This is a genomic window from Streptomyces sp. NPDC088097 (assembly GCF_044741845.1).
Classification (GTDB): Bacteria; Actinomycetota; Actinomycetes; order Streptomycetales; family Streptomycetaceae; genus Streptomyces.
In genome coordinates this window covers 624602-682272 of the sequence record NZ_JBIUTJ010000001.1, presented here as the reverse complement: position 1 = coordinate 682272, position 57671 = coordinate 624602, and the positions used below count along the sequence as shown (strand labels likewise).

The 57671-nt window shown below is 73.4% G+C and carries 32 protein-coding genes and 1 pseudogene (1 of these 33 cut by a window edge); 15 read left to right on the top strand and 18 right to left on the bottom strand.

Annotated elements, in window-relative coordinates:
* Positions 1-378, bottom strand: partial view of a SigE family RNA polymerase sigma factor gene (locus tag ACIOD1_RS02965; RefSeq protein ID WP_365622735.1) — the 5' portion only. Its footprint begins 318 nt before the window's first position; the window shows 378 of its 696 coding nt (coding positions 1-378); the start codon lies at positions 376-378; its stop codon lies beyond the left edge, outside the window.
* Positions 379-552: 174 nt separating this feature from the next.
* Here ACIOD1_RS02965 and afsQ1 point away from each other — a divergent pair, with 174 nt between their 5' ends.
* Genes afsQ1 through ACIOD1_RS02950 form a run of 3 tightly spaced genes read left to right on the top strand, consistent with a single transcriptional unit; the run spans position 553 to position 3342 of the window.
* Entirely contained in the window at positions 553-1230 is a 678-nt protein-coding gene (gene afsQ1, locus ACIOD1_RS02960) for a two-component system response regulator AfsQ1 (protein ID WP_180291024.1), read from the top strand.
* Positions 1227-2723, top strand: a complete 1497-nt coding sequence (locus ACIOD1_RS02955) for an ATP-binding protein (protein WP_401899804.1) — start codon at positions 1227-1229, stop codon at positions 2721-2723. The genes afsQ1 and ACIOD1_RS02955 overlap by 4 nt, the downstream gene beginning before the upstream one ends.
* Before the next feature lie 13 nt (positions 2724-2736).
* A complete protein-coding gene (locus tag ACIOD1_RS02950; RefSeq protein ID WP_401899802.1) occupies positions 2737-3342 on the top strand; it encodes a hypothetical protein in 606 nt (201 codons plus the stop codon).
* Positions 3343-3410: 68 nt separating this feature from the next.
* Here the strand turns inward: ACIOD1_RS02950 and ACIOD1_RS02945 are convergent, their stop codons facing one another.
* The 3 genes from ACIOD1_RS02945 to ACIOD1_RS02935 form a co-directional block, all read right to left on the bottom strand.
* Entirely contained in the window at positions 3411-5060 is a 1650-nt protein-coding gene (locus tag ACIOD1_RS02945) for a phospho-sugar mutase (protein ID WP_401899800.1), read from the bottom strand.
* Between the two features lie 35 nt (positions 5061-5095).
* Positions 5096-5902, bottom strand: a complete 807-nt coding sequence (locus tag ACIOD1_RS02940) for a purine-nucleoside phosphorylase (RefSeq protein WP_365622727.1) — start codon at positions 5900-5902, stop codon at positions 5096-5098.
* A 110-nt stretch (positions 5903-6012) separates the two neighbouring features.
* Positions 6013-6450, bottom strand: a complete 438-nt coding sequence (locus ACIOD1_RS02935) for a gamma-glutamylcyclotransferase (RefSeq protein ID WP_365622725.1) — start codon at positions 6448-6450, stop codon at positions 6013-6015.
* 240 nt (positions 6451-6690) lie between these two features.
* Between ACIOD1_RS02935 and ACIOD1_RS02930 the strand changes: the two genes are divergently transcribed.
* Both ACIOD1_RS02930 and ACIOD1_RS02925 read left to right on the top strand, forming a co-directional pair.
* A complete protein-coding gene (locus ACIOD1_RS02930) occupies positions 6691-8130 on the top strand; it encodes an NAD(P)H-quinone dehydrogenase (protein WP_365622723.1) in 1440 nt (479 codons plus the stop codon).
* 187 nt (positions 8131-8317) lie between these two features.
* The gene (locus tag ACIOD1_RS02925) at positions 8318-9292 is read left to right on the top strand and encodes a DeoR/GlpR family DNA-binding transcription regulator (RefSeq protein WP_365622721.1); all 975 of its coding nucleotides are present in this window, start codon (positions 8318-8320) and stop codon (positions 9290-9292) included.
* Positions 9293-9474: 182 nt separating this feature from the next.
* Here ACIOD1_RS02925 and ACIOD1_RS02920 read toward each other — a convergent pair whose 3' ends face one another.
* Positions 9475-11238 carry a biotin carboxylase N-terminal domain-containing protein gene (locus ACIOD1_RS02920; protein WP_365622719.1) on the bottom strand — a complete coding sequence of 588 codons (1764 nt, stop codon included), beginning with the start codon at positions 11236-11238 and terminating at the stop codon, positions 9475-9477.
* 388 nt (positions 11239-11626) lie between these two features.
* Between ACIOD1_RS02920 and ACIOD1_RS02915 the strand changes: the two genes are divergently transcribed.
* Positions 11627-12052 (top strand): hypothetical protein, encoded by a 426-nt coding sequence (locus tag ACIOD1_RS02915; RefSeq protein WP_365622717.1) that lies wholly within the window; start codon positions 11627-11629, stop codon positions 12050-12052.
* Here the strand turns inward: ACIOD1_RS02915 and ACIOD1_RS02910 are convergent.
* The 3 genes from ACIOD1_RS02910 to ACIOD1_RS02900 all read right to left on the bottom strand — a co-directional run bounded on the left by ACIOD1_RS02910 (position 12033) and on the right by ACIOD1_RS02900 (position 13429).
* Complete coding sequence (locus ACIOD1_RS02910) at positions 12033-12650, bottom strand: nucleoside triphosphate pyrophosphatase (RefSeq protein WP_401899797.1); 618 nt, start codon at positions 12648-12650, stop codon at positions 12033-12035. The genes ACIOD1_RS02915 and ACIOD1_RS02910 overlap by 20 nt on opposite strands.
* 121 nt (positions 12651-12771) lie before the next feature.
* On the bottom strand, positions 12772-12897 hold the full coding sequence (mmpB, locus tag ACIOD1_RS02905; protein ID WP_365622713.1) for a morphogenic membrane protein MmpB: 126 nt from the start codon (positions 12895-12897) through the stop codon (positions 12772-12774).
* A gap of 94 nt (positions 12898-12991) precedes the next feature.
* Complete coding sequence (locus ACIOD1_RS02900) at positions 12992-13429, bottom strand: helix-turn-helix domain-containing protein (protein WP_365622711.1); 438 nt, start codon at positions 13427-13429, stop codon at positions 12992-12994.
* Between the two features lie 214 nt (positions 13430-13643).
* Here ACIOD1_RS02900 and ACIOD1_RS02895 point away from each other — a divergent pair, with 214 nt between their 5' ends.
* The 3 genes from ACIOD1_RS02895 (at position 13644) to ACIOD1_RS02885 (ending at position 17567) form a co-directional block, all read left to right on the top strand.
* Positions 13644-15071: an MFS transporter gene (locus tag ACIOD1_RS02895; protein ID WP_365622966.1), complete on the top strand. Its 1428-nt coding sequence runs from the start codon at positions 13644-13646 to the stop codon at positions 15069-15071.
* 328 nt (positions 15072-15399) lie between these two features.
* Positions 15400-16578 (top strand): acyl-CoA dehydrogenase, encoded by a 1179-nt coding sequence (locus ACIOD1_RS02890; RefSeq protein WP_365622709.1) that lies wholly within the window; start codon positions 15400-15402, stop codon positions 16576-16578.
* A 128-nt stretch (positions 16579-16706) separates the two neighbouring features.
* A complete protein-coding gene (locus tag ACIOD1_RS02885; RefSeq protein WP_365622708.1) occupies positions 16707-17567 on the top strand; it encodes an NAD(P)H-binding protein in 861 nt (286 codons plus the stop codon).
* Between the two features lie 98 nt (positions 17568-17665).
* On the opposite strand, the gene ACIOD1_RS02880 is transcribed toward ACIOD1_RS02885, so the two are convergent.
* Positions 17666-19060, bottom strand: a complete 1395-nt coding sequence (locus ACIOD1_RS02880; protein ID WP_401899794.1) for a sensor histidine kinase — start codon at positions 19058-19060, stop codon at positions 17666-17668.
* Positions 19057-19605 (bottom strand): flavin reductase family protein, encoded by a 549-nt coding sequence (locus ACIOD1_RS02875; protein ID WP_365622704.1) that lies wholly within the window; start codon positions 19603-19605, stop codon positions 19057-19059. The genes ACIOD1_RS02880 and ACIOD1_RS02875 overlap by 4 nt, the downstream gene beginning before the upstream one ends.
* A gap of 179 nt (positions 19606-19784) precedes the next feature.
* Between ACIOD1_RS02875 and ACIOD1_RS02870 the strand changes: the two genes are divergently transcribed.
* Positions 19785-21368 carry an aminotransferase class III-fold pyridoxal phosphate-dependent enzyme gene (locus tag ACIOD1_RS02870; protein WP_365622702.1) on the top strand — a complete coding sequence of 528 codons (1584 nt, stop codon included), beginning with the start codon at positions 19785-19787 and terminating at the stop codon, positions 21366-21368.
* A gap of 124 nt (positions 21369-21492) precedes the next feature.
* On the opposite strand, the gene ACIOD1_RS02865 is transcribed toward ACIOD1_RS02870, so the two are convergent.
* The gene (locus tag ACIOD1_RS02865) at positions 21493-23667 is read right to left on the bottom strand and encodes a BTAD domain-containing putative transcriptional regulator (RefSeq protein WP_401899791.1); all 2175 of its coding nucleotides are present in this window, start codon (positions 23665-23667) and stop codon (positions 21493-21495) included.
* A 479-nt stretch (positions 23668-24146) separates the two neighbouring features.
* On the opposite strand from ACIOD1_RS02865, the gene ACIOD1_RS02860 reads away from it, so the two are divergent.
* Positions 24147-24557, top strand: a complete 411-nt coding sequence (locus tag ACIOD1_RS02860; RefSeq protein ID WP_401899789.1) for a pyridoxamine 5'-phosphate oxidase family protein — start codon at positions 24147-24149, stop codon at positions 24555-24557.
* 114 nt (positions 24558-24671) lie between these two features.
* On the opposite strand, the gene ACIOD1_RS02855 is transcribed toward ACIOD1_RS02860, so the two are convergent.
* The 3 genes from ACIOD1_RS02855 to ACIOD1_RS02845 all read right to left on the bottom strand — a co-directional run bounded on the left by ACIOD1_RS02855 (position 24672) and on the right by ACIOD1_RS02845 (position 26718).
* Complete coding sequence (locus ACIOD1_RS02855; protein ID WP_401899787.1) at positions 24672-25364, bottom strand: 4'-phosphopantetheinyl transferase; 693 nt, start codon at positions 25362-25364, stop codon at positions 24672-24674.
* Entirely contained in the window at positions 25361-26179 is an 819-nt protein-coding gene (locus ACIOD1_RS02850; RefSeq protein ID WP_365622694.1) for an alpha/beta fold hydrolase, read from the bottom strand. The genes ACIOD1_RS02855 and ACIOD1_RS02850 overlap by 4 nt, the downstream gene beginning before the upstream one ends.
* Positions 26180-26289: 110 nt before the next feature.
* Positions 26290-26718, bottom strand: a complete 429-nt coding sequence (locus tag ACIOD1_RS02845) for a nuclear transport factor 2 family protein (protein ID WP_365622692.1) — start codon at positions 26716-26718, stop codon at positions 26290-26292.
* Positions 26719-26985: 267 nt separating this feature from the next.
* On the opposite strand from ACIOD1_RS02845, the gene ACIOD1_RS02840 reads away from it, so the two are divergent.
* A complete protein-coding gene (locus ACIOD1_RS02840; protein WP_401899784.1) occupies positions 26986-28167 on the top strand; it encodes an acyl-CoA dehydrogenase family protein in 1182 nt (393 codons plus the stop codon).
* A 233-nt stretch (positions 28168-28400) separates the two neighbouring features.
* Here the strand turns inward: ACIOD1_RS02840 and ACIOD1_RS02835 are convergent, their stop codons facing one another.
* Positions 28401-28781, bottom strand: coding sequence for a DUF4440 domain-containing protein (locus tag ACIOD1_RS02835; protein WP_365622688.1), 381 nt, complete (start codon positions 28779-28781; stop codon positions 28401-28403).
* A 264-nt stretch (positions 28782-29045) separates the two neighbouring features.
* On the opposite strand from ACIOD1_RS02835, the gene ACIOD1_RS02830 reads away from it, so the two are divergent.
* The 3 genes and pseudogenes from ACIOD1_RS02830 (at position 29046) to ACIOD1_RS02820 (ending at position 54855) form a co-directional block, all read left to right on the top strand.
* Complete coding sequence (locus ACIOD1_RS02830; RefSeq protein ID WP_401899781.1) at positions 29046-42701, top strand: SDR family NAD(P)-dependent oxidoreductase; 13656 nt, start codon at positions 29046-29048, stop codon at positions 42699-42701.
* A 104-nt stretch (positions 42702-42805) separates the two neighbouring features.
* Positions 42806-48256: pseudogene (locus ACIOD1_RS02825) on the top strand (SDR family NAD(P)-dependent oxidoreductase); the annotation flags it as partial.
* A 17-nt stretch (positions 48257-48273) separates the two neighbouring features.
* A complete protein-coding gene (locus tag ACIOD1_RS02820) occupies positions 48274-54855 on the top strand; it encodes a type I polyketide synthase (RefSeq protein WP_401900451.1) in 6582 nt (2193 codons plus the stop codon).
* Here the strand turns inward: ACIOD1_RS02820 and ACIOD1_RS02815 are convergent.
* The 3 genes from ACIOD1_RS02815 to ACIOD1_RS02805 form a co-directional block, all read right to left on the bottom strand.
* Entirely contained in the window at positions 54771-55553 is a 783-nt protein-coding gene (locus ACIOD1_RS02815) for an AfsR/SARP family transcriptional regulator (RefSeq protein WP_365618016.1), read from the bottom strand. The genes ACIOD1_RS02820 and ACIOD1_RS02815 overlap by 85 nt on opposite strands.
* 212 nt (positions 55554-55765) lie before the next feature.
* Positions 55766-55975, bottom strand: coding sequence for an acyl-CoA carboxylase epsilon subunit (locus ACIOD1_RS02810; protein ID WP_365618073.1), 210 nt, complete (start codon positions 55973-55975; stop codon positions 55766-55768).
* Positions 55976-56005: 30 nt separating this feature from the next.
* Positions 56006-57598: an acyl-CoA carboxylase subunit beta gene (locus ACIOD1_RS02805; RefSeq protein ID WP_365618014.1), complete on the bottom strand. Its 1593-nt coding sequence runs from the start codon at positions 57596-57598 to the stop codon at positions 56006-56008.
* Positions 57599-57671 lie beyond the last annotated feature (73 nt).

The following is a 57671-nucleotide window of genomic DNA, read 5'->3' as shown; positions in this document are numbered from 1 at the left end:
GCTGATGTGCAGGTTCGTCATCGTGCGCCGCAGGTAGCCGCCGACCGCGGCCTTGTCGCTGATCCGGTCCCAGGCGCGGTACGTGGAGAACAGCGCGCTCTGGAGCAGGTCCTCGGCCTCGTGCCGGTCACCGGTGAGGTGGAAGGCCGTCGCGTACAGCGCGGCCCGCCGCTCCCGGACGTACGCGGTGAACTCGGCCTCCGCGGCGGAGGACGGGGTGCGCGGTGCGGGAACCGCCTGGTACTGGTTCGCGTCAATGGCTGTGACGTGCGCCGGTCGCGGACGGGCGACCGTCACCGTACGGACACCCGCCCGGCGGTTCACATCGTGCAGCCGCGTGACAACCGCGCTGGTGGTGGTGCTGTGCAGCGTGTTCATCTCGCGCCCCCCGTCGTGGAGTCTGCTTGGGTCCGTTGTTCGATGACAGAAGCCTGCCCGGCCGAGATAACCGGGCTGTCCTGCGACTGTCACAGGCCTGTCACAGCGGGGCCCGCCCGGATACGTCACGCCCGACGGTCGAACTCGTGAGGAACGATGGGACAGAATGAGCGCGTGCCTTTCCTGTTGCTGATCGAGGACGACGACGCCATCCGCACGGCCCTCGAACTCTCCCTGTCACGCCAGGGCCACCGTGTGGCCACCGCGGCGACGGGCGAGGACGGCCTGAAACTGCTGCGCGAGCAGCGGCCGGACCTGATCGTCCTCGACGTGATGCTGCCCGGGATCGACGGCTTCGAGGTGTGCCGGCGCATCCGGCGCACCGACCAGCTGCCGATCATCCTGCTGACCGCCCGCAGTGACGACATCGATGTCGTCGTGGGCCTGGAGTCCGGAGCCGACGACTACGTCGTCAAGCCCGTCCAGGGCCGGGTCCTCGACGCCCGGATCCGGGCCGTGCTGCGCCGCGGCGAGCGCGAGGCGAGCGACTCCGCCGTCTTCGGCTCCCTGGTCATCGACCGGGCCGCCATGACCGTCACGAAGAACGGCGAGGACCTCCAGCTCACCCCGACCGAGCTGCGGCTGCTCCTGGAGCTCAGCCGCCGGCCCGGCCAGGCGCTGTCCCGCCAGCAGTTGCTGCGCCTGGTGTGGGAGCACGACTACCTCGGCGACTCGCGCCTCGTCGACGCCTGCGTGCAGCGGCTGCGCGCGAAGGTCGAGGAGGTTCCCTCCTCCCCGACCCTGATCCGCACCGTCCGGGGCGTCGGGTACCGGCTGGACTCCCCGCAGTGATCAGAGCCCTGTTCGCGGGCAGGCGTTGGACCAGCCTGCGGCTGCGGCTCCTCGTGGTGTTCGCCCTGGTGGCGCTGACGGCCGCGGTCTCCGCCTCCGGGATCGCGTACTGGCTCAACCGGGAGGCCGTGCTCACCCGGACCCAGGACGCGGCCCTCGGCGACTTCCGCCAGGAGATGCAGATCCGGGCCGCCGCCCTGCCCGCCGACCCGACCTCCGAGGAACTCCAGCGCACCGCCGACCTCATGGCGGGGAGCAGCCCCGGCTACAGCGTGCTGCTCGTCGACGAGCGCAAGGACGGCCACAAGGTGTTCGGCGCGGCGGGCGCGGACTCCTTCGGGCTGGACGACGTACCGAAGTCCCTGCGGAGCGCGGTCGACGACGAGCAGAAGACGACCGCCGCCAACGACGCCGAGTACCACATGTACTGGCAGCGCACGAAGCCGAAAGGCAACCCCTACCTGGTCGGCGGCACCCGGATCGTGGGCGGCGGACCGACCGGCTACATGTACAAGTCCCTCGCCACCGAACGGGACGACCTGAACGCGCTGGGCTGGTCGCTGACCATCGCCACCGGGCTGGCGCTGCTCGGTTCGGCGCTGCTCGCCCAGGCCGCCTCGCGGACCGTCCTCAAGCCCGTACAGCGCCTCGGCGACGCGGCGCGGCGGCTCGGCGAGGGAGAGCTCGACCACCGTCTGGAGGTGTCGGGCACCGACGAACTCGCCGATCTGGCGCACACCTTCAACAAGACGGCGGAGGCGCTGGAGAAGAAGGTCGTCGACATGACCGCCCGCGACGAGGCGAGCCGCCGGTTCGTGGCCGACATGTCGCACGAACTCCGCACGCCGCTGACGGCGTTGACGGCGGTCGCCGAGGTGCTGGAGGAGGAGGTCGACGACCTCGACCCGATGATCGCCCCGGCGGTGGCCCTCGTCGTCAGCGAGACCCGGCGGCTGAACATCCTGGTGGAGAACCTGATGGAGGTCACCCGCTTCGACGCCGGCACGGCCCGTCTGGTCCTCGACGACGTGGACGTCTCCGACCAGGTCACCGCCTGCATCGACGCGCGCGCCTGGCTCGACGCGGTGGAACTCGACGCCGGGCGCGGGACCATGGTGCGCCTGGACCCGCGGCGGCTCGACGTGATCCTGGCCAACCTGATCGGCAACGCGCTCAAGCACGGCGGCTCGCCGGTGCGGGTGTCGGTGGTCGTGGAGGGGGAGTGGCTGGTCATCGCGGTCAGGGACAACGGCCCGGGCATCCCGGAGGAGGTCCTGCCGCACGTCTTCGACCGCTTCTACAAGGCGAGCGCTTCCCGACCGAAGTCGGACGGCAGCGGGCTCGGCCTGTCGATCGCGATGGAGAACGCGCACATTCACGGCGGCGACATCACCGCCGCCAACGGGGCGGACGGCGGGGCCGTGTTCACGCTGCGCCTGCCGGTGGACGTGGGGACGGTGATCGCCGGTGACACGGCTGACGAGGGTGCGTAGGGCCGCGGTCGCCGTGAGCCTGCTGGTCCTCACCGGGTGCGGGATCCGGGCCACGACCGTACCGGTGGACGTGGGTCCGGCGCCGTCGCGGGTGTCCTGCGACACCCCGGAGCAGCCGAGGGCCGGACAGAGCGGGGTCCAGGGCTTCCGGGCCACGGTGGAACTGGTCTGCGGATCGCAGCTGGTGGGTGTGGAGCGGATCGTCCCGGTGCCGGAGAAGCGTCAGCTGCGGGATCCCGTCGCGCTGGTCGCGCAGGCGCTGCTGGAGCAGTTGGAGCGGCAGTCCTCCGGGGAGGAGCGGGACGCGGGCTTCACCAGCGTGGTCCCGCAGGGCCTGTCGGCGGGGGCGCCGAGGCCGGGCGACGCGACCGGGACGGTCCGGTTGAGCCGCAAGCCCGAGGACCTGGAGCCGGTCGCGCTGGCGCAGGTCGTGTGCACCCTGGCCTCCAGCGACGCCGTCTCGGCCGGCGCGGGCCCGGTCGTCCTGGGCGGCCCGGACGCGGACCCGCCGCGGGCGTGGGAGTGCACGGACGCGGTCCGCTCCCGTCCGGAGTCGATCCCGACCCTGGGCGAACTGGTCGACCCGACCGCCGGCGCGACCGCCCCGACCCCTTCCTGACGCGTCCGCCGCACACGACCCGGCCCCCCGAGCGGGGCTCGGGGGGCCGGAGCGGCGGGCGGGGCGGGTCAGATGCCCATGGCCACCGAGAGGTCCTTCTTGATCGCGTCCAGGACTTCCTGGCCGCGGACGCGGGCGGCGGCGAGGTCGAAGGCCCCGGCCACCGGGACCACGACCTCCAGGTAGCACTTGAGCTTGGGCTCCGTGCCGGACGGGCGGGCGATGACGCGCGCCTTGTACGCGCCGTCCAGGTGGTAGCGCAGGCCGTCCGTGGGCGGCAGCGCGGCCGTGCCGAGGGAGAGGTCCTCCGCCGAGACCACCCGCAGGCCCGCCAGGGACACCGGCGGGCGGGCGCGCAGGGCGGCCATCGCGTCGGCGATGACCGACAGGTCCGAGACGCGCACCGACAGCTGGTCGGTGTGGTGCAGGCCGTGGGCCAGCGCCAGGTCGTCCAGCAGGTCCGTCAGGGTGCGGCCCCGCTCCTTCAGCTCCGAGGCCAGCTCCGCCACCAGCAGGGCGGCGGTCACGCCGTCCTTGTCGCGGACGCCCTCGGGGTCCACGCAGTAGCCGAGCGCCTCCTCGTAGCCGTAGCGCAGGCCCTCGACGCGGGCGATCCACTTGAAGCCGGTCAGGGTCTCCTCGTAGCCGACGCCCGCCGCCTCCGCGATCCGGCCCAGGAGGCTGGAGGAGACGATGGACTCCGCGAAGACGCCGCGGGCGCCCTTGTCGACCAGGTGGGCCGCCAGCAGCGCGCCGACCTCGTCGCCGCGCAGCATCCGCCAGCCGGCGGGCGCGGAGGCGTCCGGGACGGCCACCGCGCAGCGGTCGGCGTCCGGGTCGTTGGCGATCACGATGTCCGGTCCGGCGGCGGCGGCCGTCGCGAAGGACAGGTCCATCGCGCCGGGCTCCTCCGGGTTCGGGAAGGCCACCGTCGGGAAGGCCGGGTCCGGCTCCGCCTGCTCGGCGACGAGCACCGGTGCCGGGAAGCCGTGCCGGGCGAAGGCGGCCAGGACGACGTCCTTGCCGACCCCGTGCATGGCCGTGTAGACCGTCCGCACACCGCGGGCGGACCCGGGGGTCAGCACCGCGTCCGTACGCTCCAGGTAGGCCTCCAGCACCTCGTCGCCGAGGTCCTGCCAGCCCTGCTCGGGCCGGGGGACGGAGGCCAGCGGGCCGATCGCGGCGATCCGGGCCGCGATCTCGGTGTCCGCCGGGGAGACGATCTGGGAGCCGTCGCCGAGGTAGACCTTGTAGCCGTTGTCCCGGGGAGGGTTGTGGCTCGCGGTCACCTCGACGCCGGCGACGGCGCCCAGGTGCCTTATGGCGTACGCGAGGACGGGCGTCGGCAGCGGTCGGGGCAGGACGGCCGCGCGCAGCCCGGCGCCGGTCATCACGGCCGCGGTGTCGCGCGCGAAGTCCGCCGACTTGTAGCGGGCGTCGTACCCGACGACGACCAGGCCGCCTTCGTGGCCCTGGTCCTTGAGGTAGGCCGCCAGGCCCGCCGCGGCACGGATGACCACGGCGCGGTTCATCCGCATCGGGCCCGCGCCCAGCTCGCCGCGCAGCCCGGCGGTGCCGAACTGGAGCGTGCCGGAGAACCGGTCCGCGAGTTCGGCGGTGTCGCCCGCCGAGACGAGGGCGGCGAGTTCGTCCGCCGTCTCCCGGTCGGGGTCCTCGGCCAGCCAGGCCTGGGCCCGTGCGATCAGATCGTCCTGCACTACTTCCGCCTTGTCTCTCGTACGGTGCCGGTGCCTCAGATGCGGGCGAGGACCTGGGTCAGCAGCTTGCCCATGCGGGCGGCCGAGTCACGGCCGGCCTGGAGGACCTCTTCGTGGTTCAGCGGCTCGCCGGACAGGCCGGCCGCCAGGTTGGTGACCAGGGAGATGCCGAGCACGTCCGCGCCGGCCTCACGGGCCGCGATGGCCTCCAGCACGGTGGACATGCCGACCAGGTCGGCGCCGAGGACGCGGACCATGTTGATCTCGGCCGGGGTCTCGTAGTGCGGGCCGGGGAACTGCACGTAGACGCCCTCTTCGAGGGTGGGGTCGATCTCCTTGCACATCGCGCGCAGCTTCGGCGAGTACAGGTTCGTCAGGTCCACGAAGTTCGCGCCGACGATGGGCGAGGTGGCCGTCAGGTTGAGGTGGTCGCTGATCAGCACCGGCTGGCCGGGCTGCATGCCCTCGCGCAGGCCGCCGCAGCCGTTGGTCAGGACGATGGTCTTGCAGCCGGCGGCGACGGCGGTGCGCACGCCGTGGGCGACGGCGGCCACGCCGCGGCCCTCGTAGTAGTGGGTCCGGCCGAGGAAGACCAGGGCGCGCTTCTCGCCGATCTGGTACGAGCGGATCGTGCCGCCGTGACCCTGGACGGCGGCCGGCGGGAAGCCGGGCAGCTCGGTGACCGGGAACTCGGCCTCGGGGGCGCCCAGCGCCTCGGCGGCGGGGGCCCAGCCGGAGCCCATGACCAGGGCGACATCGTGGGAGTCGACGCCGGTCAGCTCGCGCAGGCGGGTGGCGGCGGCGTCGGCGGCGGCGAAGGGGTCGATAACAGATGCGTTCACGCGGACGAGCGTAACCGCTCTCGGCCTACGCGCGTAGATGGCGCAGCTCACGGTGTTCGGATCGTTGTCTTGTCGTTTCCGCCGAATCGTTCCCGTAGAGGGGCGGGGCCTCAGCAGGGGCGCTTGCGCAGTTCCATCACGTAGTCGTGGGGGGCGCCGGCGGACTCGGCGGCGTCGGCCAGCTCGCCCAGGTAGCGCGCGGAGGGCAGGCCGCCCTCGTAGCCGTTGAGGACGTAGAGCCAGGCGGCTTCCTCGCCGTCCAGGGTGTGGACCCGCACGCGCATCCGGCGGTAGATGTCCATGCCGACGCCCTCCCAGCGGTCCATGGACTCCTCGTCGAGCGGGGCGATGTCGTAGAGCGCGACGAAGATCTGCTGGCGGGGGGCTTCGACGATGGTCGCGAGCGCGCCTTCCCAGCCCATCTGCTCGCCGCCGAAGGTCAGCCGCCAGTCGTTGATCCAGCCCGTGCCGCGCAGCGGCGAATGCGGAGCGCGGCGCGTCATCAGCCGCGGGTCGAGGTTGCCGGCGTACGCGGCGTAGAGCGACATGTGGTCGAGGGTACGGGAGGGGCGGGTCGGGACGCGTGCCCGGCCGCCGCGACCGCCCCCGCGCCCCGTCGGGACCGGGCCGGGCGGCCCCGGGCACCCGGCTCCGCACCGGATGGCGGGACCGGGCGCGAAGCACCTTGAAGCGTGCGGGACAATGGAGCACGCAATGCATCCCCCGGGGAGACCCCCCGGATCACCGGCCGGGGCGGCAGCCGGCCGGGTAGACGTGAGGCGGATTTCGTGACCCGGATCGTGATCATCGGCGGCGGACCCGGCGGGTATGAGGCAGCCCTGGTGGGGGCCCAGCTCGGCGCGGAGGTGACCGTCGTCGACTGCGACGGTCTGGGCGGGGCGTCGGTACTGACCGACTGCGTTCCCTCGAAGACGCTCATCGCGACGGCCGAGGTCATGACGACCTTCGACTCGTCGTACGAGGAGCTGGGCATCGTCGTCGCGGACGACACCCCGCACATCGAGCAGGCCGCGCGCGTGGTCGGCGTGGACCTTGGCAAGGTGAACCGGCGCGTCAAGCGCCTGGCGCTGGCCCAGTCCCACGACATCACGGCCTCCGTGACCCGGGCCGGCGCCCGGGTCCTGCGCGGACGCGGCAAGCTGGGCGGCCCGCAGGGCATCGACGGCACGCGCGACGTCATCGTCACCGCGGCGGACGGCACCGAGACGATCCTCACCGCCGACGCCGTGCTGATCGCGACCGGCGGACACCCCCGCGAGATCCCCGACGCGATGCCCGACGGGGAGCGGATCCTGAACTGGACCCAGGTCTACGACCTGGAGGAGCTCCCCGAGGAGCTCATCGTGGTCGGCTCGGGCGTGACCGGCGCCGAGTTCGCCGGCGCCTACCAGGCCCTCGGCTCCCGGGTGACCCTGGTCTCCTCGCGCGACCGGGTGCTCCCGGGCGAGGACCCGGACGCGGCGGCCGTCCTGGAGGACGTCTTCCGTCGTCGCGGCATGAACGTCATCGGGCGCTCGCGCGCCGAGTCCGCCAAGCGGGTCGGGGACCGGGTCGAGGTGACCCTGTCCGACGGGCGGGTCATCACCGGCACCCACTGCCTGATGGCGGTCGGCGCGATCCCGAACACCGGGAACATGAACCTGGAGGAGTCCGGGGTCCGGCTCAAGGACTCCGGCCACATCTGGACCGACAAGGTCTCGCGCACCTCCTCCCCGGGCGTGTACGCGGCGGGTGACGTGACCGGCATCTTCGCGCTGGCTTCCGTGGCCGCCATGCAGGGCCGCATCGCGATGTACCACTTCCTCGGCGACGCGGTGACCCCGCTGAACCTCAAGACCGTCTCCTCGAACGTCTTCACCGACCCCGAGATCGCCACCGTCGGCTACACCCAGTCCGACGTGGACTCGGGCAAGATCGACGCCCGTGTGGTGAAGCTGCCGCTGCTGCGCAACCCGCGCGCCAAGATGCAGGGCATCCGGGACGGGTTCGTGAAGATGTTCTGCCGTCCCGGCACGGGCATCGTGGTCGGCGGCGTGGTCGTCTCGCCGCGCGCGAGCGAGCTGATCCACCCGATCTCGATCGCCGTCGACAACAACCTGACCGTCGAGCAGATCGCAAAAGCGTTCACCGTGTACCCCTCCCTGTCCGGATCGATCGCCGAGGTCGCCCGTCAGCTGCACACCCGCAAGGCGGCCGGCGAGGTCTGAGGTCGCGCCAACCACCCCCGCCCGCAGGTGGGTTGGGGTGGTCGGCGAGGTGGGCCTCGGGAGCGCGCCGGATGTTCGCCCGGCGGTCGGGCCGCGTATACCACTAGTCGCCCATCCGTATGGACAACTTCGGTATTCCGGCGCAAAGAGCTGAAAGCAGACGGTCGTTGGCGTTACTGTCAGTTTCGTGTTCGCTGCAGAACGTCGCCAATTGATCCTCGAAATGGTGCGGGCCAACGGAGCGGTTTCGCTCCGGGAGCTCGCCCGCGTCGTCCAGACCTCCGAAGTGACCGTACGGCGGGACGTGCGGGCGCTGGAGGCAGAAGGACTCCTCGACCGCCGGCACGGCGGTGCGGTACTGCCGGGCGGTTTCACCCGTGAATCCGGCTTTCCGCAAAAGTCCCATCTCGCGACGGCGGAGAAGACCGCCATCGCCGATGTCGCGGCCGGCCTCGTAGAAGAGGGCGAGGCCGTCGTCGTCGGCGCGGGTACCACCACCCAGGAGCTGGCCCGCCGGCTCGCCCGGGTGCCCGGACTCACCGTCGTGACCAACTCCCTGCTCGTCGCCCAGGCCCTCGCCCACGCCAACCGGGTGGAGGTGGTGATGACCGGCGGAACCCTGCGCGGGACCAACTACGCCCTCGTGGGCAGTGGCGCCGAACAGTCCCTCCAGGGGCTGCGCGTCTCCCGGGCCTTCCTGTCCGGGAGCGGGCTGACGGCCGAACGCGGTCTGTCCACCTCCAACATGCTCTCCGCGAGCGTGGACCGGGCCCTGGTCCAGGCCGCGGCCGAGGTGGTGGTGCTCGCCGACCACACGAAGCTGGGCACCGACACCATGTTCCAGACCGTGCCGACCGACGTCATGACGCGGCTGGTCACGAACGAGCCGCCGCCCCACGACGACCGGGCCGCCACCGAGCTCCAGGCGCTGGCCGACCAAGGCGTGCAGATCACCGTCGCGGGCGCGGCGGTGGCCTCCGGCGGGGGCCACGGCCCCGGCGCGTCCGGGGACGGCATGCAGGGGCGCAGGCCGCGGCGGGATTCCCCGCTGCCGGTCCAGCGGCGCGGCGGACCCACCGCCCAGCTGCGCAGCGCGCCCGCCTCGATGCTGGAGCAGCAGGCCGGGGAGCGGGCCAGGGTCGCCGACATGCGGCGCCGCTGAATCCCGTCGTCGCAGTAGCGCCGGCAGGACCCGGCCATCGCCTTCCGGGCGTGTCCGCGGGGCCGCTCCCGCCAGGGTGGCCCCGCGGAGATCGCCCGGTCGACGACGCAGGCCCCGCCCGGAGAACCGGGCGGGGCCTGCGTCATGGGCGCTCACGAGCGCCGCGCCCGAAGGCGGCGGGATCAGTCCTTGATCTCGCAGATGGTGGCGCCGGAGGTGAGGGAGGCCCCGACCTCGGCGTTGAGGCCGACGATGGTGCCGGAGCGGTGCGCGTTGAGCGGCTGCTCCATCTTCATCGCTTCCAGGACCACGACGAGGTCGCCCTCGTTGACCTGCTGGCCCTCTTCGACCGCGACCTTGACGATCGTGCCCTGCATCGGCGAGGCGAGGGTGTCGCCGGAGGCGGCGGGCCCCGACTTCTTGGCGGCCCGCCGCTTGGGCTTGGCGCCCCCGGCGGCCGCGGTGCGGGCCAGGGTCATGCCGAGCGAGGACGGCAGGGAGACTTCGAGGCGCTTGCCGCCGACCTCGACGACGACGGTCTCACGACCGGGCTCGTCCTCGGAGTCCTCGGCGGCCGGGGCCACGAAGGCGGGGATCTCGTTGACGAACTCGGTCTCGATCCACCGGGTGAAGACCGTGAACGGGCTCCCGTCGGTGGGGGCGAAAGCGGGGTCGGCGACGACGGCGCGGTGGAAGGGGATGGCGGTGGCCATGCCCTCGACCTCGAACTCGGCGAGCGCGCGGGCGGCGCGCTGGAGGGCCTGTTCGCGGGTGGCGCCGGTGACGATCAGCTTGGCCAGGAGCGAGTCCCAGGCGGGGCCGATGACGGAGCCGGACTCGACGCCGGTGTCGAGGCGGACGCCGGGACCGGTCGGGGGGTTGAACTTGGTGACGGTGCCGGGGGCGGGCAGGAAGCCTCGGCCCGGGTCCTCGCCGTTGATGCGGAACTCGAAGGAGTGACCGCGCAGGACGGGGTCGCCGTAGCCGAGTTCCTCGCCGTCGGCGATGCGGAACATCTCGCGTACGAGGTCGATGCCCGCGACCTCTTCGGTGACCGGGTGCTCGACCTGGAGGCGGGTGTTGACCTCCAGGAAGGAGATCAGGCCGTCGGCGGAGACCAGGAACTCGACGGTGCCGGCGCCGACGTAGCCGGCTTCCTTGAGGATGGCCTTCGAGGCGGCGTAGAGCTCCTCGTTCTGGGCCTGCGTCAGGAACGGGGCCGGGGCTTCCTCGACCAGCTTCTGGTGGCGACGCTGGAGCGAGCAGTCACGGGTGGAGACGACGACCACGTTGCCGTGGGAGTCGGCCAGGCACTGGGTCTCCACGTGGCGGGGCTTGTCGAGGTAGCGCTCGACGAAGCACTCGCCGCGCCCGAAGGCCGCGACGGCCTCGCGGACGGCGGAGTCGTAGAGCTCGGGAATCTCTTCGAGGTTCCGGGCGACCTTGAGTCCGCGTCCACCGCCGCCGAAGGCGGCCTTGATGGCGACGGGCAGGCCGTGTTCGCGGGCGAACGCGACGACCTCGTCGGAGCCGGAGACCGGGTCGGGGGTGCCCGCGACCAGGGGGGCCCCGGCGCGCTGGGCGATGTGGCGGGCGGCGACCTTGTCGCCGAGGTCGCGGATGGCCTGCGGCGGCGGGCCGATCCAGGTCAGGCCGGCGTCGATGACGGCCTGGGCGAACTCCGCGTTCTCGGACAGGAAGCCGTATCCGGGGTGGACGGCGTCCGCTCCGGCGTCGGCGGCGGCCTGCAGGACCTTCGCCATGTCGAGGTAACTGGCGGCCGGGGTGTCACCACCCAACGCGAAAGCTTCGTCTGCCGCGCGGACGTGCAGAGCGTCCCGGTCCGGATCGGCGTAGACGGCTACGCTCGCGATCCCGGCGTCCCGGCAGGCCCGAGCAACGCGGACAGCGATTTCGCCACGGTTGGCGATGAGCACCTTGCGCACGATGGCTCCCTCCTTGAAACAAGCTGAGTTTAGGGACTGCCGACACGGCCTTTCGACCCTTCCCCGCAGGTGACCTTGCCCACACAGAGGGTCGTCCGCAGTCCTCCGGAGTGGAAAAACCCTTGTGTCGCCCCAGGTCAGGGAGTTCCCCGACTGCACAGTAGCCCTGTTGTACGCCGCAGGTCTCTGTTCCCCGGGTAAGCGGCCCCGGCCGATTCTTTGTCGAGTCCCTACGAACGACCCGAGCATTCTTTGAGAGGCGCCCGCGGGGGAGGGGGCCATCCGTATTGGGGGTGCCCGGGCTCTTGTCCCGGGGTTTACCCGCAAGTAGCCTCCAGGTCGTCGAACGCGGTCGTCGAACGCGCCTGTGGCGTGCGGGGGGTGGGACATGGTGCCGCGAAGGCTCGTCGCCGGGCTGGCCGCGCTGGCGCTGGTCGCGGAGGCGGTGGTGCTGGTCCTCGTCAACCTGGTGCTGGCCGCCACCACCGCGAACCAGTCGATGTCGATCGGCGGCGCCGATCCGGCCCTCATGTCGAAGGCGACCTACGTACTGGGCGCGGTGACGGGGGGCTTCCTGCTGCTGTGCGCCGTGCTCCTCGCGGTGGCGGCGGTGCGCGACCGGGCACCCGGCGTCCCCGCCCGCCTCGTGCTCGTCGTCGCCGCGGTGGTCCACGCGCTGCTCGGCGTCGTTGCCGTGGCGGTCGTCGGCTGGGGCGCCTTCGTGGCGACGACGACGATCTTCTGCCTGCTGGTGCTGTTCCTGATGCTCTACGGCCGGTCGCGGCGCGAGGAACTCACGCCCACAAGTCCGTGATGGACACGCCCAGTTCTCCGAGCAGGGCGCGCAGCAGCGGCAGCGACAGTCCGATCACGTTGCCGGGGTCGCCGTCGATGCCGTCGATGAAGGGGGCCGACAGCCCGTCCAGGGTGAAGGCGCCCGCCACGTGCAGCGGCTCGCCGCTGGCCACGTACGCCGCCACCTCCGCGTCCGTCGGCTCGCCGAAGCGCACGGTCGTGGAGGCCGTCGCCGAGACCTGACGCCCGGTGGTGGTGTCGATCACGCAGTGGCCGGTGCGCAGGACTCCCGCCCGACCGCGCATCGACTTCCAGCGGGCGGTGGCCTCCTCGGCGTCCGCCGGCTTGCCCAACGCCTCTCCGTCCAGCTCCAGTACGGAGTCGCAGCCGATCACCAGCGCGCCCGCCGCCTCGGGGAGGCCGACGACCACGGCCGCCTTGGCCTCGGCCAACGCCAGGGCGAGGGCGGCCGGTTCGTCGTGGTTCAGGGTGTCCTCGTCGAACCCGCTGACGATCACGTGCGGGGCGAGCCCGGCCTGCCGCAGCAGGTTCAGTCGTGCGGGGGAGGCGGAGGCGAGGACGACGGGGCGGGGCGAGGCAGCAGTCATGGGGGCCATCGTAGGGCCGTCCTCGCGGCCGACCGGGCCTCGCGGGCCGGCGCCGAAAGAGACGGCCCAAGGGCCGCCCCGTGATCCCTGGTGGGCGCGCGCCGATCCACCACGGATTGCGGGACAGCCCTCAGACGCCGAGGACGTAGACCACCACCAGCATGGCGAGGACGAGGATCAGGATCATCCGCCGCAGCATGGTCTGTGCGTCGCGCATGTCCTCGGGGGGCTCGTTCTCGGGGTCGGACCAGAGCATGTACCGATCCTGCCCCCGGGAACGGCGATGGCGCTTGAGTACGGATACTCAAGCGCCACGGTTTCTCACGACGAACGTCCTGAACATGAAGAGTTCATGACACCTTTGCGTCGTACGCCAGTCGGTTGTCGTACTCGGTCCGGGCCGAGGAGATCTGCGTCTCGTGCGCCTCGGTCCAGTCGACCAGGGCCTGGATGGTGTCGTGCAGGCTCTCCCCGAGCGGTGTGAGCTCGTAGTCCACGCGGGGCGGTACGACGGGATGGACCGTGCGCCGGACCATGCCGTCCCGTTCGAGCTGACGGAGGGTGACCGTCAGCATGCGCTGGCTGATCCCCTCGATCATGCGCCGCAGCTCGGAGAAGCGCAGCGATCGGCGTTCGAGGTACGAGATGACGAGCAGTGACCACTTGTCGGCGACCCGGTCGAGGATCTGCCGCACTTCGCAGCCCTCGCGGGTGTCCCACTGGCGGATCTCGTAATCCTCGTCGGTACCCGTGCAGTGCGTCGGTGACTTCAAAGTGCCTTCTTCCATGGTGAGTCAGCCTGCCGCAAGATACCGATGGTTACAAGTGGGAACCGGCACTCTCCCCCGGCCGCCGATAAAAGGCTGTCGTCCCTCACCGAATCCTCAATGGATCCTCATGGGAGTGGAGGGAATAGCCGCTTCTTCTCGAATTTATTCCTCAGTGTTCAAGGAGATTCCTGTGTCCGCACCGCAGACCCCACCGGACAGTGGCACCGACCGCATGAGCGGGCGCGCTTGGGGCGTGCTGTTCGTGCTGTGTGGCGCGATCTTCCTCGAAGGCATCGACGTCGCCATGCTCAACGTGGCACTGCCCTCGATCCGCGAGGACCTCGGCCTGTCCACCAGCACCCTTCAGTGGGTCATGAGCTCGTACGTCCTCGGCTACGGCGGCTTCATGCTCTTCGGCGGCCGCGCCGCCGACCTGTTCGGACGCCGCCAGATGTTCGTCTTCTGGCTGACCGTCTTCCTGCTCTTCTCCGGTCTCGGCGGCTTCGCGACCGAGGGCTGGATGCTCCTCGCCGCGCGCTTCGTGACCGGTGTCGCCGCCGCCTTCATGGCGCCCGCCGGCCTGTCGATCATCACCACCAGCTTCGAGGAGGGCGCGGCGCGCAACAAGGCGCTCCTGGTCTACTCGGGCACCGCGGCCGGCGGCTTCTCCATCGGCCTCGTCGTCGGCGGCCTGCTGAGCGCCGTCAGCTGGCGCCTGGTGTTCTTCGCCCCGGTGGTCCTCTCGGCGATCATCCTGGTCGCGGCCCTCGCCCTGATCCCGAAGTCCGAGAAGCCGGCGCGCAACGGCGAGCCGATCGACCTCGGCGGCGCGCTCAGCGTCACCGCCGCCATCCTGCTGCTGGTCTTCGCCGTGGAGCGGGCGCCGCACGTCGACGCCCTGTGGACGGTCGGCACGGTCGCCGCCAGCCTCCTGCTCTTCGCCGTCTTCATCGGCATCGAGCGCTCGTCCCGCTCGCCGCTGGTGCGCCTGGGCCTCTTCCGCAACGGACCGCTGGTCCGCTCCAACCTGGCGGCCCTGCTCTTCTCCGGAGGCTTCTTCGGCTTCCAGTTCATCGTGGTTCTCTACCTCCAGGAACTGCGCGACTGGTCGACCCTCCAGACCAGCTTCGCGATGATCGTCATCGGCATCGACGCGATCCTGTCTCCGACCCTGACCCCGAAGCTGGTCGAGAAGTTCGGCAACGGCAAGGTCATCTTCGGCGGCCTGGTCCTCGCCTCCCTCGCCTACGCCCTCTTCCTGCCCCTCGGCGCGGACTGGACGTACCTGGCCATGCTGCCGAGCCTGGTCATCCTGGGCCTGGCCTTCTCCCTGGCGTACGGTCCGCTGACCATCGCCGGTACCGAGGGCATCGCCGAGGAGGAGCAGGGCGTCGCCGGCGGCCTCCTCTACACCTCCTTCCAGTTCGGTGCCGCGCTCGGCCTCTCCGCGGCCACCGGTGTGCTGGTCGCCGCCACCGACGGCAACCAGGCCGCCGCCGACCTGGACGCCTACCAGACCGCGCTGATCGTCCCGCTCGCCTTCGCCGCGGTCGCCGCCCTCATCAGCCTCTTCGGGATCCGCGACAAGGCGCCCGAGCCCGAGGTCGCCCCGGCCGTCGGCGGTGCCGAGACGGCCGAGCCCGCGGGGGTCCTGCACTGACGGACGACCCCCAGACGCCCCGCGCCGCTTCCGAGCGGCCCCCCTGTCGCACCTCGCCCCGGTCCCCTGGCCGGGGCGAGGTGTTTTTCGTACGCGGGCTCCCCTCCCGTGCGCCGGCCCATCCGAGAGGATCCGGAAAGAGTCTCCGAAGAGTTTCCGATTACCGGCCTGTGACCGGGCGTCGTGAGAATGGGACTCGCAGGTCGGCGTGCTGGTGGAGTCGGTTTCCGCATTTCGGGAGCGCATCCGGTGCCGTAATTCGGTACAGCCTGGCGAATCCCTCCCGTCACGCATCGTCAAATGAATTCTCAATGCTGAGGAGAGCAGAATGAGCACGACTGACACGGCGGTCGCCGCGGTACTGGAAAAGGTGTCGGCGCTGGCCCCGGCGCTCCGTGCGAGCGGCCCCGAGAACGAGGAGCGCCGCTGGATCTCCGACGAGGACGTCAAGCACCTCGACGAGGCCGGCGTCTTCCGCCTCTCCGTCCCGGCGCGCTTCGGCGGCATCGACGCGCCCATCGCGCGCACGGCCGAGGTCCTCAACGCGATCGCCAGGGCCGAGACCGCGACCGGCTGGGTCTCGATGCTCTGGGTCTCCAGCGCCTGGGTGCTCACCTTCTTCCCGGACCGCGCCCAGGAGGAGGTCTTCGCGGCCGGCTCCGTCCGCGCGTCGACCGGTTTCACCCCCACCGGCACCCTGGCGCCCAGCGGTGACGCCTACGTGCTCAACGGCTCCTGGAAGTGGCTCACCGGCGTCCGCGGCTCCGACTGGGCGATCCTCGCGGCCCTCCTCCCGGGCGCCGACGGCACCCCCGCCCCCTTCGCGGCCGTCGTCCCGGTCGCGGAGCTCGACATCGTCGACGACTGGCACGCCTCCTCGGCCGCCGCCACCGGCAGCTCCAGCGTCACCGCCGAGAACGTCACCGTGCCGGCCCACCGGGTCGTCAGCCTCATCGAGATCCTCGGCGGGGTCACCGGCGACCGCTCCAACACGGGTGCGAACGGCCGCAACTACGGCTTCATCCCCACCATCACCACCCTGGCCACCTCCTCGTACATCGGCATAGCCAAGGGTGCCTACGAGCTGTTCCTGGAGCGCGTCCAGGGCCGCGGCATCACCTACACCTCCTGGACCGAGCAGAAGCTCTCGCCGGTCACCCAGATCCAGGTGGCCACCGCCGCGAACAAGATCGCCGCCGCCGAGGCGCTCCAGGCGGGCCAGCTGACCGGCCTCCAGGCGCACGCCGACGCCGGAACCCTGCCGAGCGTCGACGAGCGGGCCGCCTCGCGCGGCCAGGGTGCCTACGCGATCCAGCTGGCCAAGGAGGCGGTGGACGTCCTCTTCGAGGCCAGCGGCGCCTCCGCGATCCAGCGGGACGTCCCGATCCAGCGCTACCACCGCGACATCACGGGCCTCTCGCTGCACGCCATGTTCGCCTTCAACACCAACCAGGAGGTGCACGGGCGCGCCCTCCTCGGCCTCGCCCCGGACACCCCCTTCCTCTAGATCCTCCCGCGGCAGGCCCGTCTTCCCCCCCTCCACCGGGCCGGCCGCCATCCCACCGGGCCACCCGCCGCCCCCGACGGCGGGTGGCCCGTTGCCGTATCCGCCCTCCTACGGAAGGACCCATCGCCATGACCGAGAAGAACCGCAGGACCGACCGGACCGTCCTCGTGCTCGGCGGCACCGGCAAGACCGGCCGCCGTGTCGTCCAGGGCCTCCGGGCGCGCGGTGCCACCGCCCGCGCGGCCGGCCGTTCCGGTCCCGTCCACTTCGACTGGGACGACCGCGGCACCTGGGGCCCCGCGCTGGCCGGCGCGGACGCCGCGTACCTGGTCGACCTCCAGGACAAGCCCGGGGTGTGGGACGTCGATGCCCACCTGCGCGCGCTGGCCGCGCTCGCCGCCGAAAACGGCGTGCGCCGCCTGGTCCTGCTCCAGGCCCGCGTGACCGACGACGTCGGCGGCAAGTCGCTCATCGCGGGGGAGGCGGCGGTGCGCGAGTCGGGCCTCGAATGGACCGTCCTGCGCCCCAACTGGTTCCACCAGAACTTCGACGAGGGCGTCCTGCTGGAGTCCGTGATCGACGGCCGGGTGGCCCTGCCGGCCGGCGACGGGCGCGAGCCGTTCGTGGACGCCGAGGACGTGGCCGCCGTCGCGGTCGCGGCCCTGCTCGACGAGGGGCACGCCGGGCAGACGTACGAGCTGAGCGGCCCCCGCGCGATCAGCATCGCGGAGGCGGTCGCGGAGATCTCCGCCGCCACCGGGCGGGCGATCGAGTACGTACCGGTCGAGCACGCGGACTACGTGGCCGAACTGGTCGGCTACGAGGTCCCGGAGGACTACGCCCTCTTCGTCGCCGACCTCGTCGCGCAGATCCGCGACAACCGCAATGCCGAGCCGACGGACACCGTGCGCCGGGTCCTGGGACGCGAGCCGCGCGACTTCGCCGACTTCGTCAAGGACGCGGCGGCGGCCGGGGTCTGGAACGTCTGATCCCGACGCCGTCCGCACGTGCCGAAGGGCCGGCCCCCTGACGGGGTCGGCCCTTCGTCGTGTTCCCGTACGGGCGCCGAGCGCGCGAGGGCCGGTGCTCAGGCCGGTACGCGGCGGCGCGGACGGACCGGCGGGTGGAGGCCGGCCACGGGCTGGAGCGGCAGGTGGGCCTCGACGAGGGTGCCGCCCGACGGGGAACTGCGCAGGGTCAGCCGGCCGCCGATGTCCTCGACCCGCTCCGCCATCGACCGCAGGCCCTGGTGTCCGTGGCCCGCACGCAGTTCGCGCTCCGGGTCGAACCCGACGCCGTCGTCCTCGACGCGGGCGTACGCCCAGCGCCGGGTGGTCCGCACCGCCACCTGCACCTTCCGCGCACGGGAGTGGGCGAAGCTGTTGCGCAGCGCCTCGCGCAGGGTGAGGAAGACGTCGCGGCGGTGGGCCTCGGGCAGCAGGCCCTCGTCGCCGGTGACCTTGACGCTCACCCGCACTCCGGCCGGGGCGGCGGTTTCGGCGAAGGAGAGCAGGGCCCTTTCGAGCGGGGGCAGTTCCTGCTCCTCGTGGGCGCCGAAGACCAGGGAGCGCAGGCGGGCGTCGGCCTCGCCGAGGATCCGCAGGGCCTGTCGGAAGCGTCGGGGCTCGTCCGCGGTGGCGTGACCGGGGTCGTGATCGTGATCGGTGCCTGGTTCGGCGTCGTGACCGGTGCCTGGTTCGGTGCCTGGTTCGTGGTGCGGGTCGTCGCCGTGGGTGGGTCCGTGGGTGGGGCCGGCGGGGCACCCGGCCAGCAGCAGCCGGGCCGTGGTGATGCCCACCGCGACCTGGTCGTGCAACTCTCGGGAGAACCAGCGCTGTTCGTGCCAGCAGCAGTCCGCCTCGGCGGCTCCCGCTCCGGTGCGGGCCGCGGCCTCGGTGTCGGCGGCGGCCTCGCGCAGCGATTGGCCCAGGGCCCGGACGGTGGCCCCGGTCAGGGAGCCGGTGTCCGACATCTGGAGGACCGCGCATTCCATGAGCAGGGACACCGCCACCGCGCCGAGCCGTACGGGCGCGGGCGCGGGCCCGGACCGGCCGGCGGGGCGCGAAGGCACGCCGAGGGCCTCCGCGAGCGTGGCCCGGGCCTGTTCGGACAGGGCCCGGCGCAGGGCGCGATCGGAGCGGGCGGACGGCGGCAGCGCGGCCGGCAGCGCCGCCTCGAACCGGCACAGCACGGCGTCGATCTCGGCCTGCGGAGTGAGCGCGCCGGCCGCCGCCCGGGAGGGCAGCCGGATCACCTCCCGGCCGAGGTCGGGGCCGGGGCCGGACCGGGCCGCGCGGGCCGCGGACCCGGGGGCCGGGGCCGGGGCCGGACCGGACGCCCGCGGCGCCGGGAGGGCCGGCGCCACCACCGCCGGGGGCCGGGGCGCCCGGGAGGCGACCGTCGCGCGGGACAGCCCCTCTTGCAGCGCCCGGGTGAAGCCGGGGCCGATGACGGCGTCCCAGCCGGGCGTCGGGGCGGTCATCGGCCGTGCGGCGCGAGCCGCTGGAAGCCGCCGTCGTAGAACAGCAGGCCGCCGCTGTCCTGGTCGCCGAGGCCGGCGTCGGCCACGGTGCCGATGAACAGGGTGTGGTCGCCCGAGTCGTGGGCCTCGGTCACCTCGCACTCCAGCCAGGCCAGGGCGCCCGCGAGCAGCGGCGCGCCGGTGCGCTCGCCCCGCTCCCAGTCGATCCCGGTGAACTGGGCTGGTCCGAGCGGACGCTTCTTGTCGGCGAAGAAGCGGGCGAGCCCCTCTTGGCCGGCTCCCATGATGGAGACGCCGAAGTGCCCGGCCGAGGTGATCGCCCGGTACATGACGGCGCTGTGCGCGATCGAGACGAGAACGGTCGGCGGTGTCAGCGAGACGGAGGTGAAGGCGTTGGCGGTCATACCGTGGATGGACTCGCCGCCGACGGACAGCACCGTCACGCCGGTCGCGAACCGGGACATCACCTCGCGCAGCGAGGCCGGCGTCCGCGCGGCCGCGGACCGGCCGGTGGGGGTCGGGGTCTGGGTCGTTGCAGAATTCATTTCGCGCCCTTCCGGTAATTTACCGGAACAAAAAATATCCAGACGGCACTAACGGTCTTCTCAATCGGCGGGCACCGGCCGGTAACCGCCCGCTCTGCGGGCCCGGGAAGGGCATTCGATTACCGCACGGTTCCCAGGGATTTCCGACCCGTTGCGCGGAGGTGGTTAGGGTGACCGCCATGAATACCACCCCTGCCGAGCTTCAGCTCGCGGAGCCATTTCTTCTGGGATGGCTGTCATCGGTCGGACTCGACGTCGAGTACGTGCGCGCCGAGGGGAATACCCTCTTCTACACGGACGCGGCGGGGGAGGAGGTCCCGGTCGTCGATTTCGCGGGCGGCTACGGATCGGTCCTCCTGGGACACAACCACCCGGAGATATCGGCCCTCGCGCGGGAGCTCATCGCCCGTCAGGTGGCCGTGCACGCGCAGTTCTCCCGCCACCCGTACGCCAACGAGGTCGCGAACACGCTGAACCGCATCGTGCAGCGGGAGACCGGCTCGCCGGAACCGTACTCGGCGATCTTCGCGAACAGCGGGGCCGAGGCCGTCGAGGCGGCCGTCAAGCACGCCGAGCTGGACCGGGGACTGCGCCTGGCACAGCTGCGCACCGAGCTGGCCGAGCACCTGGCGGAGGCCCGGGCGGCCGTGGCCGGGGGTACGGCCGTCTCTCCCGCGGCCTACGCCCTGGTGGGACTGGCCGTGCCCGGGGCCGATCGCGGGGAAGCGGGCTTCGAGGAACTGGCCGCCGAGGTCACCCGGCTCAACGAGGAGCGGACCAGCCGGCCGCCGGTGTTCCTCACGCTGGAGGGCGGCTTCCACGGGAAGCTGGTCGGAAGCGTGCAGCTGACGCACAACGAGGGCTACCGCACCCCCTTCTCCACCCTCGCGGCGCAGGCGCGGTTCATCCCCTTCGGCCGGGCCGACGTCCTGAAGGCCGTGGTGGAGGAGGAGCGGGTCGACGTCCTGGACCTGGTCCTGGTCGACGGCCGCGTGGACGCGGTCCGCCGCAACGCTCCCGTCTTCTGCGCCTTCGTGCTGGAGCCCATCCAGGGCGAGGGCGGAATTCGCGAGGTGGACGAGGATTTCGCCCGCGCGATCCAGCAGGTGACCGCCGAAGTCGACTGCCCGATCGTCATCGACGAGGTGCAGAGCGGAATGGGCCGCACCGGCGCATTCCTGGCGAGTTCCCAGATCGGCCTCACCGGCGATTACTACACGCTGGCGAAGAGCCTCGGCGGCGGAATCGCCAAAACGTCCGTCATGCTGACCAAGCAGTCGCGCTACCGGTCGGAGTTCGAGCTGGTACACAGTTCGACATTCGCGAAGGACGCCTTTTCCTGCCACATCTCGCAGAAGGTCCTGGACCTCCTGGAGGCAGACGGCGGAGCGGCCTACCGGATCGCCGCCGAGCGCGGCGAACGGCTGCGCGGCGCCCTGGAAGCCGTCCGCGCGGACTACCCGGACGTCGTCAAGGACGTCCGCGGGCGCGGCCTGATCCTCGGACTGGAGTTCCACGACCAGGCCGGGTCCACCTCAGAGGCCATCCGCGAGGCGGCCCCGTTGCTGGGCTACACCGTGGCCGGCTACCTGCTGCGCGAGCACCGCATCCGTACGTTCCCCACCGCCAGCGCGGTGAACACCCTGCGGTTCGAGCCCTCCCTGTTCGTCTCGGACGCCGAGATCGACCGGTTGGAGGCGGCGCTGCGTGCCGTCGGCGCGCTCTTCCGGGCCGACGACGGAGAGGGCCTGACACGGTGGTGAGCCGGGGCGCCCCGCCGGAGCGGGAGCGATCGGGGCGCCCCCACCCGACGCCGGCCCCCGGGGAGTTCCCCGGGGGCCGGCTCGGTACACGCGCAGGAGGGCGCCGCCGCGCTGCGGGTGCCCGCTAGGCCGGGCACGCGTTCGGCACGCGTTCGGAGGCCGGAGCCTCGACCGGCGGCAACAGGGTGATGGTCGAGACGCGCCGCTTGCCGCCGCCCCAGTCCACCCGTTGCTCCAACAGCTCCGTGCGGGCCGTCACCACCAGCAGCAGGGGAGCCTCCCCGGCCGAGTCCGCGAGCCGCTCGATGCGGTCGAGCAACAGCGGATGCGCCTGGTGGAGGTCGTCTATGGCCACCACCAGGGGGACGATGCCGGCCAGGGCGACCAGGAACTCGCCCCAGTACCTGAGAAGTTCGGGTTCGGCGCCGGGCGTACGGGTCCCGGACTGCGGGAGGAGCGGCAGTAGCCCCTCGCGCAGGCGCGCCTGGTGCGCCGGGTCGATCGGCAGGGTCCGGACCAGCGTGGCGAGCTTCTCCCGAGCCGCCGTCGCCGAGTCGGACGCCTTGACGCGGCAGCACCGGGCCAGGATCTCGGCGGGCAGGTCCAGCGGGCCGGCCGCGCCGGCGGCGCGGGCGACCACGATCCGCGTGGACTGCGGGAACTGTTCGGAGATGCTGCGGGTGAACTCCATCAGCAGGTGGGTGCGGCCCACCCCCGCCTCGCCGAGCACGGTGACGAGGTGGGGCACCGAGCGGTGCCGGGTCCAATCCAACAGGCCGCCCAAGATGCCCAGTTCGAGAATCCGGTCCGTCTGGGGGCAGCCGCCCTGGTCGCAGACGTCCCCGACCCGCCAGGAGTCCCAGAGGTCCGAGGCCGGTTGGCAGGCCACGATGTGCGCGGTCGCGATCCGCGCCGCGCCGTTGATCCACACCTCCCCGTCCGGTACCTGGGACAGCAGCACCTGACCCTCGTCCAGCAGGGTTCCCGAGACGTGGGGCAGCGAGCCCGGGGCGTCGGGACGCAGCCGTACGAGGGCGCTCCCGGTGGTGACCGCGGCCCGTACGTACACCCCGCGCTCGGCCGCGAGCAGGTCGCGGATCGCGACGCCGGCGCGTACGGCCTGTTCGGCGTCGTTGGCCGGGGCGGAATCGTCCACGCCGAACAGGGCCAGGGTGGTCGACCCGATGGTGGCCAGGACCCGGCCCCCGAACGCCTCGACCTCCAGCCGGATCAGCGAGGCCAGCCGGTCCAGGGTGTCGTCCAGGTCCTCCAACTCCTCCGGGAGCGGGGCGACGAGGTCGCCGCCGCCCTGGGTGCCGACCAGCAGGGTGCTCACGGTCAGCCGGCGGGCCACCTCGCCCGGAGGGTTCGCCGCCCGCGCCGAGGGGGCCGACGGGCCCGCCGCGGCGAGGGCCGGGTCGGGGGTCGCGTGCGGGGGCTCGACGGGAGCGCCGGCGGGGGTGGCAAGGGGGGCGGAGGCCGGCGCCGGCGCCTCGACGAGGCGCACCGACGGCCGGGCGGCCGGGCGGGTCCCGTACAGCACCGGCTCGTCGCCCGGAGTCAGCGCGAGGTCGTGGGTCAGGATGGCGCGCTGGAGCATCTGCAGGCCGCGCCCGGGCTCCAGCCCGAGGTTCTCGACGAGGTCCGAGCGGACCCGGTCGTAGACGCTGAGCGCGTCGGCCTGCCGGCCGCACCGGTACAGCGCGAGCATGAGCTGGCCGGCCGTGCGTTCGCGCAACGGCTCGGCCGCGAAGAGGAGTTCGATCTCGCCCAGGACGGAGTGATGTCTCCCACAGGTCAGTTCTGCGTCGAACAGGTCCTCCATCGCGCCGAGGCGCACCTTGTTCGCGGAGTCCAACTCGGGCCAGGAGATGCCCGTTTCGGAGAGGTCGCACAACACGCGTCCGCGCCAGAGGGCCAGCCCCTCGCGCAGCAGGGCGGCGGCCTTCTCCGGGGCGTCGGCCGCCAGCTCGGCCCGGCCCTGGGTGGCCCGCTGTTGGAACACGGACAGGTCCACTAGTTCCGGGTCGACCCGCAGGATGTAGCCGGGGGCCTGGGTGAGCAGGGCGGTGGGGGGCGTCGTATCCGGTGGGGCCGCCGAGATGACGTTCCTCAGCCCCCAGACGGCGTTCTGGAGGATCTTCCGTGCGGTCGGGGGACTGTCCTCCACGTCCCAGAGAGCCCGCAGGAGTTGGCTCGTGGCGACGACTCGGTTGGCATGCAGGAGTAGGTATCCGAGCGTGGCGCGTTGCTTCGCCCCGCCCAGGGAAACGGTGGTGTCACCGGCCAGTGCTTCCAAAGGACCAAGTAAACGAAAACGCATTGTTCCCTCCTGGGTGCAGGAGATGGATCCTGCCACCCCCGGACCGGGTCCGGCCAGATATGGACGATGATTCGTCAGCTTTTCATGTTGCTGGTGTCTCCAGCCTGAATGGTTTTCAGCCGTCATCCCACCACGCGTATCTTGAAGAATTCTTGAAGCCCGGACCGCACGGGTGCCCTGGCCTGCCCGTGAGCGGTCTGCCGAGGTCACCGGGGGTGGAGAGTGAGCCTGCCTCGGCCAGGCGCGGTACCCCGGCGGTGACTCGGTCACTTTGAAGTGCCTTCTTCCCGCAGGGTTCACGGGCGTGCATGCTGGCTACACGCGGGCGTTGCATATTCGGAGTCCGCTGTGAAATATGAAAGCGGATTGGAGTCGCCGTGGCTGCGCGCGTGGAAAAGTTCTCAGAGGTCGAGGACAAATTCTACGAATACATTCGTGACATCGTCTATTGCACGATGATCACGGTGGACAAGAAGAACCGGCCGCGGGCACGGGTGCTCCTGCCGATCTGGGAGACCGTCGACGGCCGGCCCGTCGGCTGGCTCGCGGCGTACAAGACGCCGGTGAAGGCGGCCCACCTGGCCAACAATCCGGCCACGACGTACTCGTACTGGAACCCCCGCCAGAACGCGGTGTTCATCGACAGTACGTCCACCTGGATCGACGACATGGAGACCAAGCAGTACGCCTGGGACCTCTACCGCAAGGGCAGCCCGGCCGGCGTGGGCTACAACCCCCGCAACTTCTGGAGCGGTGGTGTGACGGACCCCGGCTACCAGCTGATCCGCATCGATCCGTGGCGGGTCCAGGTGCTGCGCGGGACGGACCTCAGCAGCCGCATCTGGACGGAGGAGGGTCGGCGCTGACACGAACGGGACGGGGCGGACCGGACCGGACGGACCGGACGACCTGGGGCCCGACGGGGCGCGTGGGCGCGGGCGAGGTGCCGAGGGGCACCCCCGCGCCGACGCGCCCCGTCGTCATCCGGCGGGGAGAACCGCTGCCGCGGGAACCGCCACGGCCGTCAGCAACAGGCCCCGGCCGGCCGCCCAGCGGCCGTCGAACCCGGTGAGCGCGCGTCCGTCCACCTCGGGGCCCGGCACGAGGAGTTCCGCCCGGAAGGTACGGGTCTTCGGATCCAGCGTGACGGCGGCCTCCTCGAAGTCCAGCCAGCGCCCGGTCAGCGGGTACCACGCCTTGTACACGCTCTCCTTGGCGCTGAAGAGCAGCCGGTCCCAGCAGATCGACGGATCGCGCAGCCGTAGCGCGCGCAGCTGGGCGCGCTCCACCGGGAGGGCGATCATGTCCAACATCCCCGGGCGCGGCAGGGGTTCGTCCGGTTCGGCGTCGCAGCCGATCGTCCGCAGCTCGCCGGCGCGGGCGACGGCGGCGCCCCGGTAGCCGCGGCAGTGCGTCAGGCTGCCCACGATGCCGTCCGGCCAGACGGGGGCGCCGCCCGGGCCGGGCAGCAGGGGGGCGGGAGCCACACCGAGCCGGTCCAGGGCCGCGCGGGCGCAGGCCCGTACGCCCGTGAACTCGGCGCGACGCGCCGCGACCGCGCCCGCGACCAGCGCGGCCTCCGCGGGGAAGAGCGGGGCCGCGCCGGAGGGTTCGGGCGCGTCGGCGAACGCGTCGGCGGTGACGGCCGGGGCGCGCAGGACCGCACCGATCACGCCTTCACCCGGGCGGCGAGGCCGTCCGTGATGACGCCGGCGACGCGCGGGAGCTGCTCGTGGAGGTAGAAGTGGCCGCCGGGCAGAACCTGGAGGGAGAAGTCCGCCCGGGTCTGCGCGCGCCACCCGGCGGCCTCGGCCACCGTGACGACCGGGTCGCTGTCACCGATCAGGGCGGTCACGGGGACGGGCAGCGGATCGCCGCCGCTCCAGCCGTACGAGCCCAGCGCGCGGTAGTCGGCACGCAGCGTGGGCAGCAGCATCTCCAGCATCTCGGGGTCGTCGAGGACGGCCCGACCGGTGCCGCCCAGCATGGCCACGGCGGCCAACACCTGCGCGTCGGTCACGAGTCGGTCGTGGACGGCGGGCACGGGGGTGGGTGCGCCGCGGCCGGACACGTACAGCCGCCGCGGCAGCGGTAGGCCGAGGGCCGCGAGCCGGCGGACGGTCTCGTACCCGACGACCGCGCCCATGCTGTGGCCGAACACGGCGTACGGGCGGCCGGTGAGCGGGGCGACGGCCCGGGCCACCGCGTCGGCCAGGTCGGTGAGGGCGGTGAAGGGCTGCTCCCGGCGGCGGTCCTGGCGGCCGGGGTACTGCACGGCCAGCACGTCGAGGCCGCCCGCGAGGGCCCGGGAGAGGGGGAGGTAGGCGCTGGCGGCGCCACCCGCGTGGGGGAGGCACACGAGGACGGGCCGGTCGGCCGGGGCGGGGCCGAAGCGGCGGAGCCAGGTGGTGTCGGGCTCGGGGGTGGTGCCCCGGTGCGGGGCACCGGTTCCGGTGCCGCTCTGGGCGCGGTCCCTTTCCCTGTCCATGGCTGCGCCTCCTTCCTTCCGTTCCATCGGGTCGCGGGGGGTCTGGGGGTCCTGGGGTCGGCGCCGGTCCGGCCGGTCGTGCGGTAACCGACCGGACCGGAGCCGGGTCCTCACTCCGGCAGGAGCGTGCCCGCGACGGGGCGGTCGACGGCCATCAGCCAGCGGCCGTCGGCGCCCTTGCGGAGGACGTCCGTGCAGGACCCCGCGATCCGCACGGGCTCGCCGTCGGGGCCCGTGCTGTCGACGCTGAACCTCACGCCGATCAGGGCCACGTCGCCGGCCACGTACGAGTGCGTCACCTCGGCCTTGAGGAGCGGCTTCGGGGCGAGGAACTCCTTGAAGAAGGCCAGGCGGGCCTCGCCGGTCAACGGGGTCCCCGAGAAGTTCGAGATGGCCTCGTCGCGGTAGAGGAGGTCGAAGAGGGCGCCGTCACCAGAATTGAAGAGCTGGAGGAAGATCTCGTTCTGGGTGTCGGTGTCGCCGGTCAGGTCGGGGTTGTCGATATCGAAGTCGACGGTGATTCCAGGAATGCTGCTCATGGAGATGAAGACTCGCTTTCTTGGCTGTGGCGGGCTGAACACTCCGGACACGGATTCCTGAGGACCGTACCGAATCGGCCTGAACCTCCGGCCCATCAGCAGGTAATCCGCCGGTCATCCGGATCTGGAGGGCCGGGAATGAGCGATCGGTGGACGGAATTCTGGGCGGGAGAAAACATCGCCGGTAAAGTCGCATCGGGAAACGAATCCGGGCGATCTTTCCCGGCAATGAGTTTCCCGTTCTGCCACTGCCGTAGAGGAGACATGATGACGTCGACCGGTACCGAGGCTTCCGCCGTCCTGGGAGCGGTGCGGGGCATCGCCGCGCGACTGCGCGAGAACGGGCGCGAGGCCGAGGAGCGGGGCTGGCTCCCCGAAGAGAACATCCAACTGCTCGACAAGGCCGGCGTGTTCCGCACGGCCGTGCCGCGCGCCTTCGGCGGCCTCGACCTGCCGCTCTCCGACCAGTTCGACATCGTCGCCGAGATCGCCCGCGGCTGCGGCTCGACCGGCTGGGTCGCCAACGCGTGGGTCTCCAGCGCCTGGCTGATATCGCAGTACCCCGACCAGGCCCAGGAGGAGATCTACGCCGGTGGCTCCCTGCGGGTCTCGGGTGGCTTCACCCCCACCGGCAGGGCCACGCGTGTGGAGGGCGGCTTCGTCCTGAACGGCAGCTGGCGCTTCAACACCGGCATCCGGGGCGCCGACTGGAACATCCTCGCCGCCCTCGTCGAGCGCGACGACGACGAACACGAAGAGGTGTACGCGGTGGTCCCCGCCTCGGCGATGACCATCGCCGACGACTGGGACGTCTCGGCCGCGGCCGGCACCGGCAGCTCCACCACCTCGCTGACCGACCACTTCGTGCCGGCCCACCGGGTCGTCGACGGGTTCGAGGTCCTGGAGGGCGAGGTCGCCGGACGCTCCAACGCGGGCGCGCAGAGCGGCCGGGAGTACGGGCTGACCCTGTACGTGATGGCGCTGTCGGTGGCCGCTTACGTGGGCATGGCGCGGGCCGCCCTGGAACTGTTCCTGGAGAAGGCCCCCGGCAAGGGCATCGCCTACTCGCACTGGACCGAGACGCGGGAGCACCCGTACGTCCAGTTCCAGGTCGCCGCGGCCGCCAACAAGATCGCGGCGGCGGAGGGGCTGGCCGCCCTGTACACGCGCCGGATCCAGGAGGCGGCCGACGCCGGAGAGCGCCTGAGCACCGAGGAGCGGGTCGAGACGCGCGGGCGGATCGCCTACGCCGTCCAGCTGGCGAAGGAGGCCGTGGAGACCCTGCACGCGGTGAGCGGGGCCTCGGTCATCGTGAAGTCCGGCGCGTTCCAGCGGGTCCACCGCGACATCCTCGGCCTGTCGCTGCACGGGCTGCTGGCGCAGCTCGGCGGCTTCGAGGCGTACGGCCGGGTCCTGCTGGGACTGGAGCCGGACACCGAGTACATCTAGACCGACCGGAAACCCCACGGCTGTGCGGGGGCGGGCCACCGTCCCCGCACAGCCGTGTCCGCGTTCCGCCCGTACCGCGAGCCCGGGAGCCCGGGAGCCCGGGGGTTCTCGGCCGGGGGCGCCGGCCTCCCGGCGGCCGAGCCGGCCCCGGACGTGGGGAAGCCGCGTGCCGGGTGCGGAAGGCGGCGCACCCGGCACGCGGCCGGCTGGGTCCCCGGGTGGGGGAGGCGGGACTACTCCTGCTCGCCGTAGGGGTCGTCGATCGCGTAGCGCCAGTTGCCGTCCTCGCCCTGAAGGAGCACGTCGACGCCGACGCCGGTCAGCAGCTCCGGGACGCCGTTCTCGTCGACCGTGGCGATGGACCAGTCGACGATCAGCAGGGCCGTGTCACCGGCGACGTACGTCTGGCGCGGCTTGGCCCGCATCTTCGGCTTGGCGGCAAGGAATTCCTTGACGGCGTTCTTCCGCTCCTCTCCCGAGAGCGGCTTGCCCGGCTCCCAGACGGCGACGGCCTCATCGGTGTACATGGCGTTCACCGCGTCGGCGTCACCCGAATTGAAGGCGGCTTCGTAGAGTGCGGTGTGCTTTTCGACATCGCTGGTGAGATTCGACATGCGAGGCTGCTCCTACTTTCATCGGGCGCGGGGCCGGGGGAATTCAAGACTTCTGAACCGTGAGCGCAGTGTGCCGCGAGCGTATGCAGGGGCTCCCCACTTCGGGCTCATCCGCCGGTAACAGGCCCCCACTCCGAGCCATTCAATTTCCGTTACCGAGGGGTGACCAGGGGTTGAGAGGGGGTTGGACGGCCCCGCCTAGGGTGAATGGGTCGGGGTATTCCCCGGGCCATTCGAAAGCGTCAGGAAAGGCAGCCGAGCGCGATGAACCTCCCTCGCGAGAACAAGCCCATAGCCGTCGTCGGCATCGCCGCCCGGCTGCCCCAGGCGCCCGGTCCGGACGCGTTCTGGGACCTGCTGAGCACGGGTACGGACGCGATCACCGACGCGCCCGCCGACCGCTGGGCCGGCGTCGCGGCGCCCGACCGCCCCGGGACGCGCCGGGGCGGGTTCCTGGAGGGGCTCGGCGACTTCGACGCCGCCTTCTTCGGAGTGTCTCCGCGCGAGGCGCAGGCGATGGACCCGCAGCAGCGGCTCGTCCTCGAACTGGCCTGGGAGGCCCTGGAGGACGCCGGGATCGTGCCCGCCCGACTGCGTGACTCCCGTACCGCCGTGTTCGTCGGTTCCCTGCGCGACGACTACGCGAGCCTGGTCAACCAGCTCGGCGAACAGGCCATCACCCAGCACACCATGACCGGGGTGAACCGGGGCGTCATCGCCAACCGGGTCTCCTACCACCTCGGCCTGCGCGGCCCCAGCCTCACCGTCGACACCGCGCAGTCCTCCTCGCTGGTCGCCGTCCACCTCGCCTGCGAGTCGCTGCGCAGCGGCGAGTCCGACACGGCGCTGGCCGCCGGCGTCAACCTCAACATCCTCGCGGAGAGCGCCGTCACCGAGGAGCGCTTCGGCGGACTCTCGCCGGACGGCACCGCCTACACCTTCGACGCCCGCGCCAACGGCTTCGTGCGCGGCGAGGGCGGCGGGGTCGTCGTCCTCAAGCCCCTCGACCGGGCCCTCGCCGACGGGGACCGGGTGTACGGGGTCATCCGGGGGAGCGCGGTCAACAACGACGGCGCCACCCCGGGGCTGACCGTGCCCAGCGGCGAGGCCCAGCGACTGGTGCTGCGCGAGGCGTACGAGAAGGCCGGCATCGGCCCCGCCGAAGTGCAGTACGTCGAACTGCACGGCACCGGCACGCCGGTCGGGGACCCGATCGAGGCCGCCGCGCTCGGCGCGGTGCTCGGCGCGGGCCGGGCGGCGGACGACCCGCTGCTCGTGGGTTCCGCGAAGACCAACGTCGGGCACCTGGAGGGCGCGGCCGGCATGACCGGCCTGCTCAAGGTGCTGCTCAGCCTCAGCCGCCGGCAGATCCCGGCGAGCCTGAACTTCGAGACCCCCAACCCGGACATCCCGCTGGCCGAGCTGGGCCTCTCGGTGCCCGGCGCGCTCGTCCCCTGGCCGCACCCCGAGCGGCCCCTGACCGCCGGCGTGTCCTCCTTCGGCATGGGCGGCACCAACGCGCACGTGGTCCTCACGGAGGCCCCCGCCGAGGCGCGCGCCGTCGAAGGGCCTTCGCCGCAGGAGCCGGGCGGGGAAGCCGCGGGGCCCGGCGCGTACGCATGGCCGCTCAGCGCCCGGGGCGAGGCCGCGCTGCGCGGCCAGGCCGCCGCCCTCCACGCCCACCTGAGCGAGGGCGGCCCGGGCGCCGGGCACACCGCGGCGCAGGTCGCCCGGGCGCTGCCGGCCACCCGGACCGCCTTCGAGCACCGCGCCGTCGTCGTCGGCGACGGACGGGAGGACCTCCTGGCCGGACTCGCCGCGCTCGCCGCCGGCGACCCCGCCCCGGGTGTCGTCACCGGCGAGGTCCAAGGAGGCCGGACCGGATTCCTGTTCACCGGTCAGGGTGCCCAGCGCGCCGGCATGGGCCGCGAACTGCACTCCGCCTTTCCGGTGTTCGCCGCCGCCTTCGACGAGGTCGCCGCCGAGATCGACCCGCTGTTGGAGCGTCCGATCGGCGAGGTGATCGCCTCCGGCGAGGGACTGGACCTGACCGGCTTCACCCAACCCGCCCTGTTCGCCGTCGAGGTGGCCCTTTTCCGCCTGGTCGAGTCCTGGGGCGTCACCCCCGACTTCGTCGCCGGCCACTCGATCGGCGAACTGTCCGCCGCCCACGTCGCGGGCGTGCTCACGCTGCCGGACGCGGCGCGGCTGGTGGCCGCCCGAGCCCGGCTGATGCAGGAACTGCCGCAGGGCGGCGCGATGGTCGCCGTGGGGGCCGACGAGGTCGAGGTCGCCGAACTGCTCGCGGCCCACGGGGACCGGGTGTCGATCGCCGCCGTCAACGGCCCCCTCGCCGTGGTGATCTCCGGCGACGAGGAAGCCGTGCTCACCCTCGCCGACGAACTGGCGGCGCGCGGGCACAGGACGCGACGGCTCACCGTCAGCCACGCCTTCCACTCGCCGCGCATGGAACCCATGGTGGAGGCCTTCCGCTCCGTCGCGGCCGAGCTGACGTACCGCGCGCCCCGCATCCCGGTGGTCTCCACGCTGACCGGCGCGCTCGCCACCGGCGACGACCTGCGCACGCCCGACTACTGGGCCGACCAGGTCCGCGGCGCGGTCCGGTTCGCGGACGCCGTCGACGTCCTGGCCGCCGAGGGCGTCACCCACCTCCTGGAGATCGGCCCCGACGGCGTCCTGTCCGCCCTCGTCGGGGGCGGCGCCGTCCCCGCCCTGCGCAAGGGCCGCGGCGAGGTCCGCAGCCTCGTGGCGGCGGTGGCCGCCCTGCACACCCGCGGCGCGGGCGTGGACTGGACGGCCCTGTACCCCGGGCCCGCCGACGGCCGTACGCGTCCCGTCCCGCTGCCCACGTACGCCTTCCAGCGCGAGCGGCACTGGGTCGGCGGCCGTCCCGCGCCCCGACCGGCACCGGCCGCCGGGAACACCGCGCGCGCCGCCGGGCCGACCGGGATCGGCGCCGCAGCCGGCGTGGACGCGCTGGTCACCGGGCACGTGGCCGCCGTCCTGGAATACGCGCCGGGTCAACGCGTCGATGGCCGCGCCTCCTTCAAGGACCTGGGCTTCGACTCCCTGATGTCGGTGGAGCTGCGCGACCGCCTCGCCGAGGCCACCGGCCTGCGCCTGGCCACCGGGCTGCTCTTCGACCACCCCACGCCCGCCGCCCTCACCGCCCACCTCGACGCCGCCCTGTCGGGCACCGCAGAGGACACTGCGGGCGCCGACGCCTCCACCGACCCCGGCCGGGACGACGACGACCCCATCGCCATCGTCGGCATGGCCTGCCGCTACCCGGGCGGGGTCTCCTCGCCCGAGGAACTGTGGAAGCTCGTCGCCGAGGGCGCCGACGCCATCTCCGACTTCCCCACCGACCGGGGCTGGGGCGAGGACCTCTACGACCGGGACCCGGAGCGCTCGGGCAAGAGCTCCGTACGCTCCGGCGGGTTCCTGCACGACGCGGCCCTCTTCGACGCCGAGTTCTTCGGCATCTCGCCGCGCGAGGCCCTCGCCATGGACCCGCAGCAGCGACTGCTGCTGGAGACGGCCTGGGAGGCCGTCGAGCGGGCCGGCATCGACCCGCGGGACCTGGGCGGCACCCGCACCGGCGTGTTCGTCGGCGCCACCGCCCTCGACTACGGCCCCCGCCTGCACGAGGCCCCGCGGAGCGTGGAGGGCCACCTCCTCACGGGCAGCACCAGCAGCGTCATGTCGGGCCGGATCGCCTACCAGCTCGGGCTGCTCGGCCCCGCCGTCACCGTCGACACGGCCTGCTCCTCCTCCCTGGTCGCCCTGCACCTGGCCATCCGTTCGCTGCGCACCGGCGAGACCACCCTCGCCCTGGCGGGCGGCGCCACGGTCATGTCCTCCCCGGGCATGTTCGTGGAGTTCTCCCGTCAGCGCGGCCTCGCGCCCGACGGCCGCAGCAAGTCCTTCTCCGCCGACGCGGACGGCACCTCCTGGGCCGAGGGCGTCGGCCTGCTCGTCGTCGAGCGGCTCTCGGACGCCCGCCGCAACGGCCACCGCGTCCTGGCCGTGCTGCGCGGCTCCGCCGTCAACCAGGACGGCGCCTCCAACGGCCTGACCGCCCCCAACGGCCCCTCCCAGCAGCGCGTCATCCGCCAGGCCCTCGGCGACGCCGGACTGATCGCCGCCGACGTCGACGCCGTCGAGGCCCACGGCACCGGCACCCGCCTCGGCGATCCCATCGAGGCCGAGGCGGTCCTCGCCACCTACGGCACCGGGCGCGGCGACCGCGACCCGGTCTACCTGGGCTCCCTGAAGTCCAACATCGGTCACGCCCAAGCCGCCGCCGGCGTCGGCGGGGTCATCAAGATGGTCCAGGCGATCCGGCACGGGGTGCTCCCGCGCAGCCTGCACGCCGGCGATCCGACCCCGCACGTCGACTGGAGCGCCGGCGAGGTCGAACTCCTCGCCGCCGCCCGCCCGTGGCCCGCCACCGGCCGCCCGCGCCGCGCCGCCGTCTCCTCCTTCGGCATCAGCGGCACCAACGCCCACGTCATCCTGGAGGCCGCGCCCCAGGACCGGGCGGCCCCCGCCGCGCCGCGGGACGACGTACACCCCGACCGGCACCACCTGTGGGCGCTGTCCGCCCGCGGTGAGGACGCGCTGCGCGCCCAGGCGGCCCGGCTGCGCGACCACCTCGCCTCCCCGCCGCAGGACGGCGTCGCGGCCCGCGCCGTCGACATCGGCCACGCCCTCGGCTCCACCCGCACCACCTGGGACCACCGCGCCGTCGTCACCGGTACCGACCTGGAAGGACTCACCACCGCCCTCGCGGCCCTCGCCGCCGGCGCGGACTCCCCGCAGGTCGTCACCGGCAGCTCCGCCCGCGCCGGACGCACCGCGTTCCTCTTCACCGGCCAGGGCGCCCAGCGCGCCGGGATGGGCCGAGAGCTGTACGCGACCCGACCCGTCTTCGCGGCGGCCCTCGACGAGACGACCGCCGCCCTCGACGCCTTCCTGGACCGGCCGCTGCGCGAGGTCATGTTCGCCGCGGAGGGCTCCGCCGACGCCGCGCTCCTGCACGAGACCCGCTACACGCAGCCCGCCCTCTTCGCCCTCGAAGTCGCCCTGTACCGGCTCCTGGAGCACCACGGCCTCACCCCGGACGTGGTGGCGGGCCACTCCATAGGCGAGCTGGCCGCCGCCCACGCCGTCGGCGTGCTGTCCCTCGCCGACGCCGCCCGACTGGTCGCCGCCCGCGGCCGGCTGATGCAGTCCGCCCGCGCCGGCGGCGCGATGATCGCCGTCCAGGCCACCGCCGAGGAGATCGCCGAGACCCTCGCCGGCCGGGAGGACCGGGTGGCCCTCGCCGCCGTCAACGGCCCCTCCGCCGTGGTCGTCTCGGGCGACGCCGACGCCGCCGAGGAGGTCGCCGCACCGTGGCGCGAGCGCGGACGCAAGACGCGCGTGCTCCAGGTCAGCCACGCCTTCCACTCCCCCCACATGGACGGGATCCTGGCGGAGTTCCGCGAGGTCGCCGAGTCCCTCGACTACCACCCCCCGCGCATCCCGTTCGTCTCCACCGTCACCGGCGGGCGCGCCGGGGAGGAACTGGCCACGGCCGCCTACTGGGTCACCCAGATCCGCGAGGCCGTGCGCTTCCTCGACGCCGTCCGCACCCTGGAGGAGACCGAGGGCGCCACCGTCCTGCTCGAACTGGGCCCCGACGCCGTACTGACCGCCCTGGCCGCGGGCTCCCTCACCACCGGCTCCGCCACCGCCGTCGCCCTCCAGCGCGCCGGCCGCCCCGAGGACGGCGCGCTCGCCGCCGGCCTGGCCCGCGCCCACACCCTCGGCGCCCCCCTCGACCTCGGCTCCCTGCACCCGGGCGGGGCGCCGGCGGAGCTGCCGACGTACGCCTTCCGGCGCGAGCACTACTGGCTGCTCCCCGAGGCCCGTACGGACGCCCGCAGCCTCGGCCTCGACCCGGCCGGGCACCCGCTGCTCGCCACCAGCGTCGACCTCGCCGACCGCGAGGAACTGCTGCTGTCCGGCCGGCTCTCCCTCGCCGGACACCCCTGGCTCGCCGACCACGCCATCGACGGGACCGTCCTCGTCCCCGCGACGGCCTTCCTCGAACTCGCCGTCGCGGCGGGCGACCAGGCCGACGCGCCCCGCGTCACCGACCTCACCCTGGAGGCGCCGCTGGTGCTCACCGGACAGCGTTCCGTACGCATCCAGGTCGCCGTCGCCCCCACCGACGCGACCGGCCTGCGGTCCTTCACCATCCACTCCCGCCCCGACGCGGGCGACACCGACGAGCCCGAGCCCTGGACCCGGCACGCCTCCGGCGCCCTCGACACCGCGCCCGCCGCCGTACCGGCCGCGGACGGCGCGCCCTGGCCGCCGGCCGACGCCACGCCGCTGCCCCTCGACGGGGTCTACGAGCGCCTCGCGGACCTCGGCTACACCTACGGCCCCGCCTTCCAGGGCCTCACCGCGCTCTGGCGGGGCACCCGGGGCCGCACCTACGCCGAGGTGACCCTGCCCGAGGCCCGGCACGGTGAAGCCGCCCGCTTCGGCGTCCACCCGGCCCTGCTGGACGCGGCCCTGCACCCGCTGGTGCTGAACGCGGCCCGGCCCGGCGAGGAGAACACGATCCGGCTGCCGTTCGCCTGGAGCGGCGCCGCCGTACACGCGGCGGGGGCCACCGCCCTGCGCCTGACCCTGACCGAGACCGGCGCGGGCGGCGATACCGTCCGCCTCGAACTCGCCGACCCGACCGGCGCCCCCGTCGCCACCGTCGACTCGCTCACGCTGCTGCCCGTCGCCAGGGACCGGGTCGCCCCGGACGCCGCCGGACGCACCGACTCCCTCTTCCACGTCGCCTGGCCCACCGTGCAGGCCCTCACCACCGCCGGCGCCGACCCCGACGTGCTCGTCATCCGGGTCCCCGAGGAAACCCCGCACACCCCGGGCGCCGCCCACCGGGCCGCCGCCGACGCCCTCGACATCACCCGGCAGTGGCTGGCCGACGAGAACGCCGCCCCGCGCCTGGTGTTCGCCACCACCCGGGCCGTCGCCGTCACCCCCGGCGAGGACGTCACCGGTCTGTCCGGCGCCCCCGTCTGGGGGTTGATCCGGTCGGTACAGAGCGAACACCCCGACCGCGTCGGCCTGGTCGACCTCGACGGCACCCCCGCCGCCGAAGCGCTGCTGTCCGCCGCCCTCGCCACGGGCGAGCCCCAGATCGCGGTGCGCGGCGCCGCGCTGCACGTACCGCGCCTGACCCGGGAACGGCCCCCCGCCCCCGGTGAGAACACCGCCTCCGACCGGGCCGCCACCGCCCCGGCGCTCGACCCCCGGGGCACCGTCCTGATCACCGGGGGCACCGGCGGCCTCGGCGCGCTCTTCGCCCGCCACCTCGTCACCGCGTACGGAGCCCGCCACCTCCTCCTGACCAGCCGCCGCGGCCCGGCCACCCCCGGAGCCGACGCCCTGGCCGCCGAACTCCTCTCCCTGGGAGCCGAGGTGACCCTCGTGGCCGCCGACGCCGCCGACCCCGACGACGTGGCGGCCCTGCTGGCCGGCATCGACCCGGCCCACCCCCTCACGGCCGTCATTCACACCGCCGGAGTCCTCGACGACGCCACCGTCGAACAGCTCACGGCCGAAAGGCTGGCCGCCGTACTGCGCCCCAAGGTCGACGCCGCCTGGCACCTCCACGACCAGACCCGGGCCCTGGACCTGGCCGCCTTCGTGCTCTTCTCCTCCGTCTCCGGCATCACCGGCACCGCCGGACAGGCCAACTACGCCGCCGCCAACACCTATCTCGACGCCCTCGCCGCGCACCGCCGCGCCCGGGGCCTGGCCGCCACGTCCCTGGCCTGGGGCCTGTGGGACGCCACCCACGGCATGGGCGCCCAGCTCGGCGACGGCGACCTCGCCCGCTGGGCGCGCGCCGGCGTCGCCCCCCTCACCCCCGAGGCGGGCCTGGCCCTCTTCGACACGGCCCTCGCCGAGGGCGCCGCCCTCGCCGTGCCCGCCCGGCTCGAACCGGCCCGCCTACGGGCCGCCGGCGGCACCCAACCCGCGCTGCTGCGCGGCCTGGTCCGTTCCCGACGCACCGCCCGCGCCGCGGCCGGCGCCGGGGCCGACGGCTCCGGCTGGGCGGGACAACTCGCCGCCCTGCCCGCGGAGGACCGGGAAGCGGCCGTGCGCGAGCTCGTGCGCTCCGTCGTGAGCGCCGTCCTCGGCCACACCGACACCCACCGCGTCGATCCGGACAAGTCCTTCAACGAGCTCGGCTTCGACTCGCTCTCCGGCGTCGAGCTGCGCAACCGGCTCAACTCCGCCACCGGCCTGCGCCTGTCCGCCACCACCGTCTTCGACTACCCCTCGCCCACCGCGCTCGCCGCCCACCTGTACGAGCGGACCGCCCGGGCCGCCGAGCCCGCCGCGTCCGCCCCCGTCGCCCGCCGCCGGCCCGCCGGCGCCTCCGACGAGCCCATCGCCATCGTCGGCATGGCCTGCCGCTTCCCCGGTGGGGTCTCCTCGCCCGAGGACCTGTGGCGGCTCGTCGCCGAAGGCACCGACGCCATCACCGAGTTCCCCGCGAACCGGGGCTGGGACCTGGACTCCCTCTACGACCCCGACCCCGAGCACATCGGCACCTCGTACACCCGCCACGGCGGCTTCCTGCACGACGCCGACCGCTTCGACCCGGCGTTCTTCGGGATGTCGCCCCGTGAGGCCACCGCGACCGACCCGCAGCAGCGGCTGCTGCTGGAGACGGCCTGGGAGACCTTCGAGAGCGCCGGCCTCGACCCGGCCGTGCTCCGCGGCACCAGCACCGGAGTGTTCGCCGGCGCCATGTACGACGACTACGCCTCGCGGCTCGCGAAGAGCCCCGAACAGTTCGAGGGCTTCCTGCTGGCGGGCAACCTGTCCAGCGTCGTCTCCGGCCGCCTGGCCTACACCTTCGGCCTGGAGGGCCCGGCCGTCACCGTCGACACCGCCTGCTCCTCCTCCCTGGTCGCCCTCCACCTCGCCGCGAACGCCCTGCGCCAGGGCGAGTGCGACCTCGCCCTCGCGGGCGGCGTCACCGTCATGTCGGGCCCCAACACCTTCGTGGAGTTCTCCCGCCAGCGCGGCCTGTCCGAGGACGGGCGCTGCCGCTCCTTCTCGGCGGACGCGGGCGGCACCGGCTGGGCGGAGGGAGTCGGCCTGCTCCTCGTGGAGCGGCTCTCGGACGCCCGCCGCAACGGCCACCGCGTCCTGGCCGTCGTACGCGGCTCCGCCGTCAACCAGGACGGCGCCTCCAACGGCCTGACCGCCCCCAACGGGCCGGCGCAGGAGCGGGTCATCCGCCAGGCCCTCGCCAACGCGGGCCTCTCCGCCTCCGAGGTCGACGCCGTCGAGGCGCACGGCACCGGCACCAGCCTCGGTGACCCCATCGAGGCCCAGGCCCTCCTCGCCACCTACGGCCGGGAGCGGCCCGAGGACCGGCCGCTGTTGCTCGGCTCCCTCAAGTCCAACATCGGGCACGCGCAGGCCGCCGCCGGCGTCGGCGGGATCATCAAGATGGTCCAGGCGATGCGCCACGGCGCCCTCCCGCGCACCCTGCACGCCGAACGCCCGTCGGACTACATCGACTGGGAGTCCGGCGCCGTGGAACTCCTCACCGAACACCGGGACTGGCCCCGCACCGGCCCCGCCCGCCGCGCCGGCGTCTCCTCCTTCGGCATCAGCGGCACCAACGCCCACGTCATCCTGGAGGAATCCCCCGAGGCCGAGATCGCGCCCGTCGGGGGAGCGGCCGGTCCCACCGCCGAGACCTCCACCGACGAGACCCCCACGGCCGAGACCCCCACCGGCGAGGTCCTCGCCTGGACGCTGTCGGCCCGGGACGAGAACGGCCTGCGCCGCCAGGCCGCCGCCCTCGCCGCGCACGCCGCCGGGCACCCCGAGGTCGACGTCCGCGACATCGCCCTCACCCTCGCCACCGGCCGCGCCCGCATGGACGTACGGGCCGCCGTCGTCGGCACCGGACGCACCGGCCTGCTCGACGGCCTCGCGGTCCTCGCCCGGGGCGAGAACGCGCCCGGGGTGGTGCGCGCCGGGTCCGGGCAGCGCGGACGGACCGCGTTCCTGTTCACCGGACAGGGCAGCCAGCGCCTCGGCATGGGCCGCGAGCTGTACGCCTCCTCGCCCGTCTTCGCCCGCGCGCTGGACGAGGTCTGCGCCCGCCTCGACTCCGAACTCGTCCGCCCCCTCAAGGAGGTGCTGTTCGCCCCCGCGGGCTCCGCGGACTCCGCCCTCATCGACCAGACGGCCTTCACCCAGGCCGCCCTGTTCGCCGTCGAGGTGGCCCTGTTCCGCCTCGCCGAACACCACGGAATCACGCCCGACTACCTCCTCGGTCACTCCATCGGCGAGGTCACCGCCGCCCACCTGGCGGGCGTGCTCGACCTCACCGACGCCTGCGTCCTCGTCGCCGAACGCGGCCGGCTGATGCAGGCCGCCCGCGAGGGCGGCGCGATGGCCGCGCTCCAGGCCGGTGAGGACGAGGTGCGCTCCGTCCTCGCCGACTACGACGCGGCGCGGGTTTCCGTCGCCGGCGTCAACGGCCCCCGCTCCACCGTCGTCTCGGGAGACGCCGAGCTCGTCGACGAGATCTCCGGGATCTTCCGGCAGCAAGGCCGCAAGACGAAGCGGCTGCCCGTCAGCCACGCCTTCCACTCCCCGCACATGGAGGAGGTCCTCGACGAGTTCCGCGCCGTCGCCGCCGAACTCACCTACCACCCGCCCCGCATCCCCGTCGTCTCCAACGTCACCGGAGACCTCGCCACCACCGCACAGCTGACCTCGCCCGACTACTGGACCGACCACATCCGCGCGGCCGTCCGCTTCCACGACGGGGTCCGCCGGCTGGAGGCGGCCGGCGTCACCGAGTACGTCGAGTTCGGCCCGGACGGCGTCCTGACCGCCATGGCGCAGGACTGCCTCGCGACCGAACCCGGGCTGATCGTCCCGCTGCTGCGGGCCGGCCGCTCCGAGGCCGACACCGTCGCCGCCGCCGTGACCGCCGTCCGGCTGCGCGCCACGGACACCGACTGGTCCGCCGTCCTGCCCGGCGCCCGCCTGGTGGACCTGCCCACGTACGCCTTCCAGCACGACCGCTACTGGCTGGAGGCCGACGCCGCCGCGGCCGACGCGGCGGGCCTGGGCCTCACCGACGCCGCGCACCCGCTCCTGGGGGCGGCCGTCCGGCTCGCCGACCGCGACGCCTACCTCCTCACCGGCCGGGTCTCCCCGCGCACCCAGCCCTGGCTGGCCGGCCACGCCGTCCACGGAACCGTGCTGCTGCCGGCCACCGCCCTCCTCGAACTGGCCCTGCGCGCAGGAGAGCCCGTCGGTGCGGACCGGATCGAGGACCTGACGATCTCCGCCCCGCTCGTGCTCCCCGCACGGGGCGCCGTCCAACTCCAGGTGGTCGTCGGCGAGGCCGACGCCGACGGCGCCCGCCCGGTCGGCATCCACTCCCGCGCCGAGGGGGCCGGTCCCGAACTGCCCTGGACCTCCAACGCCGAGGGCCTCCTGGTCACCGGCCCCGCCGAACCCGAGGGCCTCACCGCCTGGCCGCCGCCGGGCGCCGCCGAGATCGACCTGGACGGGGCCTACGAGCGGCTCGCCGACCGGGGCTACGGCTACGGCCCCGACTTCCAAGGCCTGCGCCGCGTCTGGCGGACCGCCGACGCGCTGTACGCGGAGGTCGCCCTCGGCGAGGAACTCCGCGCCCGCGCCGCCGCGTTCGGCATCCACCCGGCCCTGCTCGACGCCGCGCTGCACCCGCTGCTGCCCGGCGTAGCCGACCGTGACGGCGGCACCCCCTGGCTGCCGTTCTCCTGGTCGGGCGTCAGCCTGTACGCCACGGGCGCCACCCGCCTGCGGGTCCGCCTCGCCCTGGGCGAGCCCGGCGGCGACGGCTCGCTGACCGTCGCCCTCACCGTCGCCGACGCAGCGGGGGCCCCGGTCGCCGCAGCCGAGTCCCTGCTGCTGCGCCCGCTGTCGAAGGACGCCCTGCGGGAGGCCGCGAACCCGGCCCGCGACGGACTGTTCGCGGTCGCCTGGACGGAGCCGCCCGCCCCGGCGACGACCCCGCCCACGACCTCCGACTGGGCACTCCTCGGCGAGGAGACCCCGGTCGCCGACCCGACGCCCGACGTGTTCCTGCTGCCCCTGGAGCCCGCCGACGGGCCCGCCGACACCCTGCCGCAGCGCGCCCGCGCCGCCACCGGGCGGGTACTGGAGGCCGTCCAGGGCTGGCTGGCCGACGAGCGGTTCGCACGCGGCACCCTCGTCGTCACCACGCGCGGCGCCGTCGCCGTCGGAGGCGGGGGCGTCGGCGACCTCGTCCACTCCGGTGTGTGGGGTCTCCTCCGGTCGGCCCAGACCGAGAACCCCGGCCGGATCACCCTCGTGGACCTCGACGCGGACGGCGACGACACCGCACTCGCCGCGGCCGTGGCGAGCGGCGAGGCCCAGGTCGCCGTCCGTGAGGGCCGGCTCCTCGTCCCCCGACTGGCCCGCACCGCCGTCCGCCCCGACGCGCCGGCGCCCGCCTGGGACCGGGGCACGGTCCTCGTCACCGGCGCGACCGGAGCGCTGGGTGGCGTACTGGCCCGGCACCTGGTCACCGAGCACGGCGCCCGACGGCTCCTGCTGCTCAGCCGCCGTGGCCCCACCGCCCCCGGCGCGGGCGAACTGACCGCGGAACTCTCCGCGCTCGGCGCCCACGCCGAGGCAGTGGCCTGCGACGTCACCGACCGGGCGGCGCTCGCCGCCGTCCTGGCCGCGATCCCCGCCGCCCACCCGCTGACCGCCGTGGTCCACACCGCCGGCGTCCTCGACGACGGCGTGGCCGCCCGACTCACCCCCGAACAGCTCGACCGGGTCATGCGGCCCAAGACCGACGCCGCCTGGCACCTGCACGAGCTGACCCGGGACCTGGACCTGGAGGCCTTCGTCCTGTACTCCTCCGTCGCGGGTCTGATCGGCACCGCCGGCCAGGCCAACTACGCGGCCGGGAACACCTTCCTGGACGCCCTCGCCGCCCACCGCCGCTCGCGGGGCCTGCCCGCCGTCAGCCTCGCCTGGGGCCTGTGGGCCGAGGCCAGCGCGCTTTCCGGCGGCCTCGACGACACGGACCTGCGTCGGCTCGCCCGCGTGGGGCTGCTGCCGCTGGCCACCGCCGACGCCATGGCCCTCTTCGACGCGGCCCCCCGCACCGGGGACGCCGTCCTCGCCGTCAGCCGCATCGACGCGGCCGCCCTGCGCGCCCGCGCCGCCGAACTGCCGCCCGTCCTGCGCGCCCTCGCGGGACCGGCGAGGCGCCGTACGGCCACCGCCGCGGCCGGGGAGGTCCCCCTCGCGCAGCGGCTCGCCGGAATGGGTCCGCAGGAACGCGAACGCGTCCTGACGGACCTGGTCCGGGCACAGGTCGCGGCCGTACTGGCCCACCCGGACCCGGACGGCATCGACGCCGAACGGCCCTTCCAGGAACTGGGCTTCGACTCCCTGACCGCCGTGGAACTGCGCAACGTCCTGAACCGGGTCACCGGGCTGCGACTGCCCAGCACCCTCGTCTTCGACCACCCGACCCCGGCGGCCCTCGCGGCCCTGCTGGGCAACGAGCTGGCCACCGCCGCACCGGCGGCCGACGGCGGCGCCGACCCTGTACTCACCGGTCTGACCGCCCTGGAGGCGGCCCTCGCCCAAGCCGCCCCCGACGCCGGGGCCCGCGATCTGATCGCGGCCCGCCTGCGGGAACTGCTCAAGGCCACCGAGGGCTCCGGGGACATCGGGGACGGCCCCACCGCCGACCTGGACGCCGCCAGCGACGAGGAACTGTTCGCCCTCCTCGACGACCTCGACTGACGGCCCCGGCCCCGCACCGCCCGCCGCCCCGACACCGGTCCACCACTCCTGAAAGCTGAAATCACGTGGCTGACGAAGCACAACTGCGCGAGTACCTCAAGAAGGCCATCGCCGACGCCCGCGACGCCCGCACCCGGCTGCGCGAGATCCAGGACAAGGAGCGGGAGCCGATCGCCATCGTCTCCATGGCCTGCCGCTACCCCGGCGGGGTGTCCTCCCCGGAGGACCTGTGGGACCTGGTGGACAGCGGGACCGACGCCGTCTCCGAGTTCCCGTCCGACCGCGGCTGGGACGTCGAGCGGCTCTACGACACCGACGCCGACCGGACCGGCACCACCTACGCCCGGGAGGGCGGCTTCCTCCACGACGCCGCCCGCTTCGACGCCGAACTCTTCGGGATCTCCCCGCGCGAGGCCCTGGCCATGGACCCCCAGCAGCGGCTGCTCCTGGAGACCACCTGGGAGGCCCTCGAACGGGCCGGCATCGACCCGCTCTCCCTGAAGGGCACCCGCACCGGGGTCTTCACCGGAGTCATGTACAACGACTACGGATCGCGCTCCGACCTGCCCGCCAAGGACTACGAGGGCTACCTGTTCAGCGGCAGCGCGGGCTCCATCGCCGCCGGCCGGATCTCCTACACCTTCGGCCTGGAGGGCCCGGCGGTCGCCGTGGACACGGCCTGCTCCTCCTCCCTGGTCGCCCTCCACCTCGCCGCGAACGCCCTGCGCCGCGGCGAATGCGACCTGGCGCTCGCCGGCGGGGTCACGGTCATGTCCACCCCCGTGGCGTTCGTCGAGTTCTCCCGCCTGCGCGGTCTCGCCGCCGACGGCCGCAGCAAGTCCTTCTCGGCCGACGCGGCCGGCACCGGCTGGGCGGAGGGCGTCGGCCTGCTCCTCGTCGAGCGGCTCTCCGACGCCGTCCGCAACGGACACCGCGTGCACGCCGTGCTGCGCGGTTCGGCGGTCAACCAGGACGGTGCTTCGAACGGTCTGACGGCGCCGAACGGGCCTTCGCAGGAGCGGGTGATCCGTCAGGCCTTGGCGGACGCGGGTCTGGCCGCTGCCGAGGTGGACGCGGTGGAGGCGCACGGGACGGGGACGCGGCTCGGTGATCCGATCGAGGCGCAGGCGTTGCTGGCGACGTACGGGCAGGGTCGTCCGGAGGGCCGGCCGTTGTACCTGGGCTCCCTCAAGTCCAACATCGCCCACGCCCAGGCCGCCGCCGGAGTGGGCGGGGTCATCAAGATGATCGAAGCCATCCGCCACGGGGTCCTGCCGCGCACCCTCCACATCGACGAGCCGACCCCGATGGTCGACTGGGAGTCGGGCGCGGTGGAACTGCTGCGGGAGCCCCGGGAATGGCCCCGGACCGGCGCACCGCGCCGCGCGGCCGTCTCCTCCTTCGGTTTCGGCGGCACGAACGCGCACGTGGTGATCGAGCAGTACACCGCCGCCGACGAGACCGACACCACCACCGGAGCCACCGGCACCCCCCTGCCGGTGGTGCCGTGGGTGGTCTCGGGCAAGACCCCGCAGGCCCTGACGGAGCAGGCCGGCCGGCTCGCCGCGCGGGTGGCTTCCGACGAGGAGCTGTCCCCCTCCGATGTGGGGCTGTCGTTGGCTTCGGGGCGTGCGGCTCTGGAGTTTCGGGCGGTGGTGTCGGGTGTGGGGCGGGAGGAGTTGCTGGCCGGGTTGGCGTCGTTGGGGGCTCCGGTCGCGGTGCGGGGTGGCCGGGTGGGGTTCGTGTTCACGGGTCAGGGTGCTCAGCGTCTGGGTATGGGGCGTGGGTTGTACGACGCTTTTCCGGTGTTCGCTTCGGCTTTCGACGCGGTGGTGGTGGAGTTGGACCGTCATCTGGAGCGGCCGTTGCGCGGGGTGGTGTGGGGCGGGGATCAGGAGCTTTTGAATCGGACGGTGTTCGCGCAGACCTCGTTGTTCGCGGTCGAGGTGGCGTTGTTCCGTCTGGTGGAGTCGTGGGGTGTGCGTCCGGATTTCCTGGCGGGTCATTCGATCGGTGAGTTGGTGGCCGCGCATGTGGCGGGTGTCCTGTCGTTGGAGGACGCGGCGGCTTTGGTGGCGGCTCGGGGTCGTTTGATGCAGGCGTTGCCGGCGGGCGGGGCGATGGTCGCCCTCCAGGCCACCGAGGAAGAAGTCCTCCCCTTCCTCACCGACGCGTTGAGCGTGGCGGCGGTCAACGGACCCCGGTCCGTCGTGGTCTCCGGAGCCGAGGACGCGGTGGTTTCCGTCGCGGCGGTGTTCGAGGCGCGGGGGCGCAAGGCGACCCGGTTGAAGGTGTCGCACGCGTTCCATTCGCCGTTGATGGATCCGATGCTCGAAGAGTTTCGGCAGGTCGCGGCTTCCCTGAGCTATGAGGTTCCCCGGATTTCGATCGTCTCGACGCTGACGGGCACGTTGGCCACGGGGGACGATCTGCGGTCGGCGGACTACTGGGTGGCGCAGTTGCGCGGCGCGGTGCGCTTCGGTGACGCGGTGCGGGTCTTGGCGGACCTGGGTGTGGGTGCCACGTTGGAACTCGGCCCGGACGCAGTGTTGTCGGCTTTGGTGGCGGGGGCGGTGGGGGAGGAGATCCCGGCCGCTCTGCCCGCCATGCGGCGGGGCCACTCCGAGCCCGCCGCCTTGGTCACGGCCCTCGGCCGGCTCCACGAGCACGGGGTTCACGTCGACTGGAGCGCCTACTTCGCGGGCAGCGGCGCCCGCCGGGTCCCGCTGCCGACGTACGCCTTCCAACACGAGCGCTACTGGGTCGACCGCCTGCCCCGGACCGGCCTCCCCGGCCACGACGGCACCCCGGGCCACCCCCTCCTCGGCACACCGCTCACCCTCGCCGGATCCGACGAGACGGTCTTCACCAGCCGAATCTCCCTGCGCACCCACCCCTGGCTCGCCGATCACCTCCTCCACGGCACCCCCGTCCTGCCCGCCGCCGCCGTGGTGGAAATGGCCCTCCGGGCCGGCGAGGCGCTCGGCCGCCCCGCCCTGGACGAGCTGGACCTCCTCGCCCCGCTGCCGCTGCCCGAGGACGGCGGCGTCCTGATCCAGCTGCGCGCCGGATCCCCCGACCCGGACGACCCCGCGGGACGGCGCGGCTTCGCCCTGTACGCCCGTACGGACGACGCCGACGACACCGACCCGGCCTTCGCCGGCGCCTTCGCCGGGGACACCGGCTGGACCCTCCACGCGCAGGGCCACTACCTGGACGAGACCGCCACCGCGGGCCCCGCCGCGGACTGGTCCGCCGACAGCGGACTCCCGCTGACCGTCCTCCCCGAGGAACAGGCCGCCGAAGCCCCCGGCTACGGCATCCACCCGGCCCTGCTCACCGCCGCGCTGCCCGCCCGGGCGGCGACCGCCGCCCCGGTCCACTGGTACGGCGTGAGGCTCCACGTACCGGGAGCCGTCGCAGTCCGCGCCCGTGCCACGGAGATCGACGACCTGACCTACGCGCTCCAACTCGCCGACGCCGAAGGGCGGCTGGTGGCCTCCGTCGATTCGGTCGTCTTCCGCACGCTCGACCGCGCGCTGCTCCCGACCGCCCCGGTCGGGGCCGCCGGTCGGAACGTGCTCTACGGCCTGGAGTGGGAGCCCGTCACCCTCCCCCTCGCGGAACGGACACCCACCCGGCACGTCCTGGACCTCGGGCACCCCGACGCCCTGGCCGTCGCCGCCACCGCGGTGGAGGCGGACCCCACCCTCACCCTGGTCCTGCCCCTCCCCGCCCCCACCGGACCGGCCGCCGCCGACGTCCCCGGGGCCGTCCGCACCGCCACCCGCGCGGTGCTCGGCCTGCTGCGGCAATGGGCGGCCGACGAGCGCCTGGAGGGGACCCGCCTCCTCGTGCTGACCTCGGGGGCCGTGGCCGTCTCCCCCGGGGAGGACATCGGCGACCTGGCCGGCGCCGCCGTCTGGGGCCTGCTGCGCTCCGCCCAGTCCGAGACCCCGGGCCGCATCCTCCTCGTCGACACCGACACGCGCCTCGTCACGGAGACCGACACCGGTACCGACGTCGCCGCCGCTGCCGAGGGGATTCCGGACGACACCCTCGCCCGGCTCCTCGCGGGCGGCGAGCCGCAGGTCGCGCTGCGCGCCGGCGCCGTCCTCGTCCCGCGCCTGCGCCCCCTGCCGGCTCCTGCCTCCGCCTCGGTGCTCGGCGCCGAGGGCACCGTCCTGATCACGGGCGGCACCGGCGCACTCGGCGCGACCGTCGCCCGCCACCTCGTCGCGGAGCGCGGCGCCCGACACGTCCTGCTGCTCTCCCGCCAGGGCGACACCGCCGGAGGCGCCAAGCAGCTGCTCGCCGATCTGGAGGAACTCGGCGCCCGCGCCGAGGCCGTGGCCTGCGACGTCACCAACCGGGCGGCGCTCGCCGCCGTCGTGGCCGCGATCCCCGCCGCCCACCCGCTGACCGCCGTCGTGCACGCGGCCGGCGTCCTCGACAACGCCCTGGTCCCGGAACTGACCCCGGACCGGCTGGCATCCGTACTCGCCCCGAAGGCGGACGGCGCCTGGCACCTGCACGAGCTGACCCGGGACCTGGACCTGGAGGCCTTCGTCCTGTTCTCCTCCAGCGTCGGCGTCCTCGGCGGACCCGGGCAGGCCAACTACGCAGCCGCCAACGCCTTCCTGGACGCCCTCGCCGTCCACCGCCACGCCCACGACCTGCCCGCCACCTCGATCGCCTGGGGCGTCTGGCAGCCGTCCGCGGGCACGACCGGCGGCGGTACGGGCATCAACGCGCACCTCACCGGCCCGGATCTGGACCGGCTCGCCCACGAGGGGTACCGGCCCCTGACCGGCGCCGAGGGCCTCGCCCTGTACGACCGGGCCGTGGCCGGCGCCGGGCCCGCCGTGGTCGCCGTCCCCCTCGGGCTGTCCGCCCTGAGGGCCCGCCCCCGCGTCCCGGCCGTGCTCACCGCGCTCCCCGGCCTGCGGGGCCGGGCCGCGGTCGCCCCGACGGCCGCGGCGGCGTCCGACGGGCCGGCCGCCACCACCCTCGCCGGGCAGCTCGGCGCGCTCACCCCCGCGGAGCGGGAGCGGCTGCTGCTGACCCTGGTGAGCACCGAGTCCGCCGCCGCCCTCGGCCGCACCGGGCCCGCCTCCATCGACGCCGAACGACCCTTCCAGGAACTGGGATTCGACTCCCTCACCGCCCTCGACCTACGCAACCGGCTGGTCGAAGCGGCCGGCGTCACGCTCCCCGCGACGCTGGTCTTCGACCACCCCACCCCCGCCGCCCTCGCGGCCCACCTGGGCGCCCGGCTCGTCCCCGAGGCGCCGGATCCGGGCGAGGCCCTCCTCGCCGAGCTGGTCCGCCTCGACCCGCTCCTGAACGGCCTCTCCGGGGACGACCCCGACCACCCGGCGGTCACCGCCCGGCTCCGCGCCCTCCTCAGCCGCCTGGAGGCGGCGGGGGCGCAAGGCGACCCGGACGGGGGCCCGGACAGCGGAGCCGACGCCGGGGCCGACGTCCTCGCCGCGTCCTCCATCGACGACATCTTCAGCATCATCGACACCGAACTCGGCCGTTCCGCCGACTGATTCCGGCGCGCACCACGATCCGGTACCGCCGGTCCCGGCACCCACCGCACGAGGAGAGAACAGGAACCCCGATGTCCAACGAAGAGAAGCTGGTCGAGTACCTCAAGCGGGTCACGGTCGACCTCCAGAAGGCGAACCGTCGGATCGCCCGGCTGGAGGCGTCCGAGCAGCCCGAGGCGGTCGCCATCGTCGGCATGGCCTGCCGCTTCCCGGGCGGGGTGTCCTCCCCGGAGGACCTGTGGGACCTGGTGGACAGCGGGACCGACGCCATCACCGGATTCCCGGCCGACCGCGGCTGGGACCTGGAGCGGCTCTACGACCCGGACCCGGAGCGGCCCGGGACCTCGTACACCCGGGAGGGCGGTTTCCTCCACGACGCGGGGCTGTTCGACGCGGGGCTCTTCGGGATCTCCCCGCGCGAGGCCCTGGCCATGGACCCCCAGCAGCGGCTGCTCCTGGAGACGGCCTGGGAGACCTTCGAGCAGGCCGGCATCGACCCGCTCTCCCTGAAGGGAACCCGCACGGGTGTCTACGCCGGCATCATCGAGCAGAGCTACCTGGGCCTCGACGGTCCCTCCGAGTTCGAGGGCTACCTGCTGACCAGCAAGCTCAGCAGTGTCGCGTCCGGCCGGATCTCCTACACCTTCGGCCTGGAGGGCCCGGCGGTCTCCGTGGACACGGCCTGCTCCTCCTCCCTGGTCGCCCTCCACCTGGCCGTGCAGTCCCTGCGCTCCGGCGAGACGGACCTGGCGCTGGCGGGCGGTGTGACCGTCACCGCCACACCGGGCGGGTTCGTGGACTTCGCGCGACAGAGCGGGCTGGCCCCCGACGGCCGCATCAAGTCCTTCTCGGCGTCCGCCGACGGCACCTCGTGGGCCGAGGGCGTCGGCCTGCTCCTCGTCGAGCGGCTCTCGGACGCCCACCGCAACGGACACCGCGTCCTGGCCGTCGTACGGGGCTCCGCCGTCAACCAGGACGGTGCTTCGAACGGTCTGACGGCGCCGAACGGGCCTTCGCAGGAGCGGGTGATCCGTCAGGCCTTGGCGGACGCGGGTCTGGCCGCTGCCGAGGTGGACGCGGTGGAGGCGCACGGGACGGGGACGCGGCTCGGTGATCCGATCGAGGCGCAGGCGTTGCTGGCGACGTACGGGCAGGGTCGTCCGGAGGGCCGGCCGTTGTACCTGGGCTCCCTCAAGTCCAACATCGGGCACTCCGTCGCCGCCGCCGGAGTGGGCGGGGTCATCAAGATGATTCAGGCGATGGAGCACGGGGTGCTGCCGCGCACCCTCCACATCGACGAGCCGACCCCGATGGTCGACTGGGAGTCGGGCGCGGTGGAACTGCTGCGGGAACCGCGCCCGTGGCCGGAGACGGGCACCGCACGTCGCGCGGCCGTCTCCTCCTTCGGGGTCAGCGGCACCAACGCGCACGTGATCCTGGAACGACCGCACGCCGAAGCCCCCGCGACCGGGACGACAGACCCCGTCGCCCTGCCGGTGGTGCCGTGGGTGGTCTCGGGCAAGACCCCTCAGGCCTTGGCGCAGCAGGCGGAGCGGCTCGCCCGGTGGGTGGCCGCGGAGGCCGCCGTCGACCCGGTGGACGTCGGTGTTTCGTTGGCTTCGGGGCGTGCGGCTCTGGAGTTTCGGGCGGTGGTGTCGGGTGTGGGGCGGGAGGAGTTGCTGGCCGGGTTGGCGTCGTTGGGGGCTCCGGTCGCGGTGCGGGGTGGCCGGGTGGGGTTCGTGTTCACGGGTCAGGGTGCTCAGCGTCTCGGGATGGGGCGTGAGTTGTACGACGCTTTTCCGGTGTTCGCTTCGGCTTTCGACGCGGTGGTGGTGGAGTTGGACCGTCATCTGGAGCGGCCGTTGCGCGGGGCGGTGTGGGGCGGGGATCAGGAGCTTTTGAATCGGACGGTGTTCGCGCAGACCTCGTTGTTCGCGGTCGAGGTGGCGTTGTTCCGTCTGGTGGAGTCGTGGGGTGTGCGTCCGGATTTCCTGGCGGGTCATTCGATCGGTGAGTTGGTGGCCGCGCATGTGGCGGGTGTCCTGTCGTTGGAGGACGCGGCGGCTTTGGTGGCGGCTCGGGGTCGTTTGATGCAGGCGTTGCCGGTGGGCGGGGCGATGGTCGCCCTCCAGGCCACCGAGGAAGAAGTTCTTCCGCTGTTGTCGGCAGGGGTTTCCCTGGCCGCTCTCAACGGGCCCCGGTCCGTGGTGGTTTCCGGCACGGAGGAGGCGGTGGCCTCGGTCGTCGCGGTGTTCGAGGCGCGGGGGCGCAAGGCGACCCGGTTGAAGGTCTCGCACGCGTTCCATTCGCCGTTGATGGATCCGATGCTCGAAGAGTTCCGGCAGGTCGCGGCTTCCCTGAGCTATGAGGTTCCCCGGATTTCGATCGTCTCGACGCTGACGGGCACGTTGGCCACGGGGGACGATCTGCGGTCGGCGGATTACTGGGTGGCGCAGTTGCGCGGCGCGGTGCGCTTCGGTGACGCGGTGCGGGTCTTGGCGGACCTGGGTGTGGGTGCCACGTTGGAACTCGGCCCGGACGCAGTGTTGTCGGCTTTGGTGGCGGGCGCGGTGGGGGAGGAGATCCCGGCCGCTCTGCCCGCCCTGCGGCGGGGCCACTCCGAGCCCGCCGCCTTGGTCACGGCCCTCGGCCGGCTCCACGAGCACGGGGTCCACGTCGACTGGAGCGCCTACTTCGCGGGCAGCGGCGCCCGCCGGGTCCCGCTGCCGACGTACGCCTTCCAACACGAGCGCTACTGGGTCCAGTCGGCGGCGTCCGGGACCGACGCCGCCGGCCTCGGCCTCGACCCCACCGGCCACCCGCTCCTGGGCCCGGCCGTGACCGTCGCCGGATCCGAGCGCGCCGTCCACACCAGCCGCGTCTCCCTGCGCAGCCACCCCTGGCTCGCCGGCCACCTCGGCCCGGACACCTCCGCCCTGCCGGTCGCCCTCCTCGTGGAGCTGGCCGTGCGCGCGGGCGACGGACCCGGGGCCAACCTCCTCGACGCGTTCGTGGTGGAGCGCCCCCTGTCGCTTCCGCGGACCGGAGCGATCCGGCTCCAGGTGGCCGTCGAGCCCGCCGTCGAGCCCGGCGCGGGAGCGGACACCGGTGCGGACGGCCGCTGGTCGGTCACCGTGCACAGCCGCGCCGACGAGCCGGGCGCCTCCTGGACCCGGCACGCCCGCGGCACGCTCACCGCCGCCGCCCCCGGTGACCCCTTCGACCTCGCCGCCTGGCCCCCGGCCGACGCCGTGCAGGACGTTCCGCAGGGGGAGGGCGTCACCGCGCTGTGGCGCCGGGGCGAGGAGCTGTTCGCCGAGGTGCGGCTGCCCGAGGACCGGACGGCCGCCCCGGACGCCGCCGGATTCGTCCTCGATCCCGGCCTGCTGGACGCGGCCGTCAGCCCGCTGCTGACCGGACCCGACCTCCGGGCCGTCCGCTGGCACGGCGTACGGGTCCACGCGACCGGCGCCTCGGCCCTGCGCGTCCGGCTGACCCCGCGACCGCAGGCCCCCGGAAGTTACGCCGTCCGACTCGCCGACCCGGCGGGCCGACCCGTGGCCGCCGTGGCCTCCCTGGCCGTGGACACCGTCGAGGACGCCGTGCACGATCCGGCCGCCGCTCGCCGCGCCGACATGCTGCACGAGGTCCGCTGGACCCCGCTGACCGCCGGACCCGACCCCGCCGAGGACGCGGCCCCCCACCCGTGGGCGGCCCTCGACGGATCGGCCGGCGCCGAGGACGACGCGGCCTACCCCACCCCGGACGACGTGGCCGCCGCGGTCGCCGCCGGGGCGGACATCCCGTTCGTCGTGGTGCGGGTCGACCCCCCGCCGGCCGGCTCCCTCGCCGGGGCCCTCCCCGGGCACCTCCACGCCACCGCGGCACGGGCCTTGGCCCTGGCCGCGGACTGGGCGGCCGACGAGCGCCTGGAGGGGACCCGCCTCCTCGTGCTGACCTCGGGGGCCGTGGCCGTCTCCCCCGGGGAGGACATCGGCGACCTGGCCGGCGCCGCCGTCTGGGGCCTGCTGCGCTCCGCCCAGTCCGAGACCCCGGGCCGCATCCTCCTCGTCGACACCGACACGCCCCTGGGCACGGAGACCGACACCGCCGCCGCCCGGCGCGCGCTCGCCCGCCTCGCGCTGTCCGGCGAGCCCCAGGCCGCCCTGCGCGCCGGCCGGGTCCACCTGCCCCGGCTCACCCGGACGCCGCCGCCCGTCCAAGGCGCCCCGGCCCCCCGCGCCAACGGGTGGAACCCCGACGGCACCGTCCTGATCACCGGCGGCACCGGCAGCCTCGGCTCGCTCTTCGCCCGCCACCTCGTCGCCGAACACGGCGTGAAGCACCTTCTCCTCACCAGCCGGCGCGGACCCCGCGCCGCGGGAGCGGCCGAACTGGAGGCCGAGCTGACCGCGCTCGGCGCCCGGGTCACCCTTGCCGCCTGCGACGCGGCCGACCCCGACGCGCTCGCCGCCACCCTGGCCGCGATCCCCGCCGAGTACCCCCTGACCGGCATCGTGCACGCCGCCGGCGTCCTGGACGACGGCCTCCTCGGCTCCCTCACCCCCGACCGACTGTCGGCCGTGCTGCGCCCCAAGGCCGACGCCGCCTGGAACCTGCACCGGCTGACCCGGGACGCCGACCTGAGCGCCTTCGTACTGTTCTCCTCGATCGCCGCCGTGGTCGGCGGCGTCGGCCAGGCCAACTACGCCGCCGCCAACGCGTTCCTCGACGGCCTGGCCCACCACCGACACGCCCTCTCGCTGCCCGCCACCTCGGTGGCCTGGGGCCTGTGGGAGCAGACCGGCGGCATGAGCGGCCACCTCGGCCACACCGACCTGCTGCGCATCGCCCGCAGCGGCTTCCGCCCCGTGCCCGAGCAGGACGGCCCGGCCCTGCTGGACCTGGCCCTCGCGCTGGGCCGGCCGACCGCGGTCGCCTCCCCGGTGGACGTGGCGGCCCTGCGCGACCAGGGCGCCCGCAACCCCGCCGTACTGTCACGACTGGCCGGGCTGCCGTCGCGCCGCACCGCCGCCGGCGAACGGGGTTCCGCGGACTCCCTCGCCGTCATCCTGGCCGGGCTCGCCCAGCCTGCCGAGCGGGCCGCGGCCGTCCTGGTCGCCGTACGGGAGCAGATCGCGGCCGTCCTCGGGCACGCCGACCCCGCCGGCATCGCCCCGGACATGCCGCTGGCCAAGCTCGGATTCGACTCGCTGACCTCGGTGGAGCTGCGCAACCTGCTGAACGGCATCAGTGGCCTGCGGCTGCCCGCCACCCTGGTCTTCGACCACCCGACCCCGGGCGCCCTCGCGGGCCACCTCCTCGCGGAGGTGTCCGGCGGGCAGGCGGGCGGGCAGGCCCGTCCGAGCGTGGACTTCGCCGCCGAGACCGTCCTCGCGCAGGACGTGCGGCCCGCGGCGGAGGTCGTCCGGGACGGCTCGGACCCGCGCCACGTCCTGCTGACCGGCGCCACCGGCTTCCTCGGCGCCTTCCTGCTGCGCGACCTGATGCGCACCACCACGGCCACCGTGCACGTCCTGGTCCGGGGCGCCGACCGGGCCGAGGCGCTCGAACGGGTCCGGACCAACATGGCCTGGTACCGCCTGTCCGACCAGTACGACGAGAGCCGGCTCGTGGTGGTCCCCGGCGACCTGGGCGAAGCGCGGCTCGGGCTGACCGAGGACGAGTTCGACGGGCTCGCCCGCACCGTCGACGTCGTCTACCACAACGGCGCCAGGGTCCACTGGCTGCACCCGTACACGGCGCTGCGCGCGGCCAACGTGGCCGGTACGGAAGAGGTGTTGCGCCTCGCCGCCCGGCACCGGACGGTCCCGGTGCACTACGTCTCCACCGTCGGCGTCTTCGACGGGGTGCGCGAGGAGGGGGTCCCGTTGAAGGTGACGGATCCGACGGGTCCCGCGGAGGCGCTGGCCAGTGGCTACCTGCAGAGCAAGTGGGTGGCCGAGCAACTGATCGGGGAGGCGCGGGAGCGGGGGCTGCCCGTGTCCGTGTACCGGGTCGACGTGATCTCGGGCGACACGGTGAACGGGGCCTGCCAGACGCGTGACTTCGTCTGGCTGAGCCTCAAGGGCGTCCTCCAGGCGGGCGCGGTGCCGGTCGGCGTCGGCGGTCGCTTCCATCTTCTGCCCGTGGACTACGTGAGTGCCGCGATCACGGGTCTCGCCCGGAAGGCGGAGACGGTGGGCGGTACGTACCATTTGTTCAATCAGAGTTCGCTGGCACTGGACGAGAGCATCGGCCACCTGAGGTCACTCGGATATGAATTGGCCGAAAAGCAGTGGGTCGAATGGAGCGAAATCGTTCAGGGGGATCGGGAGAACGCCCTCCAACCCCTCTTGCACGCCTTCGAGATGATGACCTCCGACACGGACGCCTTCTACCCGCCGATCGACACGTCGGAGACGGAGCGTGACCTCCGGGGCAGCGGCATCGTCTGCCCGCCGCTGACCGCGGACCTCTTCGCCCGGTACGTCGACTTCTTCGTGGAGGTCGGTCACTTCCCTCCGGCGTCGGGGGATCGGGCCGTGGAGCCCGCCGGGTGGCCGGACAGGCCGTCGGAGGACAGCACCCGTTCGTGAGCCCGCCGGATCAGCACGGACGGCTCCAGGCCCAGCTCGTCGCGCAACAGGCTCCGCACGTGCCGGTAGGCCTCCAGGGCCTCGGCACGGCGGCCCGTCTGGTGCAGGGAGTTGATCAGCTGGCTGTGGAACCCCTCGTGCAGCGGGTAGTCGTGTACGAGCCCGCGCAGCTCCGGGATGGAGTCCCGGTGCTGGCCGAGGGCGCAGCGGGCCTCTATGCGCATCTCCAGGGCCTGGATGCGGCGGTCGTCGAGGTGGACGATGAGGCTCTTGAGCACGGGCCCGGTCGGGATGTTGGACAGGGCCCGGCCGTGCCACAGGGCCACCGCCCTGGACAGGTGGCCGGAGGCGTCCTCGTACTCTCCGGCCCGCAGGGCCTGGGCGCCGCGGGCGACGAGGATCTCGAAGAGCTTGTAGTCGACGTTCTCGTCGGCGACCTGGAGCAGGTAGCCGCCGGAGCGGGTGGCCAGCAGCGGCGCCGGCTCCCGGTCGTCGGAGTGGGACGCGAGGATGCGGCGGGCGTGGTGGATGTAGGTCTGGACGGTATTGAGGGCCGAGCGCGGCGGGGCGTCCTCCCACAGCTCGCTGATCAAGGTCTCCGAGGAGACGAACTCGTTGGCTCTCGTGAGCAGGACGGCCAGGGTCTGGGCGACCTTCGGCGAGCCGACGTGGCAGACGTCGATGCTCTCCGTAACCACTTGGAAATGACCCAACAACCGGAACTTCAGCATGCGGAACCCCCGTTGGAAATTTTCGTGAGCATAGAGGGAACCGGCCCGCCTGTGTACCCGACAGTTGATTGTCAAGCCATGGGAAGGCAAATTCGGCTGCGCGGCCGAATTTTGCCGGATTATGGTACGGCAAACGGCCGCACCCCGGAAAGGGGTACGGCCGTCTCGAAACACTGCGGCTACGAGGGCCAGTACGTACGGCCCCACGCCCGCGGGCCCGGCTGCCGCAGCCGCTCCCGCGCCACGCGCGCCGGCGTGGACCACTCGTCCGGGACCCGGGGCGCGCCCGACGGGGCGGCCGAGGCCAGCGCCGCCGCGCGCGCTCGGACCACCGCCAGTGCGGCGGCCAACTCCTCCGGGGTCGGGTTGCCCTTGACGACCTTGATCACCACAGAGACCTCCTCGGGGGCTCGGGGGGCTTACAGGGGGATGTTGCCGTGCTTCTTGGGCGGGAGGGACTCCCGCTTGGTGCGCAGCTGGCGGAGCCCCTTGACCACGTGCGCGCGGGTCTCGGAGGGCATGGTCACCGCGTCCACGTAACCGCGCTCGGCGGCCGTGTACGGGTTGAGCAGCGCGTCCTCGTACTCGCTGATCAGGCGGGCCCTGGTGTCCTCCACCTCCTCCGGGGAGGCCTCGGCGATGGTGCGCCGGTGCAGGATGTTCACGGCGCCCTGCGCGCCCATCACGGCGATCTGCGCCGTCGGCCAGGCCAGGTTGAGGTCCGCGCCGAGGTGCTTGGAGCCCATCACGTCATAGGCGCCGCCGAAGGCCTTGCGGGTGATCACGGTGATGAGCGGGACGGTGGCCTCGGCGTACGCGTAGATCAGCTTGGCGCCGCGCCGGATGATTCCGTTGTACTCCTGGTCCGTGCCCGGGAGGAAGCCCGGGACGTCGACGAACGTCAGCACCGGGACATTGAAAGCATCGCACGTCCGGACGAATCGCGCCGCCTTCTCGGAGGCGTTGATGTCCAGGCAGCCGGCGAACTGCATCGGCTGGTTCGCGACGACTCCCACCGGGTGCCCCTCGACCCGGCCGAAGCCGGTGAGGATGTTCGGCGCGAAGAGGGACTGGGTCTCCAGGAACTCCCCGTCGTCGAGCACGTGCTCGATCACGGTGTGCATGTCGTACGGCTGGTTCGCGCTGTCCGGGATCAGCGTGTCGAGCGCGAGGTCCTCCTCGGAGACCTCGATGTCGGCCTCCTCGGGGAAGGAGGGCGGCTCGGAGAGGTTGTTCGAGGGCAGGAACGACAGGAGGGACTTGACGTACTCGACGGCGTCCTTCTCGTCCCCGGCCATGTGGTGCGCCACGCCCGAGGTGGAGTTGTGGGTGCGGGCGCCGCCCAGCTCCTCGAAGCCGACGTCCTCGCCGGTGACCGTCTTGATGACGTCCGGGCCGGTGATGAACATGTGCGAGGTCTGGTCGACCATGACGGTGAAGTCGGTGATGGCCGGGGAGTACACGGCCCCGCCGGCGCACGGCCCGACGACCAGGCTGATCTGCGGGATCACTCCGGAGGCGTGGACGTTGCGGCGGAAGATCTCCCCGTACATCCCGAGCGCGCTGACGCCCTCCTGGATGCGGGCGCCGCCGGAGTCGTTGATGCCGACCAGCGGACAACCGGTCTTCAGGGCGAAGTCCATGACCTTCATGATCTTCTGCCCGTAGACCTCGCCGAGGGCCCCGCCGAAGACGGTGAAGTCCTGCGAGAACACGGCCACCGGCCGGCCGTCCACCGTGCCGTAGCCGGTGACGACGCCGTCGCCGTAGGGGCGGGTCTTCTCCAGCCCGAAGTTGGTCGAGCGGTGCCGGGCGAACTCGTCCAGCTCTACGAAGGACCCCTCGTCCATCAGCAGAGCCACCCGCTCACGTGCCGTCAGCTTGCCTTTGGCGTGCTGCTTTTCGACGGCCCGTCCGGATCCGGCATGGGTGGCTTCCTCGATTCGGCGCCGCAGGTCCGCGAGCTTGCCCGCGGTCGTGTGGATGTCGATCGGCTCTGAGGGTTGTGACATCGGGGTCGCGGCTCCCTGGGTGGTGTCAACTGCCTGGTCACTGAATGACCGCTGCTGGCTACTGGTGCGTAGC

Excerpts from the sequence above, each read along its gene's own strand:
- mmpB (WP_365622713.1), bottom strand. The coding sequence starts at position 12,897 with ATGCTCTGGTCCGACCCCGAGAACGAGCCCCCCGAGGACATGCGCGAC.
- ACIOD1_RS02895 (WP_365622966.1), top strand. The coding sequence starts at position 13,644 with ATGAGCGGGCGCGCTTGGGGCGTGCTGTTCGTGCTGTGTGGCGCGATC.
- ACIOD1_RS02900 (WP_365622711.1), bottom strand. The coding sequence starts at position 13,429 with ATGGAAGAAGGCACTTTGAAGTCACCGACGCACTGCACGGGTACCGAC.
- ACIOD1_RS02935 (WP_365622725.1), bottom strand. The coding sequence starts at position 6,450 with ATGTCGCTCTACGCCGCGTACGCCGGCAACCTCGACCCGCGGCTGATG.
- ACIOD1_RS02850 (WP_365622694.1), bottom strand. The coding sequence starts at position 26,179 with ATGGACAGGGAAAGGGACCGCGCCCAGAGCGGCACCGGAACCGGTGCC.
- ACIOD1_RS02860 (WP_401899789.1), top strand. The coding sequence starts at position 24,147 with ATGATCACGGTGGACAAGAAGAACCGGCCGCGGGCACGGGTGCTCCTG.
- ACIOD1_RS02870 (WP_365622702.1), top strand. The coding sequence starts at position 19,785 with ATGAATACCACCCCTGCCGAGCTTCAGCTCGCGGAGCCATTTCTTCTG.
- ACIOD1_RS02835 (WP_365622688.1), bottom strand. The coding sequence starts at position 28,781 with ATGTCGAATCTCACCAGCGATGTCGAAAAGCACACCGCACTCTACGAA.
- ACIOD1_RS02845 (WP_365622692.1), bottom strand. The coding sequence starts at position 26,718 with ATGAGCAGCATTCCTGGAATCACCGTCGACTTCGATATCGACAACCCC.
- ACIOD1_RS02805 (WP_365618014.1), bottom strand. The coding sequence starts at position 57,598 with ATGTCACAACCCTCAGAGCCGATCGACATCCACACGACCGCGGGCAAG.
- ACIOD1_RS02880 (WP_401899794.1), bottom strand. The coding sequence starts at position 19,060 with ATGACCGCCCCGACGCCCGGCTGGGACGCCGTCATCGGCCCCGGCTTC.
- ACIOD1_RS02910 (WP_401899797.1), bottom strand. The coding sequence starts at position 12,650 with ATGGCCCCCATGACTGCTGCCTCGCCCCGCCCCGTCGTCCTCGCCTCC.
- ACIOD1_RS02875 (WP_365622704.1), bottom strand. The coding sequence starts at position 19,605 with ATGAATTCTGCAACGACCCAGACCCCGACCCCCACCGGCCGGTCCGCG.
- ACIOD1_RS02885 (WP_365622708.1), top strand. The coding sequence starts at position 16,707 with ATGACCGAGAAGAACCGCAGGACCGACCGGACCGTCCTCGTGCTCGGC.
- ACIOD1_RS02890 (WP_365622709.1), top strand. The coding sequence starts at position 15,400 with ATGAGCACGACTGACACGGCGGTCGCCGCGGTACTGGAAAAGGTGTCG.
- ACIOD1_RS02840 (WP_401899784.1), top strand. The coding sequence starts at position 26,986 with ATGACGTCGACCGGTACCGAGGCTTCCGCCGTCCTGGGAGCGGTGCGG.
- ACIOD1_RS02915 (WP_365622717.1), top strand. The coding sequence starts at position 11,627 with ATGGTGCCGCGAAGGCTCGTCGCCGGGCTGGCCGCGCTGGCGCTGGTC.
- ACIOD1_RS02830 (WP_401899781.1), top strand. The coding sequence starts at position 29,046 with ATGAACCTCCCTCGCGAGAACAAGCCCATAGCCGTCGTCGGCATCGCC.